Annotated in this window: 56 protein-coding genes, 6 pseudogenes and 1 other annotated feature (1 of these 63 running past the window's edge); of the genes and pseudogenes, 8 read left to right on the plus strand and 54 right to left on the minus strand. The window is 40.4% G+C overall.

Features of this window, described 5'->3' with window-relative positions; genetic code table 11:
• On the plus strand, positions 1–829 hold an 829-nt coding region (locus tag A3I9_RS0110490), incomplete at its 5' end, for an IS3 family transposase (protein WP_018378986.1).
• A 51-nt stretch (positions 830–880) separates the two neighbouring features.
• Here A3I9_RS0110490 and A3I9_RS13435 read toward each other — a convergent pair.
• The 15 genes and pseudogenes from A3I9_RS13435 to A3I9_RS12845 form a co-directional block, all read right to left on the minus strand.
• Positions 881–994, minus strand: a pseudogene (locus A3I9_RS13435) (low temperature requirement protein A); the annotation flags it as partial.
• A gap of 153 nt (positions 995–1,147) precedes the next feature.
• A complete protein-coding gene (locus A3I9_RS0110495; protein ID WP_018377846.1) occupies positions 1,148–1,468 on the minus strand; it encodes a carboxymuconolactone decarboxylase family protein in 321 nt (106 codons plus the stop codon).
• 1 nt (position 1,469) lies between these two features.
• Positions 1,470–1,889: a cupin domain-containing protein gene (locus tag A3I9_RS0110500; RefSeq protein ID WP_018377847.1), complete on the minus strand. Its 420-nt coding sequence runs from the start codon at positions 1,887–1,889 to the stop codon at positions 1,470–1,472.
• Positions 1,890–2,023: 134 nt separating this feature from the next.
• The gene (locus tag A3I9_RS0110505; RefSeq protein ID WP_018377848.1) at positions 2,024–2,656 is read right to left on the minus strand and encodes a putative quinol monooxygenase; all 633 of its coding nucleotides are present in this window, start codon (positions 2,654–2,656) and stop codon (positions 2,024–2,026) included.
• 2 nt (positions 2,657–2,658) lie between these two features.
• A complete protein-coding gene (locus A3I9_RS0110510; protein WP_018377849.1) occupies positions 2,659–3,579 on the minus strand; it encodes an amidohydrolase family protein in 921 nt (306 codons plus the stop codon).
• Positions 3,563–4,021: a MerR family transcriptional regulator gene (locus A3I9_RS0110515; RefSeq protein ID WP_018377850.1), complete on the minus strand. Its 459-nt coding sequence runs from the start codon at positions 4,019–4,021 to the stop codon at positions 3,563–3,565. Before A3I9_RS0110515 ends, A3I9_RS0110510 begins: the two co-directional genes overlap by 17 nt.
• Positions 4,022–4,148: 127 nt before the next feature.
• Positions 4,149–5,099: an aldo/keto reductase gene (locus A3I9_RS0110520; RefSeq protein ID WP_018377851.1), complete on the minus strand. Its 951-nt coding sequence runs from the start codon at positions 5,097–5,099 to the stop codon at positions 4,149–4,151.
• 254 nt (positions 5,100–5,353) lie between these two features.
• The gene (locus tag A3I9_RS0110525; RefSeq protein ID WP_018377852.1) at positions 5,354–5,839 is read right to left on the minus strand and encodes a hotdog domain-containing protein; all 486 of its coding nucleotides are present in this window, start codon (positions 5,837–5,839) and stop codon (positions 5,354–5,356) included.
• 285 nt (positions 5,840–6,124) lie between these two features.
• Positions 6,125–6,385 (minus strand): hypothetical protein, encoded by a 261-nt coding sequence (locus tag A3I9_RS0110530; RefSeq protein WP_018378987.1) that lies wholly within the window; start codon positions 6,383–6,385, stop codon positions 6,125–6,127.
• Between the two features lie 26 nt (positions 6,386–6,411).
• Positions 6,412–6,909: a hypothetical protein gene (locus A3I9_RS0110535; protein WP_018378988.1), complete on the minus strand. Its 498-nt coding sequence runs from the start codon at positions 6,907–6,909 to the stop codon at positions 6,412–6,414.
• Positions 6,910–7,012: 103 nt separating this feature from the next.
• The gene (locus A3I9_RS0110540; RefSeq protein WP_018378989.1) at positions 7,013–7,264 is read right to left on the minus strand and encodes a hypothetical protein; all 252 of its coding nucleotides are present in this window, start codon (positions 7,262–7,264) and stop codon (positions 7,013–7,015) included.
• A 91-nt stretch (positions 7,265–7,355) separates the two neighbouring features.
• Positions 7,356–8,129 (minus strand): type II toxin-antitoxin system toxin PezT, encoded by a 774-nt coding sequence (gene pezT / locus A3I9_RS0110545; RefSeq protein WP_018378990.1) that lies wholly within the window; start codon positions 8,127–8,129, stop codon positions 7,356–7,358.
• Positions 8,126–8,575: pseudogene (pezA, locus tag A3I9_RS12840) on the minus strand (type II toxin-antitoxin system antitoxin PezA); the annotation flags it as partial. The pseudogene pezA and the gene pezT, both read right to left, overlap by 4 nt.
• Before the next feature lie 4 nt (positions 8,576–8,579).
• Complete coding sequence (locus A3I9_RS0110555) at positions 8,580–9,350, minus strand: nucleotidyltransferase domain-containing protein (protein ID WP_018378992.1); 771 nt, start codon at positions 9,348–9,350, stop codon at positions 8,580–8,582.
• Positions 9,351–9,506: 156 nt separating this feature from the next.
• Positions 9,507–9,632: pseudogene (locus A3I9_RS12845) on the minus strand (antitoxin); the annotation flags it as partial.
• A gap of 588 nt (positions 9,633–10,220) precedes the next feature.
• On the opposite strand from A3I9_RS12845, the pseudogene A3I9_RS0110565 reads away from it, so the two are divergent.
• The 3 genes and pseudogenes from A3I9_RS0110565 to A3I9_RS0110575 form a co-directional block, all read left to right on the plus strand.
• A pseudogene (locus tag A3I9_RS0110565) lies at positions 10,221–10,613 on the plus strand (DinB/UmuC family translesion DNA polymerase); the annotation flags it as partial.
• Positions 10,610–10,978: a hypothetical protein gene (locus tag A3I9_RS0110570; protein ID WP_018378995.1), complete on the plus strand. Its 369-nt coding sequence runs from the start codon at positions 10,610–10,612 to the stop codon at positions 10,976–10,978. The pseudogene A3I9_RS0110565 and the gene A3I9_RS0110570, both read left to right, overlap by 4 nt.
• Positions 10,965–11,270 (plus strand): DUF5960 family protein, encoded by a 306-nt coding sequence (locus A3I9_RS0110575; protein ID WP_018378996.1) that lies wholly within the window; start codon positions 10,965–10,967, stop codon positions 11,268–11,270. The genes A3I9_RS0110570 and A3I9_RS0110575 overlap by 14 nt, the downstream gene beginning before the upstream one ends.
• Positions 11,271–11,552: 282 nt before the next feature.
• On the opposite strand, the gene A3I9_RS0110580 is transcribed toward A3I9_RS0110575, so the two are convergent.
• From A3I9_RS0110580 to A3I9_RS0110640, 14 genes and pseudogenes are all read right to left on the minus strand, one after another.
• Positions 11,553–12,467: a magnesium transporter CorA family protein gene (locus A3I9_RS0110580; RefSeq protein ID WP_018378997.1), complete on the minus strand. Its 915-nt coding sequence runs from the start codon at positions 12,465–12,467 to the stop codon at positions 11,553–11,555.
• 117 nt (positions 12,468–12,584) lie between these two features.
• On the minus strand, positions 12,585–12,767 hold the full coding sequence (locus tag A3I9_RS0110585) for a MerR family transcriptional regulator (RefSeq protein WP_018378998.1): 183 nt from the start codon (positions 12,765–12,767) through the stop codon (positions 12,585–12,587).
• Positions 12,768–13,430: 663 nt separating this feature from the next.
• Positions 13,431–13,505, minus strand: a pseudogene (locus tag A3I9_RS13760) (SMU1112c/YaeR family gloxylase I-like metalloprotein); the annotation flags it as partial.
• Between the two features lie 47 nt (positions 13,506–13,552).
• The gene (locus A3I9_RS12850) at positions 13,553–14,119 is read right to left on the minus strand and encodes a TMEM175 family protein (protein WP_018378999.1); all 567 of its coding nucleotides are present in this window, start codon (positions 14,117–14,119) and stop codon (positions 13,553–13,555) included.
• A 279-nt stretch (positions 14,120–14,398) separates the two neighbouring features.
• The gene (rlmD, locus tag A3I9_RS0110595) at positions 14,399–15,760 is read right to left on the minus strand and encodes a 23S rRNA (uracil(1939)-C(5))-methyltransferase RlmD (RefSeq protein WP_018379000.1); all 1,362 of its coding nucleotides are present in this window, start codon (positions 15,758–15,760) and stop codon (positions 14,399–14,401) included.
• Between the two features lie 78 nt (positions 15,761–15,838).
• On the minus strand, positions 15,839–17,185 hold the full coding sequence (locus A3I9_RS0110600) for an LCP family protein (protein WP_018379001.1): 1,347 nt from the start codon (positions 17,183–17,185) through the stop codon (positions 15,839–15,841).
• 23 nt (positions 17,186–17,208) lie between these two features.
• Entirely contained in the window at positions 17,209–18,036 is an 828-nt protein-coding gene (pheA, locus tag A3I9_RS0110605; protein WP_018379002.1) for a prephenate dehydratase, read from the minus strand.
• Positions 18,027–18,518 (minus strand): shikimate kinase, encoded by a 492-nt coding sequence (locus A3I9_RS0110610; protein WP_018379003.1) that lies wholly within the window; start codon positions 18,516–18,518, stop codon positions 18,027–18,029. The genes pheA and A3I9_RS0110610 overlap by 10 nt, the downstream gene beginning before the upstream one ends.
• Positions 18,519–18,535: 17 nt before the next feature.
• On the minus strand, positions 18,536–19,816 hold the full coding sequence (aroA, locus tag A3I9_RS0110615) for a 3-phosphoshikimate 1-carboxyvinyltransferase (protein ID WP_018379004.1): 1,281 nt from the start codon (positions 19,814–19,816) through the stop codon (positions 18,536–18,538).
• 190 nt (positions 19,817–20,006) lie between these two features.
• Positions 20,007–20,459: a hypothetical protein gene (locus A3I9_RS12855; RefSeq protein WP_018379005.1), complete on the minus strand. Its 453-nt coding sequence runs from the start codon at positions 20,457–20,459 to the stop codon at positions 20,007–20,009.
• Positions 20,460–20,708: 249 nt separating this feature from the next.
• A complete protein-coding gene (locus tag A3I9_RS0110625; protein WP_018379006.1) occupies positions 20,709–23,612 on the minus strand; it encodes an oxidoreductase in 2,904 nt (967 codons plus the stop codon).
• Positions 23,613–23,614: 2 nt separating this feature from the next.
• Positions 23,615–24,382, minus strand: a complete 768-nt coding sequence (aroD, locus tag A3I9_RS0110630; protein WP_018379007.1) for a type I 3-dehydroquinate dehydratase — start codon at positions 24,380–24,382, stop codon at positions 23,615–23,617.
• A 162-nt stretch (positions 24,383–24,544) separates the two neighbouring features.
• Positions 24,545–25,882 carry an SLC13 family permease gene (locus A3I9_RS0110635; protein ID WP_018379008.1) on the minus strand — a complete coding sequence of 446 codons (1,338 nt, stop codon included), beginning with the start codon at positions 25,880–25,882 and terminating at the stop codon, positions 24,545–24,547.
• A gap of 25 nt (positions 25,883–25,907) precedes the next feature.
• Entirely contained in the window at positions 25,908–26,861 is a 954-nt protein-coding gene (locus A3I9_RS0110640; RefSeq protein ID WP_018379009.1) for an alpha/beta hydrolase, read from the minus strand.
• Positions 26,862–27,070: 209 nt separating this feature from the next.
• Between A3I9_RS0110640 and A3I9_RS12860 the strand changes: the two genes are divergently transcribed.
• Positions 27,071–27,931: an MBL fold metallo-hydrolase gene (locus tag A3I9_RS12860; RefSeq protein WP_018379010.1), complete on the plus strand. Its 861-nt coding sequence runs from the start codon at positions 27,071–27,073 to the stop codon at positions 27,929–27,931.
• Between the two features lie 214 nt (positions 27,932–28,145).
• Here the strand turns inward: A3I9_RS12860 and A3I9_RS13445 are convergent, their stop codons facing one another.
• The 7 genes from A3I9_RS13445 to A3I9_RS0110680 all read right to left on the minus strand — a co-directional run bounded on the left by A3I9_RS13445 (position 28,146) and on the right by A3I9_RS0110680 (position 37,508).
• Positions 28,146–31,001, minus strand: coding sequence for a pneumococcal-type histidine triad protein (locus tag A3I9_RS13445; RefSeq protein WP_018379011.1), 2,856 nt, complete (start codon positions 30,999–31,001; stop codon positions 28,146–28,148).
• 156 nt (positions 31,002–31,157) lie between these two features.
• Entirely contained in the window at positions 31,158–32,030 is an 873-nt protein-coding gene (locus A3I9_RS0110655) for a hypothetical protein (protein WP_018379012.1), read from the minus strand.
• A 121-nt stretch (positions 32,031–32,151) separates the two neighbouring features.
• A complete protein-coding gene (locus A3I9_RS0110660) occupies positions 32,152–33,036 on the minus strand; it encodes a shikimate 5-dehydrogenase (RefSeq protein ID WP_018379013.1) in 885 nt (294 codons plus the stop codon).
• A 41-nt stretch (positions 33,037–33,077) separates the two neighbouring features.
• Positions 33,078–34,298, minus strand: a complete 1,221-nt coding sequence (locus A3I9_RS0110665) for an MFS transporter (protein ID WP_018379014.1) — start codon at positions 34,296–34,298, stop codon at positions 33,078–33,080.
• Positions 34,299–34,381: 83 nt separating this feature from the next.
• Entirely contained in the window at positions 34,382–35,707 is a 1,326-nt protein-coding gene (locus A3I9_RS0110670; protein ID WP_018379015.1) for an MFS transporter, read from the minus strand.
• A gap of 73 nt (positions 35,708–35,780) precedes the next feature.
• On the minus strand, positions 35,781–36,638 hold the full coding sequence (locus A3I9_RS0110675; RefSeq protein WP_018379016.1) for an SDR family NAD(P)-dependent oxidoreductase: 858 nt from the start codon (positions 36,636–36,638) through the stop codon (positions 35,781–35,783).
• A 27-nt stretch (positions 36,639–36,665) separates the two neighbouring features.
• Positions 36,666–37,508, minus strand: a complete 843-nt coding sequence (locus A3I9_RS0110680) for a sugar phosphate isomerase/epimerase family protein (protein WP_018379017.1) — start codon at positions 37,506–37,508, stop codon at positions 36,666–36,668.
• Between the two features lie 157 nt (positions 37,509–37,665).
• Between A3I9_RS0110680 and A3I9_RS0110685 the strand changes: the two genes are divergently transcribed.
• Complete coding sequence (locus A3I9_RS0110685; protein WP_018379018.1) at positions 37,666–38,568, plus strand: LysR family transcriptional regulator; 903 nt, start codon at positions 37,666–37,668, stop codon at positions 38,566–38,568.
• A gap of 40 nt (positions 38,569–38,608) precedes the next feature.
• Here the strand turns inward: A3I9_RS0110685 and A3I9_RS0110690 are convergent, their stop codons facing one another.
• From A3I9_RS0110690 to A3I9_RS0110730, 9 genes and pseudogenes are all read right to left on the minus strand, one after another.
• Positions 38,609–39,412 carry an ABC transporter ATP-binding protein gene (locus A3I9_RS0110690; RefSeq protein WP_018379019.1) on the minus strand — a complete coding sequence of 268 codons (804 nt, stop codon included), beginning with the start codon at positions 39,410–39,412 and terminating at the stop codon, positions 38,609–38,611.
• Between the two features lie 13 nt (positions 39,413–39,425).
• Positions 39,426–40,322: an ABC transporter permease gene (locus A3I9_RS0110695; RefSeq protein WP_018379020.1), complete on the minus strand. Its 897-nt coding sequence runs from the start codon at positions 40,320–40,322 to the stop codon at positions 39,426–39,428.
• A gap of 32 nt (positions 40,323–40,354) precedes the next feature.
• Positions 40,355–41,329: an ABC transporter substrate-binding protein gene (locus A3I9_RS0110700; protein WP_018379021.1), complete on the minus strand. Its 975-nt coding sequence runs from the start codon at positions 41,327–41,329 to the stop codon at positions 40,355–40,357.
• 3 nt (positions 41,330–41,332) lie between these two features.
• Positions 41,333–42,304, minus strand: a complete 972-nt coding sequence (locus tag A3I9_RS0110705) for an ABC transporter substrate-binding protein (protein ID WP_018379022.1) — start codon at positions 42,302–42,304, stop codon at positions 41,333–41,335.
• 459 nt (positions 42,305–42,763) lie between these two features.
• The gene (locus A3I9_RS0110710) at positions 42,764–43,102 is read right to left on the minus strand and encodes a YlbF/YmcA family competence regulator (protein ID WP_018379023.1); all 339 of its coding nucleotides are present in this window, start codon (positions 43,100–43,102) and stop codon (positions 42,764–42,766) included.
• A 12-nt stretch (positions 43,103–43,114) separates the two neighbouring features.
• Positions 43,115–44,218, minus strand: a pseudogene (locus A3I9_RS12870) (prephenate dehydrogenase).
• Positions 44,219–44,242: 24 nt separating this feature from the next.
• The gene (gene aroC / locus A3I9_RS0110720) at positions 44,243–45,409 is read right to left on the minus strand and encodes a chorismate synthase (protein ID WP_018379026.1); all 1,167 of its coding nucleotides are present in this window, start codon (positions 45,407–45,409) and stop codon (positions 44,243–44,245) included.
• Position 45,410: 1 nt separating this feature from the next.
• The gene (gene aroD / locus A3I9_RS0110725; RefSeq protein ID WP_018379027.1) at positions 45,411–46,085 is read right to left on the minus strand and encodes a type I 3-dehydroquinate dehydratase; all 675 of its coding nucleotides are present in this window, start codon (positions 46,083–46,085) and stop codon (positions 45,411–45,413) included.
• Entirely contained in the window at positions 46,082–47,245 is a 1,164-nt protein-coding gene (locus A3I9_RS0110730) for a class I SAM-dependent rRNA methyltransferase (RefSeq protein WP_026217444.1), read from the minus strand. Before A3I9_RS0110730 ends, aroD (A3I9_RS0110725) begins: the two co-directional genes overlap by 4 nt.
• A 121-nt stretch (positions 47,246–47,366) precedes the next feature.
• Here A3I9_RS0110730 and A3I9_RS0110735 point away from each other — a divergent pair, with 121 nt between their 5' ends.
• Complete coding sequence (locus A3I9_RS0110735; protein ID WP_018379029.1) at positions 47,367–49,538, plus strand: LTA synthase family protein; 2,172 nt, start codon at positions 47,367–47,369, stop codon at positions 49,536–49,538.
• Between the two features lie 129 nt (positions 49,539–49,667).
• Here A3I9_RS0110735 and rplT read toward each other — a convergent pair whose 3' ends face one another.
• The 5 genes from rplT to A3I9_RS0110760 all read right to left on the minus strand — a co-directional run bounded on the left by rplT (position 49,668) and on the right by A3I9_RS0110760 (position 52,157).
• On the minus strand, positions 49,668–50,027 hold the full coding sequence (gene rplT / locus A3I9_RS0110740) for a 50S ribosomal protein L20 (protein WP_018379030.1): 360 nt from the start codon (positions 50,025–50,027) through the stop codon (positions 49,668–49,670).
• A 45-nt stretch (positions 50,028–50,072) separates the two neighbouring features.
• Complete coding sequence (gene rpmI, locus A3I9_RS0110745; protein WP_018379031.1) at positions 50,073–50,273, minus strand: 50S ribosomal protein L35; 201 nt, start codon at positions 50,271–50,273, stop codon at positions 50,073–50,075.
• A gap of 26 nt (positions 50,274–50,299) precedes the next feature.
• The gene (infC, locus tag A3I9_RS0110750) at positions 50,300–50,830 is read right to left on the minus strand and encodes a translation initiation factor IF-3 (RefSeq protein WP_018379032.1); all 531 of its coding nucleotides are present in this window, start codon (positions 50,828–50,830) and stop codon (positions 50,300–50,302) included.
• 16 nt (positions 50,831–50,846) lie between these two features.
• Positions 50,847–50,971 (minus strand) — a sequence feature (ribosomal protein L20 leader region).
• A 23-nt stretch (positions 50,972–50,994) separates the two neighbouring features.
• Positions 50,995–51,675, minus strand: coding sequence for a (d)CMP kinase (gene cmk / locus A3I9_RS0110755; RefSeq protein ID WP_018379033.1), 681 nt, complete (start codon positions 51,673–51,675; stop codon positions 50,995–50,997).
• A gap of 11 nt (positions 51,676–51,686) precedes the next feature.
• The gene (locus A3I9_RS0110760; RefSeq protein WP_018379034.1) at positions 51,687–52,157 is read right to left on the minus strand and encodes an SAG1386/EF1546 family surface-associated protein; all 471 of its coding nucleotides are present in this window, start codon (positions 52,155–52,157) and stop codon (positions 51,687–51,689) included.
• 49 nt (positions 52,158–52,206) lie between these two features.
• Here A3I9_RS0110760 and A3I9_RS0110765 point away from each other — a divergent pair, with 49 nt between their 5' ends.
• Positions 52,207–52,404, plus strand: coding sequence for a ferredoxin (locus A3I9_RS0110765; protein WP_026217445.1), 198 nt, complete (start codon positions 52,207–52,209; stop codon positions 52,402–52,404).
• Here A3I9_RS0110765 and A3I9_RS0110770 read toward each other — a convergent pair.
• From A3I9_RS0110770 to A3I9_RS0110790, 4 genes are all read right to left on the minus strand, one after another.
• Positions 52,393–52,881 carry an EbsA family protein gene (locus A3I9_RS0110770; protein ID WP_018379036.1) on the minus strand — a complete coding sequence of 163 codons (489 nt, stop codon included), beginning with the start codon at positions 52,879–52,881 and terminating at the stop codon, positions 52,393–52,395. The two genes, A3I9_RS0110765 and A3I9_RS0110770, sit on opposite strands and share 12 nt — an antisense overlap.
• 140 nt (positions 52,882–53,021) lie before the next feature.
• On the minus strand, positions 53,022–53,948 hold the full coding sequence (locus A3I9_RS0110780) for a glycosyltransferase family 2 protein (protein ID WP_018379037.1): 927 nt from the start codon (positions 53,946–53,948) through the stop codon (positions 53,022–53,024).
• A 34-nt stretch (positions 53,949–53,982) separates the two neighbouring features.
• The gene (locus A3I9_RS0110785; protein ID WP_018379038.1) at positions 53,983–56,571 is read right to left on the minus strand and encodes an LTA synthase family protein; all 2,589 of its coding nucleotides are present in this window, start codon (positions 56,569–56,571) and stop codon (positions 53,983–53,985) included.
• A 22-nt stretch (positions 56,572–56,593) separates the two neighbouring features.
• A protein-coding gene (locus A3I9_RS0110790) for a glycosyltransferase (protein ID WP_018379039.1) crosses the window boundary here: on the minus strand, positions 56,594–57,671 show its 3' portion. Its footprint extends 68 nt past the window's final position; only the last 1,078 of its 1,146 coding nucleotides appear in the window; the start codon falls outside the window, past its right edge; the stop codon is at positions 56,594–56,596.

Raw genomic sequence — 57,671 nt, forward strand, 5'->3', positions numbered from 1 at the left:
TAGTGGAGCCTCTATTAGCCAGTTATGCCAATTGCTTGGAGTGTCTCGATCAGGCTATTATAAGTGGCTTAATCACAAAGAGACTACATCTGAGGAGACAAATCGAACACTATTAAAAACCATCAAGGAACTCCATACCAAACACAAGGGAATTTTAGGCTACCGTCGAATGACACGAGCTATCAATCGGGAACTTGGAACAACTTATAACAAGAAGCGAATTCGTCGCTTAATGCGTATCCTTGGTATCTCATCAATTATCCGTCGTTCTAGAGGCTATTGCACGAAGACTAGTTTTGTGAATATCGAAGAGAACATTCTTAATCGAGAGTTTACAGCTCAGTCACCTAATCAAAAATGGTGTACAGATGTGACTTTCTTGCAATATGGATTAGGTTGTAAGGCTTATTTAAGTGCTATTAAAGACCTATATGATGGTTCTATCGTGGCTTACCATATCAGTAAGCACAATGATAATCCTCTTGTTATGGAAACTCTAAGAAAGGCAATAGAGATTAACTCAGGAGCCACACCGCTGCTTCATAGTGATAGAGGCTCCCAATACACATCGCGAGAATACCGGATGGTAACAACACAATATCAGATGACACGTTCAATGTCACGAGTTGGCAAGTGCATTGATAATGCGCCGATTGAGAGTTTCTTTGGACACTTTAAAACGGAGTGTTATGATTTGAAGACCTACAAGACATTTGAGGAGTTGGTCACTGATATTGATGACTATATCTATTTTTACAATAATGAACGATTTCAAGAGAAACACAACGGCCTTGCCCCTCTTGAAATGAGGAACAAGGCCGTTGCTTAATCTTTTATTATTTCATTGTCCACTTGACAGGGAGCAGTTCATAGGAATCACCCCTTGATGAACATGGTGAATGAGCGAGGTTGTCTGACTAAAGCCATAAACGTAAACCAAATCGTAAAATAGCTCCGTTAATTCAATTTTCTTATGTTTTATCATTGCCAAAATATGTGATTTTTCCTTTCAATAAAAGTAACTTGGAGGTCCGCAAATATCAATTATCATTCTAGTTTGGGCAAAATAGATCGTTCTCCCACGTGGCTGATAACCTGTTGGGTGAACGACTTATTATTGTTAATATCCACGAGCACCTGTCGTATCTTATTCTCCCCATACACCCTTAGCTATTCTAAAGACTGCCCAGGCTTTTGGCCAGCCGACATAGAAAGCCAGATGGGTAATGATAGCAGAGATTTCTTCCTTGGTGACACCATTTTTCTTGGCATTTTCCAAGTGATAGTTTAAAGAAGAATCGGTGATACCTGAGCTCATCAGAGCCGTCACAGTAATGATACAACGTGTCTTCAGATCAATGGCCTCATTATTCCAGTTTTCGCCAAACAAAACATCGTCATTAAAATGAGCAAATTCAGGCGCAAATTCGCCTAGTTGATCACGCCCTGCTGTTTGTTTAATAGTCATATTATTCTTCCTCCTTATGAGCTGCTTGATATTCTTCGCCTATCACTGATTCATAAAATTCACTGGCACCAGCTGTGATCGCCACATGACTGAACCAAGAATCTTTGGTTGCACCATGCCAGTGCTTCACTCCTTTGTCAGTCACAACGACATCACCTGCTTTTAGATGTCGCGCAGTTTTCCCAGCTTCCTGATAAAGACCTTCTCCTCCAGTAACAAGAAGAATTTGGTACCCATCCAAATGCACATGCCAGTTATTACGACATCCCGGTTCAAAGGTCACATTTCCAACACTGGTATTGCCATCTGGCGCTTGTGCCAACATTGCTAGATAGGATTGTCCCGTAAAACTAACACCGTACGGATTTTCTTCTCCAAAGGCAAATAAGGGATTGTTTTTAACGTCTTCATGTTTAAACATGAGTCATCACTTCTTTCTATAATAATGTTAATCTCGATTATAGTATATCTCTAACTACTAACAGTGACAAATACCTATAATGAAAGTTAATAGATGCTTCAAAAGTATTTTAACTTATCATCAAGCTACTAAATCTATCCTCGATTCACCAGCATATCCCCATGCAACGTTTGAAGTTGTTTATCTAGGACCAATTTAGCACTTTGCTCAATATAGTCTTTAAAATACGGTGTTGCTCTGTGTTGCTCATATGCAGCTTCATTTTGATAGACCTCAAAGAAATACCAAGTATCCGGATTGTCCACATCTGTACCAGCATACATGACCAAGACTCCAGCTTCTTTTTCCATGCTTGTCTGCATTTCAGGTAAAACAATCTCTGAAAAGGCATTGCTATCCCTAACCGTCACTGTAGCTAGTCGAACAGCTAACTGCTTATCATCAAAAATCCGCAAGGCGGTTGGTTTTTGAAGCAATAATTGTGGCACCAAGGTCACCACTTCACGGCTAGTCAGTGCTTTTTGTGCCAAATCTACAAAGGCCTTAAAATGAGGTGATTGAACATGTTCCTGATAAGCCTCTTCACTAGCATAACATTCCACAACGATCTGCTGACTAAAATCTTCTGAAAGATGACCACCATACATAGCCAAAGTCCCTGGTTCTAGTGCCATTGACTGGGTAAAGTTCGTATAGCCAATTTGCTTATAATCTTCTTCATAATCCAATTCCAAACCAAGACGAAACATTCTAAAGATCTCTGTCATTTTCAACCTCCAAATCCAAAGAGCCTATTGGCATTCCCACGAAAAATCTTTTCTTTATCATTATCCGTTAAAGGTAATTTTTCGATAGCATTACTGATTACTTCTGTCGCTCCAGCTGGAAGAATCCCAAGCGGTGCATCAGTTCCAAAAAGAACATGGTCAACACCGTAATAGTCCACACAGAGTTCCAGAGCTTTGCTATTGCCTAAAAGGGCTGTATCCACATAGAATTTCTTGAAATCACTCGCCTGCTCCTCTGGTAAAATATGCTCAATCCGCTCTGCGAAGTAAGGAACCATAGCCCCACCATGATGAACTAAGATGTTGAGATTTGGAAATTCTTGAAAATAACCAGCCTGCACAATGTCTAGCATGGCTTGGGTTAATTCGTACTCCCAGCTAAAGATAATATTATTGTCTGGCTTCCGCTCATCAAAGACTGGGTGTAGCCAGATTGGGCTATTCGCCTTGGATGCTGCTGCAAATACTGGCTTGAAACTCTCATCTGCTAGGGATTTCCCCAGATGACGTGTGAATAATTGAATCCCAAGTATCTCAGGATGACTAACAACAAAGCTCTCTATCACGCGCACTGCTTCTGGAATATTGTTCATCGCCACCATGGCTACACCACCCGAAAAAATATCCGCATTTTCTTTGACCGTCGCTAGCAATTCCTCATTCGCCAGTTCTACCAATTGAGTAGCTTCAGCACTATCCAGATAATCTTCTGGATTAGCATTGACATAAGAAATAATTTGTTTTGTGTTAGCTGGCATCGTCTCGCGACGTTTTGTTATATCCGTCAAGACAGGGTTTTGGATAAAGGGCATTTTTGAGACTAACTTCTTATCCAGCGTTAGCATTTTTCCAAAAAACTCAGGAAGTAAAACATGGGCAAAGGCATCAATTTTCAAAGTCATCTAATCTCTCCTTCCAGCTACCGGCTTCATCAAAAATAATGCCATATTCTTCGTAATAGGTATCCTTATTTAAAATCTCTCCAGATTCATAAAGACTGATTTTGCGTGTCAAGCGATCAATAGAACGTTGAAGATTTTTTTGTTTGTTTTCTAGCACTGCTAGTTGCTCACGCAACAAGGCTTCACTCGCTTCTACCGTCTGATCACCCTGCATGAGTAGCTGACAATAATCAATCAAGGCTTCGATTGGAATGCCAGAATGACGTAGGCAAATAATCATTTCAAGCCACTTATTAAGATCATCTGTAAAATAGCGATTGCCATTAGACTGACGAGGTATCTCTGGTAAAAGCCCTATCCGTTCATAATAACGCAGGGTATTGGGATTAATATCATATTTTTGTGACACTTCCGTAATGGTGTATTTTTTCGTTTCTGTCATCTCATTACCTTCTATCTAAACGTATCTTGTAACTCTAGTCTACTATAATTTTTGTTAAGTTACATTTTTTAGCACGTCAACTCTTGCATCATTTAGTTACTCAGACAGTCCTTGTTGATTCATTGTGTTAAGCTTGTCCTTCCCAGCCACCGCGTGTATTGACACCAGCTTCTGAAGCCAATTCTTCTAATCTTGCCATTTCAGTCCCACTGAGAACCAGGTCGCTAGCTTTAGCCGCATCTAGAACTTGTTCAACTTTTGTAACGCCTAAGATTGGTGTTGTTCCACGCCCGATTGCCCAAGCTGTCGCAATTTGTGCTGGACTAACCTGATACTTGTCTGCCAAAACTTTCAATTCAGAAAGTAAGTCACCTAAGGCTGGAAACATCGGATTATAGGTTTTGCCACGATTGGAATCAGCTGGCATCGGATGCCTACTATCATATTTACCAGACAAAGCGCCTTGCTCTAGAACCATGTAAGAGAAAAATTGGATATCATTTTCCTTGCAATAGTCAAGCAATCCATCCTCAATAGAATTGCGGTAAAGCAAACTAAAATGGTTTTGAACAGCTGAAATTTGTACCCCAGCTGGTTTCAAGATTTCCTGAACACGTTTCACTTGGTCAAGACTGTGGTTGGATACACCAATTCGTTTCACACGTCCTGATTTGACTAAGTCTGCTAAAAATGGTGTCCAACGTTCAACATCAGCAGCGTTATGAATCCAATAAATGTCAATATATTCTATTCCCAAGCGCTTAAGACTACCTTCTAACATATCTGCGACTGGATTTTCTTTGGTACCATCCTGCATTCCTGGTGTAAATTTGTCAGATATGATGACTTCTGACCTGTCATATTGGCTCACTAACTCACCCAAAATCCTCTCAGATTCCCCATTGGCATAGGCAAAAGCAGTATCAAAGGTGTTGAGACCATTTTCCATAGCAACCGAAAAAACATCTTTCAAGTCAGTCGTATCAAGATGATTGCCAAAAACCACATTACCACCAGCAAATCCGCCAGTTCCCCAAGACCATGTTCCAAGTACGATTGATGCTGTATGTTTTGTCATTTTGTTTCTCCTTTTTTGTTGATGGTGACAGTGTACCACTTGTAGTTGACTATAAGTCAAGTGTTTTATGAATGATTTTTTTAAATCTCGCTCCAACATTTAAAAAGGAAACATCTGTATACGAATTCTAATACCATTCGTTCTTTCCTTGATGGTAAAACCATTCTTCATTACCGATAACAATGCAGAAAGCTGAAATCCCATCTGATTCAAACATTATAAAAAGGCAACTTCCAAATGAAAGTTGCCTTAGACTACATATGATCTTTGACCGCTACTGCAATCATTCGCGCTATTGCACGAACCTCTCCTGCAGCTACCATTTCCATTGTGACAATGACTTTACGTTCGCCAATTTCTTCTGCTTTAGATGTCACAGTAATTGCTTCATTGACTGGAAGTGGCTTCTTAAAATCAACCTCTAGTCTTGCTGTGATATATCGTCCAATCACAGTCTCCTTTGTCAGCTCTAACCCCTTTTTACGATGGGCAAACCAGGCCGCTGACGCTGTTCCATGACAATCAAAGAGCACTGCAATCATCCCACCAAAAATATTGGATGGTACTCCCCCTGTATAATGAGCACCTGGGGTATACACTGAAAGACAACACTGTCCATCCTCACTCGGATAAGTCTTTAGGTGTAAGCCATCAACGTTTTTGGGACCGCATCCCCAACAATGTTGAAATCTTTCTCCATATGTATCTTGAATGGCAATGACTTTGTTCATGTGAATCATGGTCGTTTCCTCGTTTTTATTTTATAGTATGGTCACATCATACCATATTATGTAAACGCTTACCAATAATTTGTTTTAACTGCTAGCTTCACTCACAACACCCGCTATTTCAGTTTCCTTCTCCATTCTTATAACAAGCAAAAAAGCCTTGAAATCAAAGCTTTTTCCTTTTATAATCCATTATTGTATTTTGTAAAAAACTGATATCCAACATGCAACCTTTTGGAGAATACAAATTACCTGTTCATCCATACAATTTCCTCCTCAGCTCTTTTGTACTGTACATTATTTACGAGCAACAAAACTTTCTAATGAAAAAATTGTTTGTGCTCTCATTTCCTCTTTATTCTGTTCGATAAATGCAGTAATTGCTTTTTCATTATTTGAAATCGTCACAATATCAGCAACTTCCATATACTTATCCTTTGCAAGCAATGAGTAAATCTCTGAAAAAGTTAGATTCTCAGAGACTTCGATAGAAGCGACAATGTTGTCTTGGTGAAAATGTGTTTCATAAAAAACATCACAACCTTCTCCTTCACCCACAACTTCAGAAACCGTACTTGACGATACTAGTTTGTTCCAATAAAGTTCATATAACCATTTACAGTATGAAGGATGAAAAATACTATTGCTACCCAGGCTAGCGGAAGGTTCTGTTTCCACATACCAAAACAGAAATAATACAAGGGAACAGCCGCAAATTGGCTACTGACAATAAGCCAGCTTATGTGATACCTTCTAAAATAAACTGTCCACCCAGTAAAATTAATAAAGAACAAGATAAGCATCAAGCTAAAAAAGAATGTTTCTCTAGTGGACTCAAGAGGAAACAGTACCGCATCCTCCCTCACGAGAAAGATTAACATTAAGATGGTGAATATGCCACATATAGTCTGTGCCACTTCTATTCCCTTGGCCTCATGCTGGAGATTCATGATGGGATTGGACTCCAGCTTCAGAAATGGCATGATGAGATAGGGAATTTCCTGCATGATAAAGGCAAGTATGCCAACATAAGAGATTCCGATCGAATAGTCTTTCACTACATGTACAAATTGAATCATCATAATACCTCACTATTCTTGCAACAATGGAATGTCTTCAAGCAGTAGGTTGATTGCTGTGACAGTTGTGAGTGGAGATTTTTATTTTTTGACAGAGTAGAACATTTTACGATTCAATATTCTTTTTATTCATCGAAGTTCTTATCTTTTGACAGCCTTCAAAAAAACGTTCATTTGTCACAACTTCACCTGGATATTGATTTTCAAGTAATTTGAAAATGTCTCCTACATCAATTCCTTCGTCAGATAGTTCTGCAAGTAGCGGACTACAGAGCATCACTTCACCCTTACGAGAAAATTTTAAAATCGTTCCATAAACTGGAATCATCGTCAATAATTTATAGGTAGCTTTCTTCATTTCTTTTGTCTCTCAACTCTTTGTTTCTAGCGATGATCAAGCACACTTTACTTCGTTGTCGCTTTTTAAGCATTGTTTGGCTGTTGGTATACTAAAATTCCTTATTTCCTTCAACTAATTCACACAACTGCTCCTGACCTACCTTCAACATCTCTTCCTCGACCTTGCTCCATTTTCCAAAGAGACACTCTTGTAGAATATCGGTAGCTCTTCCTCTACCTGTTTCAGAATCATAGACACACCGTCTGTCTCTCTGGTAAATTTGAATCCGGTCAAAGAGTTTATCAGTTTCTAATTCTCGTAAATTATCAATCAAATGGTCTACAATACCATCATGATGTTCTTTAGGCGTTGCTCTAGCTTGGTTTGGATTAACCGCATAGACTTCTTCGTAGCAAATTAAGATGCTGAGATAAGACAATTCAGGCTTGGTTGCTATCAAAGCTAACGAGACTTGATAACCTCTCGCCTTCCATAGCTGAGCTTTTTTTCGTGGGACTTTTGTCGTTCTCAAGGTTCCTTCAATTAACAAATGGTAGCCTTGGTTACTCAGTTCATCCATAAGACATTCTACCATTTCTCCAGCAAATGCTTTGGTATAATCCACACTATCTTTTCCGAATTCTTCCTGCAATGCTAGATAATTCGGGTGTAAAGAACGATAGCTGTCACCGTCAATAATGATGATATTGCCTTGAAATTCTTTTTGTTTAATCCGGTTTATCGTTGTTTTTCCTGCTCCGCTTTGCCCACCAAGTAAAATGGCTATTGGGTTAACTGATATCTCTTTACCACGAGTTAAGGAACGAATGGCTCGTTTTAAGGCCAGATCAAAGTCATCTTGGCTAAATTCTTCTAACCTCATTCAGCCACCACCTGATGACGAGCAAGCCCCAACATGCGCTCAATGCCATCCAAATACCCATTGTAGCACTCCACTTCATCAAAAGTATTAACAAGATAAATCTTGGTATTGATAAGGTCAGACAAGTCATCACTCATCAAAATCCAAGGATTGGTCTCATCGTCAAAAGCAATTCCTTGACTATCTTGATAGCGATACAATTGCGATAAAATCGTTGCGCCACGCTCTTTGATGATTTCGATTTTCAGCGTCAATTGATAATCTTCTACTGGTGTTAACATCTTTTCTTCTCCTACAATATCGACATACGACACATTAAATTTCTGACAAATACGGTCTATTAGCTCTGTTGAGACAGAACTTGTTCCATTTTCATAACGGCTAAAGCTATTCCTTGAAATACCAATAATTTTTGCGAATTCTGGTTGCGTCAAATCATGTGTTTTCGTCTTATTGCTTCACTTCTTCAAGAAAGAATTGGTTGAGTGCTTCCCAGTTTCTTGTATCCTCTTTGACAGTCGCGACCAGCTCTTCTAATTCTTGAATGCTCTGTACCAAATAATCATGAATGGGCTGGATGGGTGCGATTTCCATTCCCTCTGGCCCATTGACTTTGATATCTAGTAAGGCTGACACATGTGGCTTCATGTTGTCTGGAACCAACTCTGTCACCAAATCATCGAACAAAATCGGTGGAACACTATGGTACTTCTCAATCCAGCGACAGGCTAAAACTGGACGAAGGACATAGAAATACTTCTTCGGTTTCACCTTGGGACCAGACAGATGGCGGCTCATCTGGTTTTTCGCCGTATTCAAGTAATGATAGAGCATCTTTTTCTCAGAAAAATACTGCTGGGCAAGCGGACGGAAACGTTCAATAAAATCTGTCTGATGATAGACAATCGGGGATTGCATCCATTCGAATAAGGTTGGATTGGACTTGTAGAGTAACTTCAACGTCTTGTCCAAATCCCAACCACTCACATCCCACGTATCGTCAATTGGCAGCTCAATCACATCGCGACCACTATTGAGCTTCAGATAGTAATCTTGATTGTGCTGATAAATAAAACGAACATCAAAATCGCTATCGGGTGAGGCAAATCCCCAAGCACGACTACCGGACTCCACCGCCCACAAAACTGTAATATCGTACTCCTTCTCAATCTCTCGCAGTTTTTCGGGTACCAAACTGTTCATTTCTTCTTGGGTCAACATCCTATCACCTCCTGTTTATCATTACAAACCCATCAAGACTATTTTTGTTAAATTACTGCTTGATTATTTTCTTTATTTTACCACGAATCCTTCTCTAGAGAAATTCATGAACCGAAAACGTAATTTCTCACAAAATAATATTTTCACCCATTCATTGCTTATATTTCTTAAAGCAGCGTTCAAAACATCTGTCAAACTGATTTTCTCATCTGCTAAAATCTTCTTAGTCCGTTGATAAACAACAGAATCTTCACGAAAATGAACTGGTTGAGTCGTCGCCATATCAAGCACCTCTTGTAAATACTATTTGTATTTACACTTTATCATACGCTTGGTGTCTATTCAACTATAAACTCAATATTCCTTATTATTTGTGATTTCTAGATAAGTGGCATTTTTTTCCTATAGATTTGGACAATAGGATAATAGTCTCCGTATGGGGGATCAGATCAACAATTTCTTTTTCTTATATACTCCTAAGCATAAGAAAAGGCTCGATATCAAGGCTTTTCATTATCCCTTTGTTCAAAGGTTTCTAATCTTTCACGAGCAGTGATACCGCCTCAACGTTTTCGGCTCATCGATAGTATTTAAACATACCAATAAACCATTTAACAGAACCAGTTGCTAATCTAAAAGTCAATCTTATTAATCTCATTGATCTTATCACTCCATTCTTTCCTAAATTATTATATCATGAAAATAGCGAGAAATCCCCACTCCTTTAACTTGCTTTTATCCTAGAGTTTTTCAAGCAAACTTACACACTCCACATGTGATGAGAGCTTTCTTCTATACTAATGAACGAAAGGAAGTGAAAGTGATTTTAGGATTATACTGTGGAACGGAACAGTAGCCCTAGTATTGACTACTGTCGTTTCTATTCATATTGGATATTCTAAGACTGAGATGAAAAAATCTATAAATGCTCAGAAAAAAATTGAACCCGCAAATCTCCCCAAAACAATGGTGAGTCATGTACTTGAATTATTCCGAAAAAAATACTCCTCTGGAGCAGTGAGACAAATTGGTGTATCTTGTAGTGGCTTCGTAGATGAAAGCTATACTCTACTATCACTCTTTGATGATGTAGAACAAATTGAAAAAGAAAATAGACTTCAGACAGCTATTGATGTTGTCAGAGAACAGTTTGGCTTTTTAGCCATACAAAAAGGAACCGTCCTAACTGAAGGTTCCAGAAATATTGAACGCAGTAAACTTATCGGCGGTCATTCCGCTGGTGGATTGGAGGGATTTAAATGATTGACCGTTCATACTTACCATTTCAGTCAGCAAGAGAGTACCAGGATACAAAGATGCAAAAATGGATGGGCTTTTTCCTATCTGAGCATACATCAGCACTCTCTGATGACACAAACAAAGTAACATACATGTCTGATTTATCACTAGAGAAGAAATTATTACTCCTCAGTCAAGTATACGCTGGGCAGCTACACACGCGCACTCATGTGATCGAAAAAAACAAGCGTGTTTCCTACACTGGAACAATACCAAGTCTGAATAAGGATTTCATTTTGATAAAAACTACAACAGCTCATATCAATTTGAAATTGAAAGACATTATTAGTATTGAACTTGTTGAGGAGGTACTTTATGAATCAGCTTGAGTTTCAACGTAATCACCTGCAAATGGACTATTACAGCGAGAGCTACCAAGATTTTGAACGTGACTTCTACCGCTACTCCAACATGAATATTCCATTGACCTTCCTGACCGATGATATCCTCAAAACAATGGCGACTTCACGTAAGAATTACTTTGTCCTCAATAAGGAAAAGTCCAGAGATAACCGCGATCACTTCTTCATATTTGAAGTAAGTACCGTAGATGAGAATCCTCTAATCTACCGCTATTCTTATAAAAAAACTACAACGTATTTAGTACAAAAAATGGAATAATATGTAAGCGCCCAATAACAAAGTATATTGAAAAAGGCTCCAAAGTCCTGTCGACCCTGGAACTTTTTTCTATTTACAAGCTTTCTTAATGTTTTTGTCCCATGGAAAATAAGCCTCTAGCACCTCTTTCTGGATGATTCTTTCAAGTCTTTATCAACTTGATGACATTAATTTACTCCTTGTTCAGAAAAAGATGAATGACAGTTGGTGCCTATCAATTACCATTTTGTGCCAAAAAAAAAAATTGAGAGTTTCCCCTCAAATCTCTTTATAAAATCTTTTTTACCCTTGTCGACGCATGACAAATTTCAATACTTGTGCAATAATCAGCCATAATACAAGCGCTAGAATGACAATCCAAATCCACGCTTGTGGCTCGTTTTGCCATGGCAACTGAACATTCATCCCAAAGAATCCAGTGATAACAGCAATAACTGCGAGTAAAATGGATATTATCGTTAAAATAGTCAGGTTGTCATTCAAGTTATTGTTCAAGATATTATTGTAGGCGCCTGACAATTGTTGAAGAATCTGAGAATCCAGCTGCGTCATGGCTGCTAGCTGACGGGCTTCAATTAATGCATCGTCCAGTTCTTCCAATTCAATGCTATCGAGTTTTTGAATATGTGGGTGGTTCCGCAATTGTTCCAACACGAGCACATTTTGATTTCCTGCGGTTAGTAAATAGACTGACCCAGTTTCCAAGTCAGACAGTTCTAATAGCAGTTGCTTGGTCGTCCTCTTTCTTAACTTAGCATTGAGCGTATCTTTATCACGATCCAATTGATCCAAAACAGGGAAATATTCTTTGGAAGCAATCGTTAAGGTGGCGAATAGGAACTGTTGACAGGTCAAAACTGTATTATTAGCCAAATAGTTTTCTAGTTTTTCCAGCAAATAAGCATTTCTCACATTGAAAATCGTAATAAACTGATTTTGTTGCACGATAAACGCCATCGGTGTGGTTTCATAATGATTATCCTCTTTTGTTACATCAAGAAGATTAAAAATCAATAATAATCGATCGAGTTTTACATTGTATTCTAAATGAGCCCGTTCATTTTTGTCTAATGCATATGAGACCAATTCTTTATCTAATCCATAGTCTTCGACTAATTGTTTGTCTATCATTTCTCTTTCTGAATGGATAATAATCCAGCTCAGTTCGTTGTTGTTGCCAAAACGTTTTTCTATCACTTTCTGCCCTCCTATCTCTTTCTCTAACTATTATAGTTAATAAACATTTTTTTGACAAGTTTTTCAATATTGTTAAAGAGATATTGAAATAAGCAAATTTTGAAACATTTTTCGATCTCAGATATAACTTAGACAAATTTTCTTAAACAAAGATATTTTATTAAAGAATTCTAAATATTTATCACTATAATCTCGATAGCCATTTTCTGATTTTAAAGGTTTAATCAAATCTTTTTCTTCATAACACTCGATTGCTTTTCTATTCAAACCTGTTTTTTCTTGAATTTCATTTCTACGCATGGTCTAACACCTCCTTGATTAAAGTATATACCAGTCCCTAATGGGCAGGTCAATACTAATCTTAATATTTTTTCTTCTGCAAAAATCTACATATCAGGGTAAGTACAAGGGGTGCATTTTTCTTGTCATCCATTCCGATATGCTTAATACTAAACTCCCAATATCTAATTAGGAGTAAAAATCCCCACTGAGGATTTTTAGCAGCTTACCAGAAAATAAAGAGGCGAGCTGAACACTTAATCTTCGGACTTCTCTAGTAATGCGATAGCCTCAACATGTGCTGAGAGCTTTCTTCTGTACTAATGAACGAAAGGAAGTGAAAGTGATTTTAGGATTATACTGTGGAACGGAATTGCAAATCTTTACTTAACCACCCATATACGGAGCTATAAAAATTGATTCTATTTGATATTCTAGCATTTCTTATCAGATTCGATTAGTTAACCTAGGAAAGATTTGATTATATTTTATCTCACCTCAACATGACTAAAAATTCTTCAAAACTATGGCTCTGTAAGAGACTTATCCTTGGTAATTGATTGGGATCAGACAGTTCTGATGAGAGAATGCCTGTCTGACCAGTGAAGACCAAATCTGTCTGTAAGGACTTAGCAACAGACAGGGTATCTGCATTGTGATTGCCATAAGGAGTGGCGATGGTGGTTCCAAAGGCAGTCCGTCCGAATCTCGGAAAAAAGTCATCTTTTCACCTGTAAATGTGTCTGTTCGTATTGGTTCACCACCTTCTGTTTTGCATTTTTTTGGTGAGGCCCTTTGTACCGCTATTATTTGTGTAGCATCCTGAATATACCGACAGTCAGTATTACGACAACGACAAGAATTATGACCAGACTGGCTATTGGAGCAAAGAACGAAACGATCATTGCTGCAGCATATGCAAGATAAAGCGGAATACGCACTTTCCGGGTATTTGTCACGTCCGGCTTTGTCCCCGGGAAGTCCTTCAGGATCTGATTGTCCATAATCTGAAACATCAGTGACCACGCAAACATAATGAAAACATAAAGGAACTCCGGCAATGTATCGTTCGGATATTCGCCTACCCATCTCGTTGTAAATGGAACCAGCGTTAGGAAGAATGTCCATATACCATTTAACGCAAAGATACGTATAGTCACATGTTCTATCTTCTGGAAGGCGTTATGATGATTGAGCCATACCAGATAGATCAGGTCAAAGCTTGTCAGATAGGCAATAAAAACAGGCCATTGTGACAACAACCCCTGAAGAGTCGTGTCCTCCGGTGCTACCAATTCCAAAACCATTATGGTTGCCGCTATTGCAATAATTGCATCCGTAAAGGCCACCAGCCTTTCCTTATTTATGTTCATTTACACATCATCTCCTTTATCTGTACACTACAAATCCCGAGTTGTCGACCTGACATCTAAACCACAGCCACAACCCCATGTTATCCAAATCACTAACTCAACCCTGCGGAAAAAACATCTAAACCGCCCACTCAACCTACTGACATCCAAATGGCCTACTCAACCCTCCGACAGAAGCGATTGATATGTTCTGATAGAGCGATTTTCGCGGCATTTTCGCACCCCGACTCTGACGGTCAAATTCCAGAAAAGCCCGGAAATACTGAACTTTTTAGGCGGTCAGTCCTTGACCCGTGACATCAATACTACCGTCTCAACATGATGCGTTTGCGGAAATAAATCAACAGGCTGTACTTTCTGCAACTTGTAGCCTAATTCTTCATAAAGCTTAATATCACGCGCCATGGTGGCTGGGTTGCAGGAGACGTAGGTGATTTTGTTCGGTTGCATGGCTGCGCTTGCTTTGATGAAGCTTTCGGTCAATCCTTTGCGTGGTGGGTCAACGAGGATGACGCTTGGTTGGATGCCCTGCTTGCTCCAGTTAGCCATGGCATGTTCGGCACTATCTGCCACATAGTGAGCATTCGTAATGCCGTTTAGTGCAGCATTTTTTTCCGCATCACGGACCGCTGCTTCAATCACTTCCACACCATAAACCGCCTTGACAGACTTAGCAAAGGATAAGCCGATGGTACCGATCCCTGAGTAAGCGTCAATCACTACATCGTCAGCGGTCAATTCAGAAAAATCAATGGCTGTCTGATAGAGTTTTTCAGCCATTTCTGTATTAACTTGATAGAAGGATTGAGCGGAAATCTCGTACTGATTACCAAGCATGGTATCAGTAATCGTAGCTTTTCCATAAAGCGTATGGAACTCAGTACCAAAAATCGCATTGGTGTTTTTATCGTTGATGTTTTGAATCACAGACACAAGAGCTGGGAAATCTGCCACTAACTGGTCAATCAATTGGTCAATGCGGAACACTTTTGGACGTGTGGTCACTAACACCAACATCATTTCTCCTGAGTAATGCCCGCGGCGCACCACAAGGTTGCGAATCAGACCAGTTTGTTCCTTTTCATCATAAGGTTTAAGGTCAAAGCGCCGCAGTAAATCACGAGTGGCATTGATCAGACGGTCAAGCTCCTTATCTTGAATCAGATAATCTTCAATTGGCATCACATCATGGGAATTTTTACGGAAAAATCCGGTTTCCAACTGCCCATTGACACGGCGAACAGGAATCGCAGCTTTATTTCGATAAGCTGTTGGATGGTCCATACCAAGCGTTTCTAGCACTTCTACATCAGAAATCCCTGCGGTTTTGTAGAGATTATCCACTACTTGCTTGCGTTTGAATTTGAGTTGTTCAGCATAAGCCAAATGCCCAAAATCAGCAATCCCTGTACGCAAGTAGGCCGCATCCATATCTTCTACACGGTATGGAGAGGTTTTGAGGTACTCTTCTACCTTACCGTATCCGATTTTTTTCGTAACTTTGAGCACGCGCATCTGAATCACTTCTTCCGGTAGGGCATTCTCCACAAAAAAGACTAAGCCATCAACCTTGGCAACCCCTTGACCTTCATGGGTCAAATCCACAATCTCAACTTCTACAATATCATTTTTTTGTAACATAACATCCTCATTCTAACTCTCAGCTCTGCTATTTTCAAAAGAAAAAAGAGAGACCTTCGTCTCTCCATTATATCATACTTAACGGAATCCAAGGTCCGCAAGTTTGTTCTTGTACTTCTCAAAATCAATCTTCAGGCCAGAGCCACCATAGATGTCATATTCATCAACCCAGTCGCCAATTTCTGGAACTGTTGTTTGCTCGATTCCCTTCATTCCATCAAAGACCACAGGCAAGCCATTTGTCACTAAAAATCCAATCGGTAGACTTGTGGATGTCAATGCAAAGACTTTTCCTGCTGCTTCTGACCCCGTAAATAATTTCGTCGGATCTTTAGCTTGGCTTAAAATAGCTGCCATCACCTCTTGTTGGCGACGTGTCCGTCCATAGTCTCCTTCGTCATCACTTCTGAAGCGGGCATAGTTGAGCAAAGTCTGACCGTTCATCCGTTGCTCTCCAACATGAATCGTTTGATAAAGAGTGGATTGATCCCCAAAACCAACATCATTTGGTACCTCAACAGAATCGACAGTTTCCCCACCAATGGTACTAAACTGAGCATTCATCTTAACTCCATCTGGAAAAAGGGTATCAATAGCTGTCGCAAAAGTAGAAAAATCGACCAGGGCATAGTGTTTAATGTCCAAATCTAAATTTTCTTTTAAAATCTCACGGACATTTTCTGCGCCATGATGATCAAACTGCTCTCCAAGAGTATAGGTAGAATTAATCTTATAATCATAACCATCAATTGTGACAAGCGTATCGCGCATGAAGCTGACCATCTTTACTTTTTTGTCCTTGTTGTTGATGTTAACAACCATGATAGAATCTGTACGAGTCATATCCGATGTATCACCTGAACGTCCATCCGTACCTAAGACAAGAATATTCACGCCATCTCTTGTATCCTGGCCATTAAATTCTTCCGCTACAATTGGCTCATCCGTTGCAGAGGAATAGCCCTTATAAAACATGAAAGCCATCCCAGCTAAAACAGCTATCAATAAAAAGAGAAGGGCCATCAACAACCGTTTAACACGGCCTTTTCGACGAGGTTTTCTTATTTTTTCTTTTTTATTGGGATACTGAGGTAATGGTGACTCTTCTACCATTGAGTGTTGTTTTACTTTTTTAGGACGTTGTCGTCGTTCAGGTCTAGGATATTTAGGTAGATATACCTCATCGTCATCCTCTATTCCTGGACCAAGGTCAAGATGCTGCTCTGATCGGTACTCAGTGACTGGTTCATTGCGACGTCTTCTTGTTGCACGACTCGGTGTAGGAGATACAACGAGACCTTCGTCCTTTGCTTGAAGATACGCCAATTCCCGCTTTTCTCTCGCATTTAAATAATAAACATTTTTCTCTAAATAATCTAGACGTAATTCCTCATGATGTGTGAGGTTACCACTATTTCTAACCATATCTCTTCATTTCTTCCTTATCTCTACTGGACTTGATAGACCAAGTAGTTCCCTAAAATTTTATAAGAAATTTGCAGACTTGTCAATTCTTTTAAGGCATATTGGACCAGTTCATGCTCTTTATACTGGACATCTATAATAAAGAAATACTCTCCTAAGGCAGTTTTCAAAGGCCGATTTTCGATTTTTGTCAAATCAATTCCACGCCATGCAAAGACAGACATGGCCTTGTAAAGCGCACCAGGCAGATTATCTGGGAGGGTTAGGGCGAGAGATAGTTTCTCTTCTTGTGCGGGCAAGGAAAGGCTTGGCACCTCTTTTCCAAGTAACCAAAACCGTGTGAAATTCTCATCTATTTCCTGAATATCTGATGCAACAATTGCCAGCTGGTATTCTTCGGCGGCAGCCAAGGGAGCGATTGCCGCATATGGTTTTTCGGGATGCTGCGCAACATATCGGGCTGCATAAGCCGTACTGGCCGTCATCTCAAAGTGCGCCTGTGGATAATGAGCACGGATGTATTCCTTTCCTTGTGCAATGGCCTGCGGATGTGAATAGATAACCTCAATTTTCTTGTCTGGACTGGTTGCAAGCAATTGCTGGGCAATCGGTTGAATAATTTCTGCTACCGCATGGATATCCGCCTGATGAAAGAGATAGTCCAATGTTTCATGAACCGACCCTTCAATCGAATTTTCCACAGGAATGACGGAGTAGTCTACCTGACCAGATTCGTAGGCCTTGATGACCTCAGTAATCGTTGAATAAGCCTGCAAATCCATTTCTGGAAAGGCCTGTTGAGCCACATGATGGGTAAAGGACCCACGCGGTCCCAAATAAGCTACATGCATCGAATTAACCTTGCTACTTCTTCCGGTGTCCGGTGGTCTGTATTGATAATCAAATCAGACAACCCTTCGTAGAGCATCATCCGACGCTCATAAATCCCGTGAAAGTCTTCCTTAGAGTTATTTAAAAAGAGGGGACGTTGGTAGATCTTATCATGTTCAATTCGGTCATAAAGGACTTCAAATGAAGCCGCTAAAAGGACATTGTACTTGCGATTCTTTCTTAAAAGTTCACGATTTTTTTCAGATACAACAACACCGCCACCAGTTGAGATAATCACATCACCATCCAGTGCCAACAACTCCTCTAAAGTTTCAGACTCGATTTTCCGAAAGGCAGGCTCTCCCTCTTTGGCAAAAAATTCTGTGATGGACATGCCAATTTTTTCTTCAATAATCGTGTCCATATCATAAAATTCACCACCTAGATGTCCAGCAACAGTCGTTTTTCCTGCCCCCATAAATCCTAATAAAATCTTTGCCATAAGGCCTTCTCCTTTCTTTATACCAACAAACTTTCCAAATCTGTAAAGAAACTTGGATAGCTCGTATTAATGGCTTCAGCTCCTTCAAGTTCAACGGTTCCTTCTTCTACCAAGAGAGCCGCAATGGCTGCCATCATCCCAATCCGATGATCACCAAAGGTCTGAATGGTTGCCCCATGTAGCGGTGTTGGACCGTGGATCATCATCCCATCATCCGTCGGCTCAATATTGGCACCCATACTATTTAAAACATCTGCCACCACCTGAATGCGGTCAGTTTCCTTGACCTTTAACTCCTCCGCATCTCGGATAATGGTTGTCCCATGTGCCTGCGTCGCCAACAGAGCAATAATCGGCAACTCATCAATCAAGCGTGGAATGATGGTCCCACCAATTTCTGTAGCTTTCAACTCAGAAGTTTGAACTGTCATCGTAGCTGATTTGGCAATGTCGTCTCTTTCGTCCAGAGTAAGATTTCCCCCCATAGCCTCAATCACATCTAAAATCCCTGTCCGCGTTTCATTGATACCGACATTTTTCAGAACGATGTTAGAATTTGGAACAATCAAACCAGCCACCAACCAAAAGGCTGCACTGGAAATATCGCCTGGGACAACGACATCTTGAGCTGTGAACCTTTGTCCGCCCGTAATACGAATTTCTTTTCCATTGACTTCCAGGTCACCACCAAACTGGCGTATCATGTCCTCGGTATGGTTCCGCGTCAGCTCTTTTTCAATGATAATGGACTCTCCATCCGCCTGCAAGGCCGCAAAAATCAAGGCTGACTTAACTTGAGCTGAGGCCACTGGCAGTTGGTATTGTATCGGTTGTAACTTTTTCGTGCCACGTAGGATCAAGGGTGGCAAATCCCGTTCGGTTTGCCCTGAAATCCTAACCCCCATCTGACTCAGAGGGAGCGTAATCCGATCCATGGGACGTTTTGATAGTGAAGCATCTCCAAACATGGTCACTTCAAAATCCCGACCTGCTAAAACGCCTGAAATCAAGCGGATAGACGTACCCGAATTTCCCATATCAAGGGGAATAGCAGGAGCCTTTAAACCATCAAATCCCACCCCGTGGATTTCAACAAAATCGCCTGTATCGACAATCTCCACACCCAACTCGCGAAAAACTTGCATGGTGGACAAGACATCCTCCCCACGCAGAATGCCTTTTACCCGTGTCACACCTTCTGCTAAACTACCAAACATGATAGAGCGATGACTGATAGATTTATCTCCGGGAACTTGAAGGCTTCCCTGTAATCCTTGCACCTGTGACCGTAATTTCATCTATTTTTCCTCTACATCCAAATCACTGATATATCTAATCATTATAGCATAAACATACTGAATTTTCGAACAATTTCTGTATCTTTTATGGAAAGACATCGCTTATACTTGCTATCATCCTGTATCTTCTATTGGAGCACAAAAAACCGACAGCCTAATAGACTGTCGGTCATCGAATCACCGTATCGACCTAATCATTAGCCAATTTAAGGGCCACCTTAGCTTCCCCAACGGTTGTCGCTTCCGGACTAAAGAGATTATAGTGTATCTTAGTTCCGTCATTGTTAATGACATAGCCCAAATCACCATCGCCCTCATAACCAGGCACTTTAGACATGAGCCCACCGAACTCATCCGCCAAAATTCGCTGATCGTCAGATTCAAAGTAAGCAAAATAATCGTCAATTTGCTCATCAGTATATCCCTTGAGAGTCTCTTTCAGAATAGCGATTGTTACATTCTCTTTAGACTGAACAGTAATCATACTTTGACTTTCATCTTCATGGGTAATTGTGATGTTTCGACCTTCTCCTTCTTGGGCTTGAGCAAACAAGGTGGGAGAATTAGCTAGAAAAACACCCCAGGTTCCCACTCCAACTATCAAAATTGATAGAAATAAGCTCCTTTCTAATTTGCGTTTCATTTTACACCTCCTTATAAATGATGCAACATAGAAATCAACAACCTTACAGTAGCCATTTGATGAAACAACTGCAACTTTTTGGACGGCACCCCCTGCCCCTCCTCCTTTCTAAAAAAAGTTCATTCACTAAAATATATAACCTACTCTTTACTTTCATGATATGACTTTCTTTTTACTTTGTCAAAGAAAAACACAAAAGGTCTGAACCTACTGATTCAGACCTTTAATGGTAGTTTTTAGTTCGTAAATTTATTTCACTTGCTCGGCAGCGAGTTTACCTGATGTCAGTGCCCAAGCGTTGTTGGCACCTGATGGTGAATCGGTACCCATGACACCACCGACAACTTCACCAGCCGCATAAAGTCCTTTGATGACATCTCCCTTAGTATTATGAACTTGGAGTTTATCATCGACAACTAGGCCACCCATCGTTGTTGCAAAACGTGGTTTTTGCTCAATCATGTAGTATGGACCTTCGCCAACTGGCACTTGAAGGAACATAGCTGGACGACCGAAGTCTTCATCCACGCCTTTGGCTACCGCTTCGTTAAAGCGAGTTACCGTATTCTTCAAAGCTTGTGTATCCATACCAGCTAAGTCTGCTAATTCTTCCAGAGTATCCGCATGGAAGAGGAATGGAGTCTTACTACCATTTGCCTCCAACCATTCATTTACCTCTTTTGGCGAAATCCCCGCTTCAGCGAGTCCTTCACGGAAGATATCGAAGTATTTTTGATCAAGGAGAAGATAGAGGACTTTAGGTTCCTGTTCCATCAAGACTTCCAAGATATCATGGTTACTTGCACGCTCATTGATCACACGGTGTCCAAGAGAATTCACAAGGATACCATTTTCTTTCAAGACACGGAGGTTCCCGTCAATCGTAGATTTAGCTGTTCCAGGAGAAACTTCAACACCATTTGGATAGATTTTTCCGAGTTCCATCATGAGGGTTGCTGCATCCACATCTTCTGCCTGTGCCATTTGCACCCCTTCACCCATAGAAGAACGTGTTCCATAGAAGAGTACATCCTTGAGCTCGTCAGAAAGCATGGCCTTATTGTTTCCGTAACCACCGGTTGTCAGGATAACAGCCTTAGCAGCAATACGGTGAGTCGTACCATTCTCTTCGACTGCAACTAGACCAGTCACATTTCCTTGACCATCTGTCAAGAGTTTTTCTGCCTTGGTTTGAAGGAGAAGGTTGACATTAGACTCTGCCATCTTAGCACGAACGGCAGCGGCAAATCCATGTCCACCGTGATCATAAGCCAATTCACGGTTCTTACGATACTCAGCGAGAATATGAAGGCCACCTGCCATATCATACTGGACACCGATATAGTCATGCACCCAATCGGTTGCCTGACCGACATTGTTTGCCAAGAGTTCTAAGAGTTCGATAACATTCTTGTTATTTCCATTTTTGAGGAAATCTTCCACCATGATTTGTGGTTCGTCATCTGTCACACCTGCTTCATGTTGCAAACGTGATCCTAGAACCACTTGGTTTCCTCCAGATACTGAAATGGCACCACCGATGAAACTGAGTTTTTCAACAAGCGTTGTTTTCAAGCCAAGTTCATCTGCACGAAGGGATGCTGCAATACCAGCTGCACCACCGCCGACCACAACGACATCAACTTCTTCTTCAATGACTTCTGTTGATCGTTCAATAACTGGTTTTTGACGAGCTTTCAGAACATCAACAGCATCTTGTCCGCTGGCTTGACGAGCTGCATCGGCTACCCCATCAATGACCCCTTGTGAGGTTGAAGAGGCACCTGATACAGCATCAACATTGAGCGTTTGGAATTCAATGATTTGTTTTGGCATGCGCTCAAAGACAAGATCCGATAGGCCCGCAGATTCGCCTGAGTTGTCAATTTCAATACCTGTAATCTTATGTTCATCAAATGTGACAACCATTGGAAGTGCACTGTTATGCCCATAAGACATGACATGGTATTGTCCAGGTTTGAAGGACAAATCCTTACTCATCAATTCTTTTAAGCGCTCAGCTTTCGCCTTTTCAGCTTCCACATCTTTGACAAGGAAGAAGGTATCATCCATAAATTTCCAAAGTGGAGTAGGGATGACCAATTTCTCACGGTCATGAATATCTGCAAATGGCTGTACTTCTTTGCCTGCCTTAATAGCACCAGCCCAGTCAGGCTCTACAAGGAAGCCTTTTGCCACAGCTAACAAGTCATAGCCTGCTTCAAGAGCACCTTCAGCATCTTCTTTTTGTAGAATTGCTCCAACACCCATGATCGGTGTTTGCGCTAATTTACCAGTTTTTTGAGCATTAAATTTCGTAATGAGCATTTCTGCATCATCTGGGTTGACAATCGAATTACGAGTATAGGCTCCCATTGAAAAATGGAAGTAATCCAAGTCATATTCTGCTAAAGAGTGCAAGAGATACATGGTATCTTCAAAGCGAATCCCTGGCTCTTCTAGCTCTTCCGGTGAAAAGCGGTAGCCAAGAACAAAATTCTTTGCGCCTTCTTCTTCAATGACATGTTTGGCAGCCTTCACTACTTCGACTGGGAATTTCGCACGTTTTTCCATTGTGCCACCCCAAGCATCCTGACGACGGTTTGAATGTGGTGAAAAGAATTGTTGCAAGAGATAAGTGTTGGCACCATGGAGTTCTACACCATCAAATCCAGCCTTAATCGCACGCCGAACCCCTTCTGCGAAGTAGTCAATCATAGCCAAGATTTCTTGGTGTGTCATTTCAGTAGGTACAGGAGCATTTGGACGAAGGGCAGCTACTGCAGAAGCAGAGACTGGATTTTTTCCTTCGTTCATATTTGGAAAGGCCATCCGACCTGCATGGTAAATCTGGATAAGAGCTTTCGAACCCTTAGCCTGAATGGCTTTCGCTAAGCGTGATAGACCTTCAATCTTATCATCATGGTCAATCCCAAGAGCACCATAGAAGCCACGCCCAAAGTTCTCCACAAAGGCAGATTCAACAATGACAGTCCCCACTTCACCAGAACGATGTGCATAGTATTCAATCAATTCTTCTGTGATGCTCCCATCAAAATAGGCAGATTGAGTGGTCATTGGAGAAACCACAATACGGTTTTTCAAGGCTACACCCGATGGCAAGTTTACTGTTTCAAATACTTGTTTTGTCATTGTTACTCCTCATTAGTTAATTTCAATGTTGATAAGATATTGCGTAATTCTCCGACTGGCACTTGGCCTGGCGCAGAGGCTTTAGCTGCCGCACCAAATGTTGCTGATGAGCCAAATACTTCCCCGCTCACACGGCTGACCATTCCTAGCGCTCCCATAGACATGGTGATAAGTGGACGAGTCGCTTTCGAATAGACTTCTGCTGTCGCTGACAATAATGTCAAAACATCTGTATTCGACTGTGGCATGACTGCAATTTTGCAGATATCTGCATTTTTTTCTTCCATCAATGTGAGACGACGGACAATCTCATCTTTTTCAGGTGTCGCATCAAAATCATGGTTGCACATGATGACTTTGACATCTTTTTCATGTGCCAAAGCAATCAATTCCTGTACCTCAGCTTCTGGCATAAAAAGTTCCACATCAATCAAATCTGCACGACCTTCTTGCAACAAAGTCATGTAAATATCAAAGTACAGTTCATCAGAAATTGGCCATACCCCGCCTTCTTTGGCTGTACGGAACGTTGCCAAAACGGGTTTGCCTGCAGCTTCACGTACCTTATGAGAAAGAGTTGCTACATTGCCAGGCGTTTCTACTCCTTCGTAGAAATCAATCCGCCATTCAATTACATCACAATCCAAGTCTTTTGCCTGTGAAGCAGCTAGTAAAATTTCTTCTTCTGTCTTGCCAACTAGAGGCACGATAATTTTTGGTCGTCCTTGTCCAAAAGTCACACCAGATACGGTTACTGTTGCATTTGCCATGTTCCTACCATCCTTTGTTTTTGTGATTTAATTCACTTGAATTTTATCACAATTGAAAGCACAAATCTAATGAATATATTTTTCCAAACCGATAGATAAATTTTATGCATTTTGTCCAAAAAAGAAAGAGAATCCATGAATCTATGAATTCTCTCTAATAATTTAAAAATGTAGGACTCCTGTGAGTAAGGCTGTTAAAATAACTACCGCATTTGTCACAAACATGATTGGAGCCGCATGACGAGTATATGGTCCTACTTCTTCTTCAATCAAGGAACAGCCGACAAAGGTTGCAGAGTTCATTGGAGTGACACTTGTTGCCAAGGCCAAGTTACATACGAACGGTGCAATGATGGCAATTGGTGATAAACCAAATGCTGCTCCCACTGAAATGAAGAGTGGGTAGAGTGCATTGTACAATTGGTAAGGTACAAAGTAAATGATTGGCACTGCTAATAGCAAGAAGATAATGTGCATATACTTCAAAAGGAAGGATGGAAAGACACTTTCCAACAATTGTGCCAAAGAAGCTACCATAGAGAGTTTGCTTCCATCTTCAGGTGCTGCATTAAAGATAGCAAGGTAGAAACAGATAGCGAGAAGCATGATTAATACATTGAAGAAAGTCATGCCAGCCTTGTTCCAAATCTGACCAAAATTCTTTGGATAGTTGATGAGGGCTGTTACCATTGATGCTGCTACAAAGACCAAGTAAGATGGTACCTTAAAGACAGCTAGAGCAACGATAACCAAGATAAAGACGATAAAGTTGACCCAGAAAAGATTATGACGAGCAAATTCTTTTTCTTTTGTCTCTCCTGCACCTTCTGTGTCTGCTACAGCTTCTTTTGGAAGTCCGAGTGTGCCATGCTCTTTCTTATGACGCCATGCGAAGTAAACATATTGCAAGATAATCGCTGGGATAAAGCAGAGTCCCCAAAGAATAGAAGCTGCTGCCAGTGTTTCTGCATCTGTTCCTGCCATTGTCGCAGACATGATAACACCAATTCCCCAAGGGAGCCAACACATGGCTGCTACAGCTGTTTGACAGATGATAAAGGCAAAATCACGGTCAATCTTAAATTTCTTGTACAAAGGAATCACAATTGGGAACACGATCAAATAAGTAGTTGACATATTGGCTGTTAGGTAAGCAATCCCACCCAATACAGTTGTCAAAATCATGACACCGACCACATTCAAGCGGTCGCCAATGATTTTCATCACGGCATTGACCATGACATCAAACATCCCTGTTTCTGTCAACATGACGAAGTAAATCAGACCAAACAAGAGCATGTAACCAGTCTGATTCATTACCGTACTTAATTGATTCAAGATAAAGGTACTAGTTTGTGTCAAATCATACCCCATCAGGAAACTGAAAATCACTGGAACTGTAAATAAGACAAAGTTCATCGGAATCTTCAATTGTTTTTCAAACAGAATGAAAACCACAATGATAGCAAGCATAATTAAGGCTAAAATAGCTGGACTCATAATCTCTCTCCTAACATATTATTCTTTATTTTTTCAACTCATCCAACATACCAAATTCACGTTTGAAGGACCAAGCCATCATGTCGTGAACAAAGTCAGTGTAAGGATGTGGTGCTGCAGTGAAGGTGTGTCCCACACGTGGAGCTAGGAACATTTCTGTTGGTACACCAGCTTGAAGCAAGCGTTGACCATATTCCAAAGCGGTATCACGTAATGTGTCATATTCACCCATGATAATCATCTGTGCCCCCAATCCACCAAGGTCATGGCAGAATTTTGGAAAGGCATAATAAGAAGGAACCGTACCATCATAGCCGCCTAGATAAGCAGCCTCAGCACTGAAGAATTTATTAGCAGGTCCCATTCTAAACTGATAGAGTTGTTGAAAGGCTGGTGTTGTTTCTAAGGCTGTGTCCATGGTTGGACAATTCAAAACTGTCAATGCAGGAGTCCATTCATTGCGGTCACGAAGATAGAGAGCCAATCCTTCCGCAATAGTACCGCCTGCGCTTGAACCGTGAAGTCCAATCCGCTCACCATCGCCTCCAAATTCATCTGCGTGCTCATGCAGATACATATAAGCGGTGTGACAATCCGCAATGGTTTCTTTATAGGTATAGCCTGTTTTACCTGTCAAACGGTATTCAACAGCCACGACGATTGCAGGTACTCGCTCTGCTATCGCAATACAGCGGGCATTGTCAAAGGCAACCGTCCCTGCCACAAATCCGCCACCGTGAATATCTAAAATCATCGGTGCCTTGTCTGGAAGATTAGCTGGTGTAAAGACACGAATTTGCAGTTCTTCGTCCGCATCAGGACGTGGAATAAAGCGATCTTCCATGGTCATCCCATCAGGCAATTCAAAACTCATCATTGCCTTTCCTTGGGCTTCCTTATATTTTTTCACTCCATCTGTCACTTCAGCCAAATTACTATACAAGTGATCTTCATATCCGGGAAATGGTGTAACGTTCATGATACTTTCCTTTCGATTACTGTTTTTTTTATATGTTTATTCTAACATACTTTGAGAATGATTTCACAAATTCCTTTTATGAATTTTCGCACCCGTTTTCTATAAAATCCTTCTATGGATTTTTAGGTGATTTTCTTTGAAAATGCTTCCTATTCTGACTAGAAAAAGAGAAAAAAGAAGCGTATAATCAAAGCTATAAGGAGATTCATATGTACGACTCAACAATTACACTTGGAATAGATAACTTAGCAACAACTTGCCAACATTGGCAGATAACAGATACCATCTATGCTATTCAAAATCCAGGCTTTCTTCCTGGTCCTGGTAGACTCCCAGGCTGGGGCTACTCCCTGTCTTACCTGATTTTAGGAAAAGAACGAGCGCTGTTACTGGACACAGGATTTGGAATTGCGGATTTGAAATCATATATAGAAGACCTCACCCCTCTACCACTTATAGTTGTCAACAGTCATGTCCATCCAGATCATTCTGGTGGCAATCGCCAATTTGAGACAGTCTATATCGGTGAAAATGAATGGCCTTCAAAAGAAGGGTTTGTCTTTCCAATCGCGACTGTGCCTCACAAAAAAGTCCACCCAGCTGTTGTTTCTGGCGGAGACTACCAGTTTAGCACCTTGAAAGATGGTGAGTGGATTGAACTTGGCAAGAGGCGCCTTCAAGTGATAGCCATTCCGGGTCACACCAAGGGATCCATCGCTCTATATGATGAAGAAAGTCACTACTTATTCAGCGGTGATGCCATTGTGAAACGAATTTTCTATGGAGCAAGTGTTCCTCTTAGTCAATACAAAGCGGCACTGTTAACAGTAAAAGGTTTAGATATAAAGGAAATTCTGAGTGCCCACTGGCCACAACCTTTACCAACCAGCTTCATTGATCAGGTTCTTTATCTAATTGATCACTTTAATCCAGACCAATCTGAACCCGCTGCTTGGAATGTGCCCGATACACCTGACCTAAGAATGGTCCATTATGGCCAAGATTTTGATGATCCTAATTTTTGTGCGATGAGTTTTGCGATGGACCAATTAGAAGCAATAATGCAATAAATGAGCCACCTAAACCCTCTTTGATGAGTACTGCAAAAAACAGGCTGGGACAAAACTCTGAACAATAAAACAAAAAACGAACAAAGGCTATCTCTTATATATTTAAAGAGTATCTTTGTTCGTTTTTATGTACATTTTATTAGAAAAGTAGATTTATTGGTATAAATTTTCTAAACTAAAAATCTTTTGTCCCAGCCTCTTTTTCGTTTTTCTATTATTTTGTCGTAATAGCTTCTGTTTGAACACTTGGATTCGTTGGTATCAGAGACGTCTCAGTCGTAGTTGTCGGTACTTCGGTCGTCGTTGGTACTGTGCTCATACTTTGTCTACTTGTAGTAGGTTCTCCAATAGTTGTTGACCTACTTGTTGTCTCGTCATTTGTTACACTTGTAATCGGCTCTTTAACCTCTGTTGTTGCATGGGAAGTAGTCTTTGCTTCAGTAGAAGTCGTCGGTTTTTTAGGTTTCTTTGGTTTCGCTTTTACTTGTGGAGCTTTCTGACCACCAAGCTCACCACCTCTAATACTTGGATAATATTGCGCTAATACTTTTGGAATACCATTCTCATTGAATTCTAATTCTCGAGGAGGAATGAAGTTATAACGAACATCTATGTATGTGAGGCTATGATTCTGCTCTGTAATCGCCAAAGTTACCAACTGATTAGAAGGAACTTCCAATGTCTGCAAGCTGGTAAAGGCATTGATGCCTTCCAAGTTTTTGAGGCGGTTTTCTGATAGTTTAAGGGTTTGTAATGTTCCTTGTGTTCCAGAAATTGCCAAACTAGAAATCTGATTTTGATTGGCAGAGAAGGTATCAATTTGAGGAAGAGCTTCCAAACCAGCCAAAGAGGTCAACTGATTATTGTCCATCTGTAAATTCGTCAAAGCTACATTATGCTTTAAGAAAGACAAGTTCTTAATATTGTTCCCATTCAAGTATAGTTCATGCACACTTTCTGTTCTTAGTGTATCCACATTCAAGTTTGGATTACTAGATAGGAAGAGGGTGATTAACTGTGGCTTATTGGCAAGGGCAGATACATCCTGTAGTTGGTTCTGTTCCAAGCTGATAGCTGTCAAGTGTTGCAAATCTTTTAAGGCTGAAATATCAGAAATATTATTTTGTTCTAAGTTAAGAGACTCCAACAGTGGCAAGTCTTTCAAGGCTGAAATATCAGAGATATTGTTGCCTGCCGCAGCCACACTCTTGAGTTTTGGGAATTCCTTTAAGAAGGATAAGTCAGACACATTATTTTGTGAGATATCAATACCTTCCAGTTCTGGTAAGCCTTTTAGGAAATCGTAGTTGCTAATACCTGTTTGGGTCATCCACAACTGCTTCAGCTTCTTAAATTTTAGTACAGGTGTCGGATCCTTAATTGGTGTAAACCCAATTCCCAATACTTCAATATTAGGCATCAAGTCTAGACCTTTACGGGTCAATGGATCTGGATTTTGACCGATATTCAACTTTTTAACAGTCAAGAGCCAAGCTTTCATTTTCTCAGGATCTGTTTCATTTGCTGGGAACTCTTCATCGGCTACAGCGTGCAAAATATCACGGATAATATCATCGTCAAATCCTAATTTTTTCAGTGTATCCATGCCTGTCTGCTGATGAGCATGGGGATCGCCATGATGACCATGTGGGTCAAAAGGCTTGGAGGTGTCAATATCCTTAAGCAAAATAGAATGTTGATGGTCACCATGTGGGTACACTAGCGCTTTCCCGTTTGGCGTATCCACAACCTGAATACTGGACACATCTATACCAAGCTGCGCTGCCAAATAAGCTTTCTTGACTTTTACTTCCTCATCATCTTGCTGCTTTGGATCCCCAATTGGTTTTCCTGTATCAATTGGCTCTGTATGGTAGTGGTCTCCGTGTGGATAAACTATCATATTGTTCTTCCAATCCACAATAATTTGATCACGTGGAATCTGATATTGCGCCATGATTTGAGCAACACGCTGATCAATCAATTGTTGCAAAGCTGGACTTGGTTGATCATCTTTTGGGGTTGGACTCGGTGTCTTTGGTGTAGATGGTTTCTTTGGAGTTGCTTTTTTCTGTTTAGCCGCCATCCAGAGTTTTGAAATTTTGATTTCAAGTGGTGATAGCTTAGCAAAAGGGATAAAGTGCTCGTGATTTCCATGCGGAACCACAACTCCGTAATCTGTTATTTTCCGAATATCTTTTGGATCGAAAACATAGCCATCACCTTCATGATACCGCTGGCTTTTTGGTAAAGCATACAATTGTTTGAATAACTGATCTAGCGTTTCTTCTGCTGGGGTATCTCCTTTTCCTTGCACTTTTGGTGTATGGGGAGCTGGCGGTACTTGGCGAAGAGGTTGGGATTTCTTCTTCCGTTGTCCTGCTGTTAAGCTATTCCAATAGGCTTGTCCTGCTTGCAAATCTTGCGGTGGGAGAGCTGATTTTGGAATATAATGGTAATGCCCATTATGGGTAACGATGTAGGCATCTCCTGTATCATCCACTATATCAGATGCATTGAAAACATAGCCATCATCGGTACGATAGTGCCCATCAGAACCGCGATTATTAGCGGCTGCTTGTTGCTGTTGAGCAACAGTGGCACTACTTCGAACATTACTTCTCTTCTGAGGATCTCTTAAATAGAGATAATATTGGCCATTTACTTTGATAATATAGCCGTCTTTCACTTCATTAACGACATCTTCTTGCTTAAGTGTGTAGTTCGGGTCTTTCATTAAAAGGTCTTCACTGATGATGGCATCAAATGGCACCTTTCCATTGTAGAAATGGTAGTGGTCCCCATGCAGCGTCACGTAACCATCATCTGTAATCTTGATGACAATCTGCTCCGCAGCAATCCCTTCTTTCTTAGAAACTTCCTCTGGGGTCAATTTTTCTCTTTTTGCATGTTGATCATCTTTGGTTGTCTTTTTAGAATCTGTTACATAAGCAACCTGATTGTCTCTCTCACCTCCTTGAGATTTACTATGTTGACTTAAAGTATAAGCTCCTACTAGACCAATACAGGCGACAGTCGCCACCGAGGTCAGAATGATTTTTTTCTTCATGATACTCCTTATTTTCTAATTTTATTAAATTTAACCAGTTTATTAACCATTTTATTAACTAGTTAATAGTTTACCTAAAATAAAATTTTTGTCAACCCTTTTTCAACATTTTCTAAAAAGAAAAACCTTAGTTTCCACTAAGGTTGCATTCCCACATTATTTGTAAAATAGAATCTCTCGAATATCGTCCACAGGCATGTCCTTTCCTGTATGAAGTTTAAAGGCTTCTGCTCCTTGATAAAGCATCATCGACAGACCATTGAAAGCTTTCTGACAACCATGTTGCCGGGCAAATTTGAGCAATTCTGTCTCGGAGGGATTGTACACGACGTCAAACACAACTAAATCTGGACGGATAACGGCTGGATCATTAATTAATTTCATGTCTTCATAGGGCTTCATCCCAATACCTGTCGCATCTATATAAATTGCGCTTTCCCCAATAGAACGATAAAAATCTTCCGTGTTGGACAAATCATTCAAGGTTACCTGACAGTCGGTTTCTTGATTAATCCGCTCAACAACAGTGGCTGCTTTTTCAAAAGCCGTGTCCTTAATGTTATAGATTCGAACTTCCTTAGCCCCATCAAGAGCAGCCTGTACCGCAATTGCAGTTCCGGCACCACCAATACCTGCCATGGTGATAATCTGATCTCGGACCGCCACCCCTTCTGCTGCTAAGGCTTGAATAGCACCTGTGCCATCTGTATTGTAACCAACCAAATGTCCATCTTTATTGGTAAAGGTATTGACGGCACCAATCATCTGAGCAGCTGGTGATAATTCATCCAAATAGGGCAAAATTGCCTGTTTATTTGGCATAGAGATATTGCCACCGACAATTCCAAGAGCACGGACCGCGCGAACCGCATCCGCTAACTCTTCTTGCCCCACTTCAAAAGCTAGATAGGCATAGTCCAATCCTAATTTAGCGTAGGTTTCATTGTACATTTTGGGTGACAATGAATGACGAATTGGAGTTGCCATCAAAGCCAACATTTCTGTATGTCCAGATAAACGTTCTGACATAAGCTTCCTTCTTTCTTTTCATCGAAAAAGGAGTGATTGCTATCAATCACTTGCCGAAATTGATTCCTCACTCCTTTATATGGTAGGTTTGCCAATGGGCATAACCTCTTATTTTCCTACTTTAGTTTGCATCACTAAAGAAGGTATCGCGAATATAGTCAACTGGCATATCATGTCCTGTATGGAGTTTGAAGGCTTCAGCGCCTTGGTACAACATCATACCGATACCATTGATAGCTTTTTTCGCACCATGTTCTCTAGCGAATTTCAACAATTCTGTTTCTGCTGGGCTATAGACCACATCAAAGACCACCAAATCATCGCGGATAACAGCTGGATCATTGATCAATTTTTGATCTTGCAATGGTTTCATACCAACACCTGTCGCATCAATGTAAATGGAAGATTCCGCAATAGATGCATAGAATTCTTCTGTATTTTCCAAGTGATGTACAGTTGCTTTTGCAGAAGTTTTGGCATTGATTTTTTCTGCCATATCCACAGCATTTTGCCAGCAACGGTCATCAATATTGAAAATGCGGATTTCTTTCGCACCATCAATTGCCAACTGGGCTTCAATGGCACTACCTGCACCACCTGCACCAGCAATGGTGATAATTTGGTCTTTGACTTCAACACCTTCAGCAGCCAAGGCACGAACCGCACCTGTACCATCTGTACAGTAACCTTTCAAATGACCAGTACCATCCACATTGACAACTGTATTCACCGCACCAGTCAATTCAACAACTGGATCGATTTCATCCAAGAGTGGAATGATGGCTTGTTTGTTTGGCATTGAGACATTTGAACCGCGAATGCCCAAGGCACGAATACCTTGAACCGCATCTGCTAATTCTTCTTGACCGACTTCAAATGCCAAATAAGCATAGTCCAATCCTAATTTTGCATAGGCTTCATTGTGCATTTTTGGTGACAAAGAATGACGAATTGGAGTTGCAATAAGAGAAACCAAAAGTGTGTGACCTGATAAACGTTCTGCCATGATAGACCTCTTTCTAATGATAAAATTCAACTAGAGATTGATTATGAAACTGCTTGTTTCGAGTAAAAAATTGCTTGATAACGTCGATGCACAAAGTAGAGACTGACTGTTCCTACAAAGGCTAAAGCCACTACCAGTACAAAGACAAGAGAAATATGTTGTTCTGCTAACAAACCGGTCAGATATGGGACCCCCATCACAGAGATTGAGGTTGCTAACGAATAATAGCTGGTAATCAAACCACGTTTGAAAGGGAAAAATTCAAGTAAGACAGCTAGGCCTAATTGCCAAATACCTCCAGCAGCGAAAAATCCAACACAGAAAGTCGCAACTAAGACGGTGAACTCATTTGGAAAGCCTAGCATGATAGCCAGCGACATCCCTGTAATCGCTGTACAAAACATCATGTAAACCGGAACATTGATGCCACGGTTCACAATAAAAGATGTGATGAAAACAGAGATAAAAGAAAATATGCTGTAGGCGCTGACCAGAACAAGACTGTCTGCCTCCTTCATCATCAATGCTTCCTGTGCAAATGTTGGAATCCAAGTGATAAAGACATTGAACAGTGAGACCGATACAAAGGAGAAGACCATCAGAGCCATTCCCTCCACTAAAAATGTCGCACCTGTTGGCTCATATCCGCTATTTTCCTCTTCATTTTTTTCAATTTCGACAACCTTTGCTCCTGAGACAGCTGGAAATGGGAGTCTCAAAATCAAGAAAAGGTTCAGGAGTAAACAAACCGCGGATACAATAAAGGTCCAACCAAAATAGAGATTTCTTTGTAAAATAAAACGTGTCACGATTGGAAAGACAAACTGTCCCATTGAAATAAAAGCCTTATTCAAGACACTTAGGGCACTATTTTTTGTTCGACTTTCAAACGCCTCTACTACTACTGGGTAAGTGGCGGTATCAAGAAAGGCATTTCCAAAGCCCGCAAAGACGGACACGACAAACGCGCAAATGTAATTTGGAGAATAGAGCAAACCAATGAAAAAGACGATGTAGGAAAGAACACCTAGCAGGACAGCTCGCTTCCGACCTAATTTATCAGAAATAAGCCCAGCTGCATTGATACTCAAAATGCGCCCTAACCCTACCGCGCTCAGCACTAGAGTTACTTGACTAAGGGACGCTCCCCATTGTTCTCTCAGTATCGTCATGTTCTGTGAGACGATAATGGCTGCGATTCCTTGAAATACATAATTGACATACAAACTACTAATCGTAGGAATATACTGATTTTTCTTCATCGTACGATTCCCTTTCATCCAATCTGTTATAATGGAAAGCTAGGATTCACACCTAGCCTTTCATCATTTATTATAACATGATTTTAGTTTGCTTTTTTAGAATTTGAGAAGATAGATACACCAAAAATATGACCATAACGGTAGCCTACAAAGACCATCAAGGCTGCTGACAAAATACCAGTAGCAGCAATAAGTAGTAAAATCGTTGGTGCATTTGGATATGTAAGAACACCATTGACTTCCTCAGCTGCTAAAAGAGCTGACGCAGCTTTTGGTACGATGTAAGAACCAAGTGCCATTACAAAGTAGTACACACTTGTATTGAATCCTTTGTTAGAAGTAAAGAATTGGTTTAACACACCATTTCCCATTTGAAGAAGACCACCAGCTGCACAGAAACCAACAACAACACCTGCAAGCGTCAATGTCATAGGTGATGGGAAGAAGTAAACAAGCAAACCAGCAAGACCTGAGAAGACTGGTGCTACTACCAAGATTGCCACGTCACGAATACCACGTGCCATCAAGAATGAGAAGAAAATCGTCGCAACTAATCCACCAAATTGGTAAAGAGAAGTTACAGAAGCGGCTGCTCCTTCGCTCATTTTCAAAACTGTTCCAGCATAGATTTTTGATACTTGTTGGAAGAGATAGAAGTTTGAGTAAATTGTCAACGCAAAGAGTGACAAAACAGTCCCATCAATGATGAATTTCGCACGATCATTGTGGTTGGCTTTATCTGTTGTTTCTGCCACTTGCACATTTCCTGATTGGCGTTTTTCCAATTCTTTAATCGCTTGCGCAGGTTTTAAGCCTTCAGCCTTTTGCATATCCAAGTCTGGGAATGGCGCAAAAATGGCACCAACCAACACAACAATACTCAAGATGAATGGTAACCAAATTCCCAATTCAGCTGACATGCTATTTGAAGCCAAGAAAGCCACAAATAATGGATAAAGGATAGAAGATACAGAAATAAATGTTTTACCAAGTACAGAAGCTGTTGACTTGTTTTCTGGATACATTTCAAAGAGAGCTGGGTTGATTGACCCATCAAAGAGTGACGTCATAGCACCACCGATAAAGGCTAAGATACTTGCTACTGCCAAGTTATTCGCAACCAAGAAGGTTCCAAACATCAAGACATATCCAATCAAACCAGTTACTGCGACAGGTTTCCGACCAATTTTATCGGATAAAGGACCTGAGAAGACAAGGAAGGAAATTTTACCAATCCCAGTCCACGCAACAACTGACAAAATGTCTGCGGCAGCCGTTTTTGGATCCAAGTCCCATTTTTCTGTGAAGAGGGCTGCATTTTGTGAAATCGTAATGGCTTGCATCCCATGACAGAAGTATGCCATCCAGAGCAAGATTGCAGTGAAATTGTACTTATTATTTTTAAACATTTCGTCCTAAATTCCTTTCATAAATGCAGTTGAGAGCGGCTAATTGCCTAGTCGCCTCAACTATTTTTACTGTTTATTGATTGCCTTTGATACGTTCAAGGTAAGCATTGTGTTCTTTAACTGCAAATTCACGACGGCCACCTGGTTTTGGTGTTTGGTCACCCATCATGATACCGAATCCGCCTTCAACACGCAATTCGTGGCCATTTGTGTAATCTGAACGATCACTTGCTAGGTACATAACAGCATTGGCAATATCCATTGTGTTTCCGATGCGTTTGTTAGCCGTCAAGGCTTTACGACCTTCTTCAACGACTGGATCAGCATAGAAGCTTTCTGATAATGGTGTTTTCACAAAACATGGTTGGATACAGTTTGAACGAACCCCAAATTGTCCCCATTCAGCTGCCATTTGACGTGACATCATGTTGACACCAGCTTTTGTTGAGCTATAAGCTGCTGAGTATGTTTCTGGGAAAACTGAAGCAATCGTTGAGATATGTACCATTGTCCCCTTACCTTGCTTGATAAATTGACGACCAAAGCGTTGAGATACCAAGAAGTAACCTGTCAAGTTGATATCCACTGTTTGGCGCCATTCTTCTAATGGAAGATCTTCCAAAGGACAGGCACGGAGCATAGCAGCTGTATTGACCAAGATATCCACCCGACCAAATTTTTCGAGGGCTTTTGCGACTGCATTGTCCACTTCTTCTTCTGAAGTCGAGTTTGTTTTCACCGCAAGTGTTTCTACGCCATATTCTTTCGCAATTTCTTCGGCGTATTCGACAAGAGCATCTTCACGAATATCCAATAAGATGACACTTGTTCCTTGTTTTGCAAATTCTTGAACGATTGTCCGTCCCATACCACCTACGGCACCCGTAACGGCTGCGACTTTTCCTTCAAGACCTAACCACTTATCTGACATGATATCCTCCTCTTTTATTGTCTACTCTTATTTTGATGGCAATTGTTCTGGCCATGCTTCTTCCAATACTTTCACTGTATTGTCAAAAGTATGCGCCGCCGCTTCTACCAAACCACGTCCCAAGATTTCATCTGAAATCACTTCAACACCAATGACTTTAGGTTCGATACCAGCTTCTTTAATCATGCGAACAAAACCAGCTGTGTCTTTTGCACCTGTACCTGGTGCCAAACGGTCATGCATAGATTCATCACGCAAGATTGAGAATGCGTATGGACGATCATAGGCGTCATTGATTTGGATAGAAATAACTTTTTCAGCTTCTTCTTTTGTCAATGCACGGTAAGGCTGATCTGCACGAACCCAGTGCCATGTGTCTAAGATAAGCATCGCATTGTCAGCACCAGAAGCTTTCACAACAGCGTACGCTTTATCAAAATTAGGAAGACCTGAATAAGGCATTGGCTCTACACCAATGATGCGATGACCAGCACGCGCACACAATTCTTTCAATTTTTGTGCAGTGTATTCAACAGAATAGTTTTCCATCAAGCCACAGTTGATATGGCCTACGTTGAACAAATCACACATATGGAAGCACATTTGTTCTTTGTATTTTTGTTCATAGCTACGGTTTTCTTCAGCCCATTGAACAATATATTCTACTTCGGTTACCTTGATATCGTATTTATCAAGAATAGCAAGAATATCTTGGTCCGTCAAGCCTTCTTGAAGGGCATCAACATACGTTTCAGCACGAAGTCCAATTCCTTCATAACCAGCTTCTTTAGCAGATTTTACACGGTCTTCAAAGGTACATTGGTCACCCAATGTCCAAGAGCTAATAGTAATTGGTGAAAGTTTAGACATAATCCAGTCCCCCTAGTTTGTTAATTTTTTCACTTTCTACACTGCTATTATAATCCAGTGGGGACGGAAAAACAAATTAGAAAAAAATTATGAATTGATAGATTTTATCTATCATTCGTGCTATACTTACACTAACAGCACAGAGAGGGGATTCTACATGAACTTGCAGCACTTGCGCTATTTTATAGTCTTAGCCGATTTGGAGCATTACACCGAGACTGCCAAACGTCTCCACATCACCCAACCAACTCTCAGCCATGCCATTGCGACCTTAGAAGAAGAACTTCGAGTTCCTCTTTTTAGCAAGCAAGGGAGAAATGTTGCCTTAACTCCTCAAGGTCGGGAATTTTATGCAACTGTCCAATCTTCACTAGGAATTTTGGACAAGGGAATTGAACTGCTTCAAAAGAAACATTCCAATCGACCTGTGATTAATCTGACCCTGCTTCGCGTTCTCGGAAGAAAGGCCGTTCCCAATCTGGTTCGTACTTTTTTGGACCAATTTCCTGAAACGAATTCCCGTTTTGACTTCCATAATGATAGCGGGATGTCTATCGATATGATTGAAGGAGTCTTAAACGACCGATATGATATTGCATTTTGTTCCAAACTCGAACATTATCCAACCATTTCCTTTATCCCAATCTTCGCACAAGACTTGGTGCTGATTGTCCCTAAAAAACATCCACTGACAGAGCTAGAGAAGGTAACAGTGGCAGATACGCTTCAGTATCCACAAGTCTGGTTCTCCCCAAGAAGTGGGATGCGTCCCCTCATCGAGCAGGTCTATCAAAAGGAAACTGAACAGCCTCAGATTGCCTTTGAAGTCAGTGAAGATGAAACTGTTGCAGGACTAGTTGCACAAGGATTTGGCCTTGCCCTTATGCCTAGACTCGATTTCTTAGATACCCTTGAAGACATTGATATCATTTCGATTGAAGAACTCAAAAAAGCACGTGTTTACTATGCCGCCTATCGCAATAACAAGCCACTCCCCAAAGATGTCCGCAACTTTATCGACTTTATCGCAACAGCTACCGAATTAAGCGATATTATTTAGCAAAAAAATGAGAGATTGAGAGCTAGTCCCAATCTCTTTTTTACGCTAAAATTAACTCATCATTCGATAGGACTTGGCCACTATTTTTCTGGAAGAGAGCCATCAAATCTGGAACTGTCAGATTCGCTTTTTCTTCTCCTTGGACGTCCACAACAATTCGTCCTTGATGTAGCATGACCAGACGGTTGCCGTATTCAATGGCATTTTCCATGTTATGGGTAATCATCAAGGTTGTCAGTTGGTGGTTGCTCACGATTTTCTGAGTCAATTCCATCACCATATCACTAGTTTTCGGATCTAGTGCTGCTGTGTGTTCATCTAGTAAAAGCAATTTGGGTTTCACAAGGGAAGCCATTAAGAGAGTCAAGGCTTGACGTTGACCACCTGATAAAAACTGTGTATCCACTTTGAGACGATTTTCCAGTCCTAGCCCTAATTCTTTCAGAGATTCTTTGAAAATTTGGCGTTCTTTTTCTTTGACACCCCAGCTCAAGCCACGGGATAGACCACGACGATAGGCAATGGCCATATTTTCTTCAATGGTCAGTCGAGATGCTGTCCCCATTTTCGGATCTTGGAAAACGCGACTGATGACTTTGGCACGTTTGGCTGCTGGAATATGCTTGATTGATTTTCCTTCAAGAAGGATGTCACCTTCATCCACCATGATGGTTCCCGCTAAAGAATTCATTAAGGTAGATTTCCCAGCACCGTTTCCTCCAATGATTGAGATAAAATCTCCCTCTGCCACATCTAATTGGAGGCCCTTCAGAACATGATTTTCATTAATCGTTCCTGCTTCAAAGGTTTTATGAATAGATTGAATAGATAATAGATTGGTCATGTCTGACACCTCCTTATGCTTTCTTATTTGTCACTGCTAGTGGTCGAATGTTTAATTTCTTTTGCAATTCTGGTACAAACAAAACCACGGCTAGTAAAATGGCTGAGAATAGTTTCACCAAATCAGCATCCATACCCGGTATTTCCAAAATCGCTAAGATAATCAAACGATAGACAACAGAACCCAGTACAACTGCTGCTAATCGTTTTCCAATGCTCAAATTACGCAATATCACTTCTGAAATGATAATAGAAGCCAGACCGATAACAATGGTACCCGTACCAGAATTCAAGTCTGCATACCCATTGTTTTGTGTTAACAAAGCTCCACACAAGGCAATCAAGCCATTAGAGAGCATATAACCTAAAATCTTCATATTGTCCACATGAATCCCATTGGCCTCACTCATCGGAATATTATCCCCTGTTGAACGAAGAGCAAGGCCAACCTGTGTTTTCAATAGTAGTGTCAAAAAGAGAATGACCACGACCACAAAGATTGCCCCAATTAACATCACTGCGTTGGTTTTTGATAATCCTAATCCTTGCAACTGCGTCACAAGTGTCTCCTGACGCAGGAGGGCGACATTGGCTTTGCCTAAGACTTTCAAATTAACTGAGTAAAGACCCGTCAGCGTCACAATCCCTGTTAACAATGCTGGGATTTTTAATTTGGTATGAAGAAGTCCCGAAGCCAGTCCTGCACCCATCCCTCCTAAAAAGGCAAGGAAGGTAGCGAGTAATGGGTTGGTGCCATTGACAATCCCCACAGCACAGATTGCCGCTCCAAGAGGATAAGAGCCTTCTGCCGTCAAATCCGCAATATCCAAAATTCGATACGTCAAACACACGCCAATCGCCATGATAGACCATAATAGCCCCTGCGATACACTTGATAATATAAGATCCACAATCTTCTCCTTTTTAACGATTAACTTCTTTTTTATTTTTTATCTGCAACTTGAATCGTTGAGATATCAATGCCTAATTGTTTTGCCATTTCTTCATTGATGTGTACATCAACAGACTCTGGATACTGGACTGCCACTTCCGCAGGATCTGCCCCTTCAAGCACTTTTATAGCCATCTTAGCTGTCTGACGACCTAGCGCGTCATAATTGGTCCCATAGGTCAAGAGGCCACCCGCATCTACCATGTCGGTCGATCCACCAATGACAGGTACTTGATATTGTACCGATAGCTCCCCAATCATGGTCATGGTGGAAGCAACTGTATTATCCGTTGGAACAAAAACAGCATCTACATCTTTCATCAAACTCGTAGCAGCATCTTGTACATCGTTTGTATTTGAAATACCCTTGACAATTACCTGATAGCCTGCCTTTTTTAATAATTTTTCCGCTTCTTCTACTTGTACTTCTGAGTTTCTCTCACTTGTTGTATAAAGAATACCCACTGTTTTCGCTTGAGGGACAGCCTGTCCTAACAACTCAACCTGTTCTTCAATCGGGGCTTGGTCACTCGTACCAGTCAAGAGGCCACCTGGTTTTTTGATACGATCCACCAAGTCAGCAGATACTGGATCCGTCACCGCGGTAAACAGAATCGGAACCTCCATCGAGACTGTTGCTAAACTCTGCGCTGCAGGTGTTGCTATGGCAAGAACAAGATCATTCTCACCAACTAATTGCTCTGAAATGGTTTGGAGATTAGATTGGTCACCTTGTGCATTTTGGTAGTCAATTGTGATTTTCTCTCCTTCTTTGTAACCATTTTTTACCAATTCATCCACAAATCCTTCACGTGCTGCGGTCAAGGAATCATGTTCCATGTATTGCAATATGCCAATTTTTACAGTTTCTTTATCTGTCGAATTTGTTGTTGAACTGCATCCAGCTAAAGCCAAGAGGGCCAGTCCGACCGAAGCTATCCGTGTATAATAGGGTAATTCTTTCATGATTTATTCCTCTGTTTCATTCAAATTTTCAATGGTTGTTGGATCAATCCCAACTGCCTTAGCCATCTTTTCATTCACAACGATACTCGCTGTTTCTGGTGTTTGAACTGCTAAATCTGTAGGTTTTTTCCCTTTTAACAATTTTACTGCCAGCTCACCAGCTTGGACTCCAATACCATGGTAATCGACTCCGTAAGTAAACAAAGCTGCATCAATAACGGCTGCATCACTTCCTATAGCTGGAACTTTCTTCTCCATCAAGATATCACCGATTGTCGAAGCTGTCGAAGCAACTGTATTATCTGTTGGAAGGTAAATAGCATCCACCTGACCTGCTAGAGAAGTCATGACTTGTTGTACATCATTAGTTGTGGTGACTGTTTTAACAACGACTTTCAATCCAGCTTTTTCAAGTGCAGTTTCTGCTTCTTTTGCCTGAACTTCAGAGTTAACCTCGCTTGAATTATAGAAAATACCAACCGTTTCCGCATCTGGTACAACCTTTAGAAGCATCTCTATTTGTCCCCTCACATCGGTAGCATCAATGGACCCCGTCATATTCCCTGCCGGTTTCTCTAAAGATTCAACCAAACCAGCTGATACAGGGTCAGTCACTGCTGTAAAAACAGATGGCGTTTCTGTATCGACATTTAAAAGGGCTTGGGCTGCAGGTGTTGCAATAGCAAAGTTCACATCATTTTCACCTGCCAATTGTTCAACCATTGTTTGAAGATTAGCCTGATCCCCTTGTGCATTTTGGTAATCCACAGTTAGGTTCTCCCCTTCTTTGTAACCAGCTTCTTCCAAGACTTGTAAAAATCCTTCACGTGATGCGGATAAGGCTTCGTGTTCAGCATACTGGATAATACCAATGGATACCTCATCAGACGACGATTTGGTATTATTACTGCACGCAGCCAATGTTACTGCTGAAAAAAGAATAGCAGTTGTAAAGGCAAATGTTTTGAATTTCATAAATGTTTCTCCTGTTTGTGATATAGTTTTCCTTTATAAGCGCGAATGAAAACAATGGTCCTTCTTAATTTTGTATAAAAATAAGGGACCGCTAGATTCAATCTAAACGGTCCCTTTTACAAGCGTAAAACGAAAACAATTGGAGTCTTTCGTGCCCATTTAGATTTTCATCTATGCGGACACACGTCGAAATTACCACAGCCACATAGATACAAACAAAACGTTTCCGTGTTTGTATCCATGTTAACCATGTCTACAAACACTATCTAAAGTAGCTGTAGTAATAACGATGATTGCTAGTTAAGTTCTGACAACTCAATAACATAGACCCGTCTCCATTTCTCGTTTCTTTTAAGGTTACTAAGATAATAATACTTTTTTATTCACTTGTCAAGCATTTTTCTGAATAAATTCTCTTTTTTCTGAAAATTTTGATTTGACACACTTTTCAGTATGACATCAAAACAAATCTTGCAATGGTTTAAAAATGATTTTTTCCAAGTCAGAAATGTAAATGGAAAGTTGCTGCTGCTTACTGAAGTACTCTGTTAACAGTAGATTGGCTTGGACATGTCTGTTAAATTCCTTCATTTTTTCTTGTACGTCATCATTTGGAATCTGTCCTGCTTGTAATTGTTGTTGCAAATCAGACTGGAAGGCCAAATATTGCTCTAAAATGGTCTTTGCTTCTGGATTTCCTTCAATTGAGACCTTCACAACTTCCACCGCCTTGTATTCAGGCAATTGACGAATCGCACGATCTAGCTCGTTGGCCAAATCATAAATGTTTTGAGACATGATGTTCTCCTCCTATTTGATGGTGAATGGATAAGACGTATGCGTTCGAATAACCTGCGCAGCCCGATCCAAATCCCCTTTATTTTTAAACGTAATTTGTAAAATACCATGAATATCTTCACGATTTTCTTCATTGATCCGAATGTTGACGACAAAAATCCCGCGTAACAATTCCAATACCTTGAGAATCACATCTTCTTCATCAGGAACCATGATAAAAATATCATAAAAGCTATCCACACCAGCTCGTCTATGAATTTCCATTTCTTGCCGAATGTCACGTCCAGTCGCAAAGAATTTCCAAAGGCTATCTGCATCTTTTTGAAGGATTTGTTCCGAAATCAGCGACAAGCGTTTTTGAAAATCTGCTATCCGCTCCACAATCTTTTCCCCGTTCGTCAAAAGGATACTCGTCCACTTCCCTGGCTCGCTTTCTGCTATCCGCGTCATATCACGGAAACCACCAGCCGCAAAGTTATTTGTGAAGGGATGCTCTAAGGCATATTCGCCAGCCTCATGCATCAGACTAGAAGCCAATACATGCGGAAAGTGGGAAATCTGACTGGTCACTCGACCATGTTCTGCCGCATCGATTTCAATGAAACGGGCATGTAAACCTGATAGTAGATCAATCATGCGAGCTATCGCATCTTTTTGCGTTGCCTGAGAAGGAGTAAAAATATAATAGGCGTTCTCAAACAGATTGACATCTGCTGCAATAGCACCTGTCTTATGGCTACCGGCCATTGGATGCCCACCGATAAAATTAATTCCCAGTGGGGCAAGATATTGATCGGCTACCGTTGTAATCATTTCCTTAGTGGAACCGGCATCTGTGACCAAGACTCCCTCTTTCAAAGATTGACCTGCTAGTATTTTGAGCAACTCTATCACTTGTGCAATTGGAACCGTAAGTAGAATGACATCTGCTTCTGGCAAAAATTCTGTAAAATCAGCTGATACCGCATCTACAAAACCTTTTTCCAGAGCAATCTGGCGCGACTCTTCCCCTCAGTTATAGCCCAGAATACGATAATCTGGGTGATCTCGTCGAATTCCTAAGGCTATTGATGCACCAATCAAACCAAGACCTGCGATATAAATCGTTTTTCCCATCTCATCTCCTCTCGCAGCTTTCTGTTAAAAGTTTCTAACAAATGTTCGATGCGATTGAACAGCTGCTTTCAATTCTTCCATATTATCTGAAGAAAACTTTTCAAGTATTTCCTGAGCTAGTACCGTAGCCACGACAGCTTCCATGACAACTCCAGCAGCAGGTAAGGCCGTTGGATCTGAACGTTCGACTGTCGCCTTGTAAGGCTCATGCGTGTCAATATCAACGGACATGAGAGGTTTATAAAGGGTTGGAATTGGTTTCATCACTCCTCGAATGACCAATGGTTGACCATTGGTCATACCACCTTCAAAACCACCTAAATGATTGGTCCGACGTGTGTAGCCCTCTTCTTCATTCCAGAGAATTTCATCCATGACTTCAGACCCCTTATGGTGACCAGCCTGAAAGCCCATCCCAAACTCAACTCCTTTAAAGGCATTGATGGAAACAACTGCCTGTGCCAATTTAGCATCCAGTTTTTTATCCCACTGTACATAGGACCCAAGTCCAACGGGAACACCACCGACAACAGTCTCAATAACCCCACCAATAGTATCGCCTTCACGCTTGATTTGATCAATATAATCCTTGATTTCCTGCTCTCGTTCCCGATTGACAACAGAAATTTCAGACTCTTTAGCTAGCTCTTTAATGTGAGAAACGGTCAGTCCTTCTGGGACGTCAATCACTTTTCCGCCGAAAACAACGACATGGTTTGCAATTTCAATGCTGAGTTCCGTCAATATCCGCTTGGCCACCGCACCAATTGCCACGCGCATAGTCGTCTCACGAGCAGATGACCGCTCAAGTGAATTGCGGAGATCGTCAAAACGGTACTTCATCCCGCCGACCAAATCGGCGTGACCTGGTCGAGGACGAGCAATTCTACGTTTTGATTTTAAACGATCCTCAATGTCTTCTACTGACATGATATCCAACCACTTTTGATGGTCCTTATTGACCACATGCAGTGTAATCGGAGCACCGGTTGTCTTCCCATGGCGAACTCCTGAGGTTATTTCAACCTGATCAGATTCAATTTTCATCCGACCTCCGCGACCATACCCTCCTTGGCGGCGCTTTAGGTCCACGTTGATATCCTCAACAGTCAACGATAGGCCAGCAGGAACTCCTTCGATAATTGCTGTTAAGCGAGGGCCATGTGACTCTCCAGCAGTCAGATATCTCATCTTAGTCCTCCAATTCCTCTAAAAACTTTTTCATCGTTCCAAGTGAAATTTGTCCAGGGGCACTCGCTTCATCTAAGCTAGCAAACGTCCAACAAGAACCTGTTAATCTTCCTGATAAACGTGAAAGCTTGCCTAAGTCACCCATAGACATAGTAGCGTATGATTGTGCAGCATTCAAAGTTTTGAAACCTCTTGTGTAGTTCATGACATCTAGTACATCTTGTTCTGTGCGAGGCATTACAGCCATTTTTACTACTGCTGGCGATAAGCTAGTTAATTCAGACATAATCTCCATGAAATTTTCTGGTGTTTCTTGGAAATTATGGTAACTCAACACTAGATTTGGAAAATCTAACATTTGTTCAAATACAGCTTGATGAGAATAGTACTCAAAATCAATAAATTCTGGTTGGTACAAGGCTGCAACTTCTTTAATCAGGGCCACATATTCTTGATCGGTCAAATTGATATTGCCACCCTCTTGACGTGTGCGAATGGTAAAGATGATTTCCCGACCTAAAAATTTTTCAAAGACTGCTGGAGCAACTGTTAGAATATCTTCTTTTGGCAAAACATCTGCTCGCCATTCAATTAAATCCGCATCTTCTAGCCTTTCTACGTCAATTGCTTCCACATCTGCAATCGATTTTGGCATAATTGGAACTACAATTTTCATCTTTTCACCTGTATCGTAAAGACCTTAAGGTAATTACTACTTTCGTCGTTTTTATTGTATGAAAAATCGCTAGGCAAACGATGGGTTGCAAGATAGCTGTGCTGTACTCCAGCAAACCCTTTTTCAATCTGCTGCTTGAATTTTTCAAGGCTGACATTTGCCGCATTTGTTGAAGCAATCAATACACCATCTGGCTTCAGAATATCTAATGCTTGTGAAATCAGACGATGATAGTCTTTTGCAACGGAGAATGTTTGTTTCTTATTACGGGCAAAGCTTGGTGGATCAAGGACAATCAGATCAAACCTCATCCCATGCCGTTTTGCGTATTTGAAATAGTCAAAAACATCCATGACAACAAGCTGATTATCCTGCACATCTAGGCCATTCGCCAAAAAATGTGCCTCTGATAACTCTCTCGATCGCTTTGCTAAATCCACAGAAACAGTGGATGATGCTCCTCCCATAGCAGCCGCTACCGAAAAAGCAGCAGTATAGGAAAACATATTGAGAACAGTTTTGCCTGCAGCTAAACCATCCACAAGCGAACCTCTGACCTCATGTTGATCTAAGAAAATCCCAGTCATTAACCCATCGTTTAAAAAGACCTGATAGGCAACTCCATTTTCTACAACTGTAAAATATTCAGGCGCCTCTTGACCGTACAGATGGTCTGATTCCTTATCCAACCCTTTGAAGCGGATTTTTTCATACGCTCCTTGTACTTCAGGATAGACCTGCTGAAATGCAGAAAGAATCTTCTCTTTTAAGGTGTATACAAATTCATTATACCAAGAGAAAACTGCAAAATCATTGTATAGGTCTATGATTAAACCTCCAAATCCATCTCCATCTTGATTGAAGAGACGGTAAGCAGTGGTCTCAGTTGACTGCTGAAAATGCAGACGCTTTTTCTTTGCCTGTTGAAACAATAGCTCAAAAAAAGTCACATCTACAGATTGAACCTTCCGTGTAATGACCCAACCTACTCCCTTATTTTGCTTCGAAAGATAGGCAGTCCCTAGCGATATCCCTTGTTCAGAAACTAATTCTATTAATTGATTGTCCAAGGTTAATTTCTGAAAATCTGCACTGTCTAACAAGCAAATCCCCTGCTTGATTTTCTTTTCTGCATATCGGTTTATCCTAAGTTTTTCCATAATCTTCATTATATCAAATTTTGGCTTATATCTCAAAAAAACTTCTGTATTTGAAGGTTATTTTGAAAATGTGTTATAATGGACTGAGATGTTAGAACTTGTACAGTAAGAGGACATTTTTGTGAAAAAAATTAAACATTACCTATCAACCATGGTACATTCCCGTTTAGGGTTTGTACTACTTCTCGTCATAACCTATTGGTTAAAGAGCCTATGGGCTTATGTAGTTGATTTCAACTTAGATACCAAAGGTTTTTATCAGAATTTCATCGCCTTTATCAACCCCATTCCAATTGCCTTATTGTTGATTGGACTGGCTCTCTATATTAAACGGACAAAGATTTTCTATACGATTGCGAGCCTCATTTATATCATTTTGTTTGCTTGGCTCTTTTCGAATGCCATCTATTATCGAGAATTTACAGATTACATCTCCATTTCGACAATGCTTGCCAGTTCGAGTGTCTCTGCAGGTTTAGGAGAGGCGGCAATGAAACTCTTCCGCATTTGGGATCTAGTCTATTTTATCGACTTCATTGCTGTCATTTATTTTTATTTTTCTCGTAAAAAATTTATATTAGATGAGAAACCTTTTAACAAACGAGCCAGTTTTGCAGTAACTGCACTCTCAGTCATGCTCTTTTCAGCCAATCTTTTCTTAGCAGAAATTGATCGACCAGAGTTGTTATCACGTGGTTTCTCCAATACTTACATTGTCCGTGCCCTTGGACTTCCAGCGTTTTTAGGCTACAATGCCAACCAGACCTACTCAGCCCATAAGGACCGTTCTGAAGCTTCAGCTAATGATTTGAAACCCGTTCAGGCCTATGTTGCTGACCATTATGCTGCTCCAAACCCAAACTACTTTGGGATTGCAAAAGGGCGAAATGTCATCTATCTTCATCTAGAAAGCTTGCAACAGTTCATCATTGACTACAAGCTCAATATTGATGGAACAGAGCATGAAGTCACGCCATTTTTGAACTCTCTGTACCACTCCAAGTCGACGCTGGCCTTTTCAAACTTCTTTCATCAAGTCAAAGCTGGGAAGACATCGGACGCAGAAACCATGCTTGAAAATTCACTTTTTGGTTTGTCACAGGGTTCTTTCATGGTTCAATACGGCGGTAGCAATACCCAACAAGCAGCGCCCTATATTCTGTCTGAGAAGGCAGGATATAAAACTTCAGCAGTTTTCCACGGAAATGCGGCGGCCTTTTGGAACCGAAACAACACCTACAAACAATGGGGCTACAATTACTTCTTTGACGCTTCCTACTTTAGCGAACAAACTGATGAAAATTCCTTCCAGTATGGTTTGAATGACAAGATTATGTTTGCTGATTCCATTCAGTATCTAGAACGCATGCAGCAACCCTTCTACACCAAATTCATCACCGTTTCCAACCACTATCCTTACACAACTAGCTTGATTGGAGATGAGATTGGTTTCCCGCTAGCTCAAACAAAAGACGAAACCATCAATGGTTACTTTGCTACCGCTAATTATCTAGATGCTGCGATCAAGTCTTTCTTCGACTATTTAAAAGCAGCTGGTCTATATGACAACTCCATCATTATTTTGTATGGAGACCATTACGGCATTTCCAATTCTCGTAACCCTGATTTGGCACCACTATTAGGCAAAGATTCAGAAGTGTGGTCTGATTATGACAATGCCATGCTCCAACGCGTACCTTACATGATTGTTGTTCCAGGTATGACAAATGGTGGTATCATTAATACCTATGGTGGTGAAATTGATGCCTTGCCAACGCTTGAACACTTGCTTGGACTTGATGCTAGTCAGTACATCCAGGTTGGACAAGATTTACTCTCTAATGAACATGATCAGGTGGTAGCAATGCGTACATCTGGTAGCTTTATTACTCCTAAATACACCAGCTACGCTGGTAAACTCTACTATACTGAAACAGGACAAGAAATTACTAATCCAGATGAAACAACACAAAAAGAAATCGAAGCAATTGAGTCTGCTGCTGATTCACAACTCTCAGCCAGTGACGCTGTGCAAACAGGTGACCTCATTCGTTTCTTAAAAAATGATTTAACCCCTCTGGATACTAGCCAATATTCATATATTGATTCATTGGCCGCCGAAATTAAACTTGAAAAAACACTAGGAGATAAATCAACGAGTCTCTATAGCAAAAACGGAAATAAGACAACCGCTGATTTGTTTACATCACCAAGTTATCAAGAACTCTACGGCACCACAACCACTGACACAACTGGAACCACTACAACTTCCAGTTCAACTCAAAAAAAATAATAGAGGAAAACTTCCTCTATTATTTTTTACTTATCAGCCACCAGCATAGCTGGTGGTTTTCTCATTTTTCTCTGCGAGAAAAACTGGCTTGAAGTAATCAAAAAAATGAGCTTTCGCTCATTTTTTTGATTATTTACCAAGTTTTGTTTTCGCTGCATCTGCAAGAGCTGTGAATGCTGCTGCATCGTTAACAGCCAAGTCAGCAAGCATTTTACGGTTTACTTCGATTTCAGCCAATTTCAAACCGTGCATCAATTGTGAATATGACAAACCATTCATACGAGCAGCCGCGTTGATACGAGTAATCCATAATTTACGGAAATCACGTTTCTTTTGACGACGGTCACGGTATGCATAGTAGTAAGAGTTCATTACTTGCTCTTTTGCAGTACGGAACAAGAGATGTTTTGCTCCATAGTAACCTTTAGCTAATTTTAAAATACGTTTACGACGTTTGCGTGAAACAACGCCACCTTTAACACGTGCCATTTATTTTTCCTCCGAATAATTCTCTAATTTCTAGTCTATGTTTGCTTATTTCATGCGAGTAAGCATTGCTTTGATACGTTTAAAGTCACCAGCATGTACCATACCTGCTTTACGAAGGTGACGACGTTGTTTCTTAGTTTTACCGTGGAAACGGTGTGAAGTAAAGGCGCGGAAGCGTTTCAATCCACCAGAACCTGTACGTTTGAAACGTTTAGCTGATGCGCGGTGAGTTTTTTGTTTTGGCATTGTTATTCTCCTTTAGCTCTCTAAGCTTATTTTTTTTCTGAATTTGGGGCAAGTTGCATGAACATCTGACGTCCATCCATCTTTGCACGTTGCTCAATGATCGCAATATCTTGCGTTGCTTCTGCAAATTCTGCAAGGACTTTTGCTCCAACTTCTTTGTGCGTAATCATCCGACCTTTAAATCGAATGGATACTTTAACCTTGTTTCCTTTTTCAAGGAATTTACGGGCATTACGAAGTTTGGTCTCAAAGTCTCCCTTATCAATAACAGGACTGAGACGAACTTCTTTCACAGTGACAACGCTTTGTTTCTTGCGTTGTTCCTTTTGTTTTTTCTGATACTCAAATTTGAACTTACCGTAGTCCATAATTTTTGCAACAGGTGGTTTAGCTTGCGGTTGAATCAGTACCAAGTCAACGTTGGCAGCGTCTGCTAGGGACTGTGCTTCTGCGAGTGGTTTGATTCCTAACTGTTCACCATCGAGACCGATAAGACGAACTTCCCGCACACGAATTTCATCATTGATGAACAAATCTTGCTTTGCTATGGCTTTCACCTCATTTTATTTTTTTCGAGAAAAACAAAGGCGGACCTAATAAATCAGACCCGCACACATAATATTCCCAAAGGAATCTTGACATGTAGGGCCAGACAACCGAAGTCGCAAGGCGAGAAGCTCTCACTTCTGCTTTTCTCAATATTGATAGTATACCAATACTTTTATTCCTTGTCAAGAATTTCTTTCGCTTTTTCTGAAATAAATGCAACAACTTCATCAATTGACACACCAGTGGTATCAAATGTAATGGCATCATCTGCCGCCATCAATGGTGACACTTTCCGATGACTATCCTTGTAATCACGCGCTGCAATTTCTTCTTTCAAGATTTCCAAATCAGTTGGAATGCCTTTTTCTTGATTTTCCTTAAATCGACGAAGAGCTCGTTCTTCGACAGATGCAATCAAGAAGATTTTTAATTCTGCTCGCGGCAAGACAACTGTCCCAATATCACGGCCATCCATGACAATACCACCAGCTTCTGCAATTCTCTGTTGTTGCGCGACCAGTTCTTGACGCACTTCGGGAATCGCAGAAACCCATGACACATTATTTGTCACATCATTTTGCCGGATTGCCAATGTCACATCTGTATCCCCAAGAAAGACTAGTTGACTACCATCTGCTGCCTTCCCAAAACTGATAGGATGATCAGCTAATTCTGCTAAAAGGCTTGGAATATCTGCTTCTGTTAAATGATTTTTCAGAGCTAAATAGGTCGCACAGCGGTACATCGCACCTGTGTCTAAGTAAGTGTAGCCAAAATCCTTGGCAATAATTTTCGCAACAGTTGACTTCCCACTAGAAGCAGGCCCGTCAATCGCAATTTGAATTGATTTCATAATTCCTCTTTTTACTTAATCCGTACTGTATCTCCTGGGTGAGCCAACCAGGTACCCGTAGTCATTTTTTCTGGGTTCAATCGTTCTAAGTCTGCAATCGAAATTCCAGCGCGAGCTGCAATCATAGCCTCTCCTTCACCAGCTTGAACCGTTAATGTTGAACCGTCTTCAGCTGGCGCTGAAGATTCAGTCGTTGCTTCCTCTTGAGGTGCGCTACTCTCTGCTGGAGGAGCAGTTTGAGTGGTGCTACTAGCAACAATAGCACTCGAAGTGCTTGACTGATAAAACTCTTGTTTCGAATTGGTTTTACTACCTCCATTCGATAGATAAATGGCCAACGCGGTAATCGCAATCACTATAATCAAGAATAGCACTGCCAATATCGTAAAGACTCTATTTGCCATACTGCCTTTTTCTGTACGACCTCTTCTACTTTTTTCATTTCCATCATAAATCTCATCGTTCCATGGTTCTTGTGACATTTCAGTGTTTCTCCTTGTTTTTTTTAAGTATCTTGTTTACAATAACAGTATGAAAGTTCAACTAATCCCAGAAAAATGTATTGCCTGCGGGCTTTGTCAAACCTATTCCAATATCTTTGATTATGATGATGACGGTATTGTCATCCTAGCTGATCAACCACACAGCCAATCCGCTGACTTTTTAGAAGACCCAGCTATCTTACGTGCTGTAAAATCTTGTCCAACCAAGGCCATTTTAGTGGAATGATTTTGCATTGTCAGAATAATATTCTTCAAAATAATCTTGCGCAACTAGGTGGTCTACTAACTCAATTTCACCTTGAAAATGAGGATTGAGCACCAAAGCATTCACGAAATATTTTTTGGGCCATTTCCGCATGTAGTAAATTTTTCCATCAGGAAATTCTTTTGAAAAAATCTTGATAAATAAAATGGTGACCTCGATTTTTTGAATACCTGAAATAGTGATTCTACGGTTGGTAAATGGATTGGAAGAGGCAATGTAAATCTGTTCATCCTCAATCACAAAAAAGCGGTGAAACCCAATGCCCATTAGAAGGACAAAAAGGAAGAACATCACAAAAATCGCCGTTGCAATCTGTGCTCGTTCATAGAGCAGAGACAAACCAATAAACATAGGAGTCATGGCCAAAGACCAATAAATAATCGCCCATGATAGTTCTGGTTGCCAGTGATATCTCATCTTTCCGAAAATTTTAATCATCTCATGCCTCCTCATTTATTCTAACACAAAAGCCATAAAAATCCTATGGCTTTTTTTGTTTATTTTTTGAAAGAGAACAAGGAAAATATGGAAAAACTGCGAGAAAATAAGTATTCTCTCGCAAATTCTCCCTTCTATTTTCATCCCTTTTCTTTGATAATGTAAATTGGTCTCTTTTTCGTTTCCAAGAAAATTTTTGCTAGGTATTTACCGATAATGCCAAGGGCCATCAGTTGAATTCCCCCAATAAACAGAATAATGGACACTGTACTGGCCCAACCGGATACTGGGTCTCCAAATAGTAACTTTCTCACTACAATGACAAGAATAGCTAGCATAGAAAGTAAAAAGGTTAGAAATCCAAACCAGGTTGCCAAATTTAACGGCAACTCTGAAAAATTGATAAAGCCATCTATGGAGTAACGAACAAGCGACCAAAAACTCCACGAGGTCTGCCCTGCAGAACGATCTCGATTTTCATAGCTGATGTGTGTCACTTCATAACCAACCCAAGAAAACAAGCCCTTCGAAAAACGATTAACCTCCTGTAGTTCCAAGATGCTATCGACCACTTGACGCGTCATCAAGCGAAAATCACGTTCACCATCTACTATCTCTGTATTGGATATTGTTTTGATTAAGGAATAAAAGAGCTTGGAAAAGAAAGAACGGATGATTGGTTCACCTTTACGGTCAATTCGCCGCGTCCCCACAACATCATACCCTTCTTGTATCTTGTGATACATTTGTGGCAATAATTCCGGAGGATCTTGCAAATCAACATCCATTACAACGACATAATCCCCTTTCGATTCCTTCAGCCCTGCTAAAAGCCCCGCCTCTTTCCCAAAATTCCGTGAAAAGGAAAGGTAATGAACGTTTTGAAAACGAGAAGCTAGTTTTCGCAGAACAACAAGACTGTAATCTTGAGACCCATCATTTACAAAGATATATTCAAAGGTCAGCTCTTTTGAAAGGATTTTCTCTATTTTTTGGCATTCTACCAAACATGTTTCAATTGTCTCCTCCTCATTAAAACAAGGAATTACGACAGATAAGAGTTTCATGTGACCTTCCAACTTTCTTTATGCACTTGATCCATTACTGAAAATACTGATTAAGGGTATGTTTATCAAAAGCGTTATAATATTCCATGATTTGATAATGATGGAATGCCTCAATTTTTTCTGGTTCTTTGATTTCTTGTCCATCCTGACCCAGCGTTCCCCAAGTCGTTAAGATTGGCACCTGTTGACGAACATCATTTAAGAATTGGTAATACGGTGAGCTAGGTATTGGATGTTCCGTTTCTTGAAGCACATTCATTAAATACGGAACCAAATAGTTTGGACTCATGGTTGTTTCTGGGTGTTGTGGTAAGGTAAAGTTGGCCCAAATGACAAATGGTACACTGTATTTATTACTCTTGACAGAGTCGTCTAAAAAGTCTTTGTAGAACTCCTCAGATAATCGAGGCTGATGATCACCATACATGACCAGAACTGTCGGCTCGGTTTGACCTTTAAAATACTCCACTAAATCTTTGAAATCATCATCTGTCTTTTTAATCAGAGACAAATATTGACTCTCCTGCGGATAATTGGTTAAAGAATCATTGACTTTAACGGTGCTTTCATAGTCCATTTGATAGCCACCATGGTTTTGCATGGTGACTACAAAATTAAAGAGTGGCTCATCCTTTTTTGTTTCATAGAGTTTTTTGATTCCTTGGAAGAGGGATTTATCTGACAAATACACACGTTCCATTACAGGATCTTCTATTAAGCTGTTGATTTCTGGATCTGAATCATCAAAGTAAGACAAATCAAAACCTAAGTTATTGTATACATTATGACGATTATAATTTAACTTGCTTTGAGGGTGCATCGCAACCGTCTGATAGCCTTGAGCATCTAGGGCTCTAGCAAAACTATTTTTATCGCTATTTACAATTTGCTGATAGGGAAAAATAGTTGGAGACATATTTCCTAAGGCATTGCTTGTTAAAACTTCATATTCTGTATTAGCTGTTCCACCACCAAACACTGAAACATTCAAACGGCCTTTTATCGTATTTTCAGACAAAGAATGCTGGAAAGCAAGTGGATCTGGATCCATCTTCATATTTGGAATATTTGAAAAATCAGCCTGAGATTCATTTTGAATGATAATGATATTTGGTTTTTTAGCCGTGCCAGCTTCCATTGCCTTGTATGGTTCCATAATCTCAGCAACCTTCTCTTTCGAATAGCCTTTAGGTGGATCAATAATAGAATCAAGGTAAAAACTAGCAAAAGATAAAGCAAATCCTTCATGGGCATATGTCGATTGCATCTTCCAAAGATTGAGTTTTATCTCCTCTTTTTTAGCAATTCCCAACAATACATTTGGCAGTAGGAATACTCCGATAAGAGCACCTACTACAAATTTGATAGCTTTAGTAGTCACTAACCTTTTTGAAAATTCAATTGGACCTATTTGAGTCGTTTTATCATTTTTTAAATACGGTAAAACAGATTGCGGCTTATGTAGGAAGAATAGAATAATTACAACAATCCACATGACAACTAATGATTGCATAATTCGATTGGTTAGCACAAAATCAAAATTTCGTGCGACATTTAATCCGTCATTTACTTGAAGCAAATTGTAAAACAGGATTGGCACATTCCGAAAATCAATAACAATCTTATTGGCAACACCTAGTCCAAACGCCACAACTGCTAACAGTAAGCCCGAGGTCCTGAGTGAAGTCATACATGCTATGACCAAAAAAATAGCGTAAAGCATGAGTAAATTAGCCTGAATACTAGACTGAGAAATATTGCTGACTTGCGAATAGGTATTTTCAAGAATGAAAAAGATCACAAAAGGCACTGGTAATGTGAGCGTGTAGTAAAGCACCTTATCCAGATGGTATTTTTTCCCGATTGTTTCTTTGAAAACCTTTAAAGTAATAGCAATAAAGAGTGTCAAAAGTGGAAGGAACAATATGACTCTTGTTGAGAAGAAATTTAACTGGAAGATCGTGAAATAATCTTGGTAAAGAAATTGTCTCGCATATAATAAAGTTGCAACGGATAGCAACGAAATCAATATAAATTTCACCAGATTAACTTTGCTAACTGTTTCGTAATAACGATTTCTAACAAACACTAAAATAGCGAGTAAAAATACAACTAGCTGCAAATACCAGATTAGATTTCCTTTATCCACTGAATAACTTTGCTTGAAATTCACATTTTCAAAGGACCAACCGCCTTCTTTAGACGTAGTATTAATTGTTTGATAGAGAGTGTCGTCTATATAAACTTCTACTGATCCTACTCCTTCAGACATGGAAAAGAATTCAAAAGAAAGTGATTTTGTATTTCTTTCTCCGTCAATCAATAGATAATTATTCGCAGGGGACCCTGTTGCATACAAGGTATCTACTTGATCTACGTCATGAACTAGCCAACCCTCGTGTTCCTTAATTTGCTCATCAGCAATCGTGTAGCCATTTATGGAGATGTTTCGAATCGTTTGACTACCTTCATGTGAAACAATTTTGACATGACCAAGATTATAGGCCGTTTTTAATTCTTGACGAATACTGTAAGCATAAATGCCTAATAGCCCAATTAAAACAACTCCTAAGATATACGGTACAAATGTTTGAAACCAATTTTTCTTGGTTGGTATTCTCATTATTTTCCTCCTAAAGAGCAACTTACATTTTTTTCATTCTTTCTATCAGCTGATACCACTCTGCTACGATTGCATTTTCTGAGAAGGTATCATTTACATACGTAAAGCTCTTTTTTGCTAATTTTTCTAAATATGTACGGTCCTGCAACAATTCATCCATCTTGGCTGCAAATGCGTCAACATTATCGAGTTCAACAAGTAATTCTGGACTACCTGCTTGGATAAGCTCCACACCGGGCGAACAGTTGTAGGATAAAACAGGTGATGAATTCATTATCGATTCCAACATGGAAATTGGAAACCCTTCTCTGTGAGATGTCAAGACAGAAAAAAGTGACTGACGAAAAACACCTTCCGCATCTGTTGTAAACCCCTGTAAGGTAATCTGGTTGGTTAAACCTTGTGATTGAATCAATTCTTTTAAGCGTTCTTCTTCTGGCCCTGTTCCGTAAATCGAACAGTGCAACTTTGGATATTTCTCTGCTAATAGTCCCACTACGTGAACAAGATGGTCTAACTGCTTGATGACATCTAGACGGCCGATAAAGACAATTTCATTTTCATTGACCACCGTTCGATCAAACTGGTAATGTTTCTCTTTTGAAATTGGATTGGCGATAGCAGACACTTGTTGACTTGGGAATTGATAGGCTAGTGCCACTCTTTCAGCATCTCCATTTGTCAAAAAAAGAACATGATCCAAGTGCCTATACTTATTTTTAATAATATAAGGATAAACCTTAAAAGCACCTTTACACTCAAACACATAATCCGCTGAATTATGCATTTGTCCAATAAAGGTTACTTTGTGGTTGTAATCCTTGATCACTTTCTCCATCAATAAGTAAACAACCGGATTTGTTAAAATAACGGTAGCAGTATCAAGAGAGTCAAGCATTTTTCTCAAGGTTTTTTCTAATTTTCGATGAAGATATTTTTCTGAAAAAAATAGCCAAGGCTTCGTGAAGAAAATATCCTCATCGTAAAGGAGAATTTCCTTGTAATTTTTTTGCTCAGCCTGAAAAATTCCTTTTTTCTGTACACCACAGCCAATAACTGTTACTACATTCCCATCTTCAGCGAAGCGATGCGCTAGCTGG

The organism is Streptococcus ovis DSM 16829 (assembly GCF_000380125.1).
In the GTDB taxonomy this organism is placed as follows: domain Bacteria; phylum Bacillota; class Bacilli; order Lactobacillales; family Streptococcaceae; genus Streptococcus; species Streptococcus ovis.

Bases quoted from the DNA above. Each gene is read 5' to 3' on its own strand.
- A3I9_RS0110690 (WP_018379019.1), bottom strand. From the start codon at position 39,412: ATGACCAATCTATTATCTATTCAATCTATTCATAAAACCTTTGAAGCA.
- A3I9_RS0110680 (WP_018379017.1), bottom strand. From the start codon at position 37,508: ATGTCTAAACTTTCACCAATTACTATTAGCTCTTGGACATTGGGTGAC.
- A3I9_RS0110685 (WP_018379018.1), top strand. From the start codon at position 37,666: ATGAACTTGCAGCACTTGCGCTATTTTATAGTCTTAGCCGATTTGGAG.
- A3I9_RS0110765 (WP_026217445.1), top strand. From the start codon at position 52,207: ATGAAAGTTCAACTAATCCCAGAAAAATGTATTGCCTGCGGGCTTTGT.
- A3I9_RS0110635 (WP_018379008.1), bottom strand. From the start codon at position 25,882: ATGAGTCCAGCTATTTTAGCCTTAATTATGCTTGCTATCATTGTGGTT.
- A3I9_RS0110600 (WP_018379001.1), bottom strand. From the start codon at position 17,185: ATGGTTAGAAATAGTGGTAACCTCACACATCATGAGGAATTACGTCTA.
- A3I9_RS12855 (WP_018379005.1), bottom strand. From the start codon at position 20,459: ATGAAACGCAAATTAGAAAGGAGCTTATTTCTATCAATTTTGATAGTT.
- cmk (WP_018379033.1), bottom strand. From the start codon at position 51,675: ATGAAATCAATTCAAATTGCGATTGACGGGCCTGCTTCTAGTGGGAAG.
- A3I9_RS0110655 (WP_018379012.1), bottom strand. From the start codon at position 32,030: ATGTCAGAACGTTTATCTGGACATACAGAAATGTTGGCTTTGATGGCA.
- A3I9_RS0110535 (WP_018378988.1), bottom strand. From the start codon at position 6,909: ATGATGATTCAATTTGTACATGTAGTGAAAGACTATTCGATCGGAATC.
- A3I9_RS0110585 (WP_018378998.1), bottom strand. From the start codon at position 12,767: ATGCGTAGAAATGAAATTCAAGAAAAAACAGGTTTGAATAGAAAAGCA.
- A3I9_RS0110495 (WP_018377846.1), bottom strand. From the start codon at position 1,468: ATGACTATTAAACAAACAGCAGGGCGTGATCAACTAGGCGAATTTGCG.
- A3I9_RS0110675 (WP_018379016.1), bottom strand. From the start codon at position 36,638: ATGTCAGATAAGTGGTTAGGTCTTGAAGGAAAAGTCGCAGCCGTTACG.
- A3I9_RS12850 (WP_018378999.1), bottom strand. From the start codon at position 14,119: ATGAACATAAATAAGGAAAGGCTGGTGGCCTTTACGGATGCAATTATT.
- A3I9_RS0110510 (WP_018377849.1), bottom strand. From the start codon at position 3,579: ATGACTTTGAAAATTGATGCCTTTGCCCATGTTTTACTTCCTGAGTTT.
- A3I9_RS0110540 (WP_018378989.1), bottom strand. From the start codon at position 7,264: ATGAAGAAAGCTACCTATAAATTATTGACGATGATTCCAGTTTATGGA.
- A3I9_RS0110555 (WP_018378992.1), bottom strand. From the start codon at position 9,350: ATGTTGACCCAAGAAGAAATGAACAGTTTGGTACCCGAAAAACTGCGA.
- pezT (WP_018378990.1), bottom strand. From the start codon at position 8,129: ATGAGGTTAGAAGAATTTAGCCAAGATGACTTTGATCTGGCCTTAAAA.
- A3I9_RS0110705 (WP_018379022.1), bottom strand. From the start codon at position 42,304: ATGAAATTCAAAACATTTGCCTTTACAACTGCTATTCTTTTTTCAGCA.
- A3I9_RS0110660 (WP_018379013.1), bottom strand. From the start codon at position 33,036: ATGGCAGAACGTTTATCAGGTCACACACTTTTGGTTTCTCTTATTGCA.
- A3I9_RS0110760 (WP_018379034.1), bottom strand. From the start codon at position 52,157: ATGTCACAAGAACCATGGAACGATGAGATTTATGATGGAAATGAAAAA.
- A3I9_RS0110785 (WP_018379038.1), bottom strand. From the start codon at position 56,571: ATGAGAATACCAACCAAGAAAAATTGGTTTCAAACATTTGTACCGTAT.
- A3I9_RS0110570 (WP_018378995.1), top strand. From the start codon at position 10,610: ATGATTGACCGTTCATACTTACCATTTCAGTCAGCAAGAGAGTACCAG.
- A3I9_RS0110520 (WP_018377851.1), bottom strand. From the start codon at position 5,099: ATGACAAAACATACAGCATCAATCGTACTTGGAACATGGTCTTGGGGA.
- A3I9_RS0110665 (WP_018379014.1), bottom strand. From the start codon at position 34,298: ATGAAGAAAAATCAGTATATTCCTACGATTAGTAGTTTGTATGTCAAT.
- A3I9_RS0110710 (WP_018379023.1), bottom strand. From the start codon at position 43,102: ATGTCTCAAAACATTTATGATTTGGCCAACGAGCTAGATCGTGCGATT.
- aroD (WP_018379027.1), bottom strand. From the start codon at position 46,085: ATGAAAATTGTAGTTCCAATTATGCCAAAATCGATTGCAGATGTGGAA.
- A3I9_RS0110670 (WP_018379015.1), bottom strand. From the start codon at position 35,707: ATGTTTAAAAATAATAAGTACAATTTCACTGCAATCTTGCTCTGGATG.
- A3I9_RS0110505 (WP_018377848.1), bottom strand. From the start codon at position 2,656: ATGACAGAGATCTTTAGAATGTTTCGTCTTGGTTTGGAATTGGATTAT.
- A3I9_RS0110515 (WP_018377850.1), bottom strand. From the start codon at position 4,021: ATGACAGAAACGAAAAAATACACCATTACGGAAGTGTCACAAAAATAT.
- A3I9_RS13445 (WP_018379011.1), bottom strand. From the start codon at position 31,001: ATGAAGAAAAAAATCATTCTGACCTCGGTGGCGACTGTCGCCTGTATT.
- A3I9_RS0110500 (WP_018377847.1), bottom strand. From the start codon at position 1,889: ATGTTTAAACATGAAGACGTTAAAAACAATCCCTTATTTGCCTTTGGA.
- rplT (WP_018379030.1), bottom strand. From the start codon at position 50,027: ATGGCACGTGTTAAAGGTGGCGTTGTTTCACGCAAACGTCGTAAACGT.
- A3I9_RS0110700 (WP_018379021.1), bottom strand. From the start codon at position 41,329: ATGAAAGAATTACCCTATTATACACGGATAGCTTCGGTCGGACTGGCC.
- pheA (WP_018379002.1), bottom strand. From the start codon at position 18,036: ATGCATGTAGCTTATTTGGGACCGCGTGGGTCCTTTACCCATCATGTG.
- A3I9_RS0110730 (WP_026217444.1), bottom strand. From the start codon at position 47,245: ATGGAAAAACTTAGGATAAACCGATATGCAGAAAAGAAAATCAAGCAG.
- rlmD (WP_018379000.1), bottom strand. From the start codon at position 15,760: ATGTTACAAAAAAATGATATTGTAGAAGTTGAGATTGTGGATTTGACC.
- A3I9_RS0110625 (WP_018379006.1), bottom strand. From the start codon at position 23,612: ATGACAAAACAAGTATTTGAAACAGTAAACTTGCCATCGGGTGTAGCC.
- rpmI (WP_018379031.1), bottom strand. From the start codon at position 50,273: ATGCCAAAACAAAAAACTCACCGCGCATCAGCTAAACGTTTCAAACGT.
- A3I9_RS0110770 (WP_018379036.1), bottom strand. From the start codon at position 52,881: ATGATTAAAATTTTCGGAAAGATGAGATATCACTGGCAACCAGAACTA.
- A3I9_RS0110780 (WP_018379037.1), bottom strand. From the start codon at position 53,948: ATGAAACTCTTATCTGTCGTAATTCCTTGTTTTAATGAGGAGGAGACA.
- aroD (WP_018379007.1), bottom strand. From the start codon at position 24,382: ATGGCAAATGCAACAGTAACCGTATCTGGTGTGACTTTTGGACAAGGA.
- aroA (WP_018379004.1), bottom strand. From the start codon at position 19,816: ATGAAATTACGGTCACAGGTGCAAGGATTACAGGGAAGCCTTCAAGTT.
- A3I9_RS0110525 (WP_018377852.1), bottom strand. From the start codon at position 5,839: ATGATTCACATGAACAAAGTCATTGCCATTCAAGATACATATGGAGAA.
- A3I9_RS0110610 (WP_018379003.1), bottom strand. From the start codon at position 18,518: ATGGCAAAGATTTTATTAGGATTTATGGGGGCAGGAAAAACGACTGTT.
- aroC (WP_018379026.1), bottom strand. From the start codon at position 45,409: ATGAGATATCTGACTGCTGGAGAGTCACATGGCCCTCGCTTAACAGCA.
- A3I9_RS0110575 (WP_018378996.1), top strand. From the start codon at position 10,965: ATGAATCAGCTTGAGTTTCAACGTAATCACCTGCAAATGGACTATTAC.
- A3I9_RS12860 (WP_018379010.1), top strand. From the start codon at position 27,071: ATGTACGACTCAACAATTACACTTGGAATAGATAACTTAGCAACAACT.
- A3I9_RS0110640 (WP_018379009.1), bottom strand. From the start codon at position 26,861: ATGAACGTTACACCATTTCCCGGATATGAAGATCACTTGTATAGTAAT.